The following is a 57,671-nucleotide window of genomic DNA, read 5'->3' on the forward strand; positions in this document are numbered from 1 at the left end:
CGAATTTGTCCCTTTCGGAGAGCGAGATTCCCTTTCGTGCGCGGAAAAGTCCCTTTCGGAGAGGGAGATTCCCTTTCGTGCGAGATTTAGTCCCTTTCGCGCGCGGATTTGTCCCTTTCGCGCGCGAATTTGTCCCTTTCGGAAGAATAGATTCCCTTTGGCACGCGAACCAGTCCCTTTTAAAAAATCTTCGTTATTCAAGAGTAAGCTTCTAAAAGATATAAATTTTCGTTTTAGATTCACTTCTATTAAATAAAAGTAAATAGAATGGGGAATAGAATCATGTAGGAAATCACGCTTTTTTGACTAAAATTCACTTTTTTATTGGAGTTTCTTCTATTATATAGATGAATTTTCAGAAATCTTATTACAATCTAATCCGTCATATGAAAGCTTAAAATGTGTCAAAAAGAGAAATGAAAATATTGACATTTGTATGGCGTTTTATTTCTGTTATAATAGTCAAGATAAACAAAAGTAGGGAGAGAACTAAAAATGGGAAAAGTATATGTATTCGACCATCCATTAATTCAACACAAATTATCATACATCCGTGATATCAATACAGGAACGAAGGAGTTTCGTGAACTAGTTGACGAAGTAGCTACACTAATGGCATTCGAGATTACACGTGATTTACAAACAGAAGAAATCGAAATCCAAACACCTGTTACAAAAACAAAAACAAAAGTATTATCAGGTAAAAAGATGGCAATCGTGCCTATCCTACGTGCTGGTTTAGGCATGGTAGATGGTATGTTAAAACTAATTCCAGCTGCAAAAGTAGCACACATTGGTTTATACCGCGATCCAGAAACTTTACAACCGGTAGAATACTACGCAAAATTCCCAGCTGATATTGAAGAACGTGAATTCATCATTGTTGATCCAATGTTAGCTACAGGTGGTTCTGCAATTGAAGCAATGAACTCACTGAAAAAACGCGGCGCGAAAAATATTCGCTTCATGTGTTTAATTGCAGCTCCAGAAGGTGTAAAAGCAATTCAAGAAGCACACCCAGAAATCGATATTTACATTGCGGCATTAGATGAAAAACTAAATGACCACGGTTATATCGTACCTGGACTTGGTGATGCAGGTGACCGTTTATTTGGTACAAAATAATACATTGTACAGGGATGGTGCAAAAAACATGAAAAAGTGGAAAGTAATGACTGTGTTTGGTACAAGGCCGGAAGCCATTAAGATGGCGCCTCTTGTAAAAGCGTTGCAGCAAAATACAGAGCAGATTGATACAGTTGTGACGGTAACGGCGCAACACCGCGAAATGCTTGATCAAGTATTAGAAACTTTTAAGATTGTTCCAGACTATGATTTGAATATTATGAAAGAACGCCAAACACTTCTTGATGTTGCGACACGCGGTTTAGAAGGTCTCAATCAAATTATGAAAGAGGCGAAACCAGATGTTGTGCTCGTGCATGGAGATACAGCGACTACATTTGTGGCGAGTTTAGCTGCTTTTTATAATCAAGTAGCGATTGGTCACGTAGAAGCAGGTCTTCGCACGTGGAATAAATATTCACCATATCCAGAAGAGATGAATCGTCAACTAACAGGTGTGTTAGCGGACATTCATTTTGCACCAACTGAACAAGCAAAAGAAAATCTTCTAAGAGAAAATAAAGAGCCGAACTCAATTATTGTGACAGGGAATACGGCGATTGATGCACTTGCGACAACTGTTGCAGATGACTATACACATCCTGTACTTGAATCAATTGGTAACGATCGAATGGTTCTACTAACCGCACATCGACGTGAAAACTTAGGTAAACCGATGGAAAATATGTTCCGCGCGATTCATCGTATTTTAGAAGAACATCCAGATGTACAAGTAGTCTATCCGATGCATTTGAATCCAGCAGTTCGTGACACAGCACGCGCAATTTTAGAATCGCATGAACGCGTTCATTTAATTGAGCCGCTTGAAGTGTTTGACTTCCATAATTTTGCGTCACGTTCTTACATGATTTTAACGGATTCAGGTGGTATTCAAGAGGAAGCGCCGTCACTAGGAAAGCCAGTACTCGTATTACGAGATACGACGGAACGACCAGAAGGAATTGAAGCGGGGACACTCAAGCTTGCTGGAATAGAAGAAGAGACTATTTATGATTTAACGAAAGAATTATTGACGAATAGTGCACTATACAATCAAATGGCAAAAGCATCGAATCCTTATGGTGATGGTCATGCTTCTGAACGTATTGTAGAAGCGTTAATCGCTTTTCTAGAAAAATAAAAAAACAAAAACTACTCGAACAGCTAGAATACGAATATTCTTAGTCGAGTAGTCTTTGTTTTTAAAGTTAAATCGAGAAATAAAGAACATTTCCAAGTTTTTTCTTAAATTTGTCGACTATTTGACAAAAGTGTACAGGTTGTGAAGTTTTTATGCAGAACCAATTGACATGAAATATTCACTATTGTATGCTAACAAAGGGTAAGAATGATAAGGGTTTCTATGTCTGAATATCAAGCCGTACCTCTTTTTTTTATGGAGTTTGGTTATTGACGTATAAGGCAAATCCCTAGCTTTTGACTCTTTTAACGTTTTCGGACGTGTAAAGGTTCTTATATGGAGCGATGGTACTTCATTAAATGTTAGCTAATAATACATAATAAGTTTCCGATTAAGTTAAGCAATGCTTACTTTGGTAACGGTTACCCTTAATATGTTCCACAATTAGCTACGTTCCATCCGGTGGTCAGCTTTATATCCATCATTCGAAAAAAAGATTCAGGAGACTAAAGACCAAATGGTAGAAATGCATCGGATTTTTAAAAAGCAGGTAATAGGTTTTATTATTTTGCTAATCGTTTGTGCAATCGGCTGGGGCTTTACATCGTACCACGCGTTATTCGCAGGTCTCGCATTAGGTGCCCTTTGTGGTCTATTTAATTTTTGGAACCTGGTCCGAAGAATGGAAAGCTTTGATCGTAAGACACGTCAGGGACAAAAGGTTAAGTCCTTAGGTACCCTTATTCGCTACGGATCAGCTTTACTTGCGGCAGCAGTTGCAATAACTTGGTCTGAATATTTTAACGTAGCTAGTACTGTCGTTGGATTAATGATTCCGTACATTCTACTTTTTGTAGATAGGATCATAGTTCAGTTGAAAAACTAAATAAGCAAAGCGCATGTGAAAGAGAGGTGAACGAACAAGTGGAACATAAAAATCCTTATTTTGAAATAGCTGGTTTAGGTTTCAATACAGCAGACGTCATGATGTTATTAATCACAGCAGTGATTGTATTCATTATTGCAGTTGTATCAACGCGTAAACTTCAGTTAAAGCCAACTGGTATGCAAAACTTCATGGAGTGGGTTATGGACTTCGTGAAAGGTATCATCTCAAACAACATGGACTGGAAGACAGGTGGTCAATTCCACATCTTGGGTATTACATTAATCATGTTTATCTTTGTAGCGAATATGCTAGGTCTACCATTCTCAATCTCTGTAGATGGTTACTTATGGTGGAAATCACCAACAGCAGATCCGGTTGTTACACTAACATTAGCTGTTATGATTCTTGTCTTAACAAACTACTATGGTGTAAAAGCACAAGGTATGAAAGGATACTTGAAGACATTCGTGTCTCCAATGAGCTTCTTACTACCAATTAAGATTATTGAAGAACTTGCAAATACATTAACTCTTGGTCTACGACTTTACGGTAACATTTTTGCCGGAGAGGTATTATTAGGATTATTGGCAGGTCTGGCTACAGCATGGTCAGGTGCTGGTTTCTTAGCAGCTTTCATTCCAATGATGGCATGGCAAGCATTCTCAGTATTTATTGGAGCAATCCAATCATTCATCTTCGTTATGTTAACAATGGTTTACATGTCTCACAAAGTGAGCAAAGACCATTAATTAATTATAAACCAGTTAATTCGTATTCATTAGGGATTAGCTAAACAACAAAAAATATCATATTTCCAAGGAGGAAAATTTACAATGGGTTTAGGTTTAATCGCAGCAGCAATCGCAGTTGGTCTAGGTGCACTAGGTGCAGGTATTGGTAACGGTCTTATCGTAGGTCGTACAGTTGAAGGGATCGCTCGTCAACCAGAATTACGTGGAGTATTACAAACAACAATGTTCATCGGTGTCGCTTTAGTAGAGGCATTACCAATCATCGCAGTAGTTATCGCGTTCATCGTAATGAACAAATAATTTGTCTTCAATGTTTCTTGGCGAAGTCTTAATTAGTTGAGTCACTTCGCCTTTCATTTATATCGGTTTCATTACCGATATAAATTCCTTTAGACTACAAATCTTAAACAAGATTCAATTATAAAAAAATTTCAATTGACTCTAAGCTCTTGAAGGGAGTGAAACAATCGTGTTATTAGATTATTTAGTGCTAGGTTCCGCAGCGGGCCAAAACCAATACGGTACAATTTTAGCAACTTTAGTAGTATTCGTAGTATTAATGCTTCTTCTTAAAAAATTCGCATGGGGTCCACTTATGGGAATTATGCAACAACGTGAAGAATTAGTTGCAAACGAAATCGAATCAGCTGAAAAAAGTCGTAAAGAAGCACATGAATTATTAGAAGAACAACGTAGCCTTCTTAAAGAAGCTCGTACAGAAGCGCAAGCGATTGTGGAGAACGCTAAACAACAAGCAATTCTTCAAAAAGAAGAAATTGTTTCATCAGCTAAAGCTGAAGCAGTTCGTTTACAAGAATCAGCGAAACGTGATATTGAGAGCGAAAAAGAAAAAGCTATCGCAGCTGTTCGTGAAGAAGTGGTTTCACTATCTGTACTGGCAGCAACTAAAGTTCTTAACAAAGAAGTTTCTACAGAAGATAATCGTACGCTTATCGAAGAAACGATTGCGAAGGCAGGGGAAGCTCGATGAGTCAATCCATTGCAGCGAATCGCTATGCTAAAGCCTTATATGAATTGGCAAAGGAAAAAAACGTAGTTGCTGAAACAGTAGCTGACTTACGTGAAGTAAGAATCGTTTTTACAGAGTCTAAAGATTTATTCAATCTTTTAGTATCTCCTAACCTAACAACAGAGAAAAAATTTGAACTAATTGATTCAATTTTTTCATCTGTACAACCAATTATTGTCGATGCACTAAAAGTTATCTTAGTTAATAACCGAATCGACGAAACTGTAAGTGTGATTGATTCGTTTATCCGCATTGCGAATGATGAGTCAGGTATAGAAGATGCAATTGTGTATTCTACAGAAGCGCTTACTGAAGATCAACTTGAACGAATCTCAACAACTTTTGCTAAGCAAGTTGGTAAAGATTCATTAAATATTACAAACGAAATTGATTCATCATTAATTGGTGGAATCAAATTAATCATTGGAAACCGAATTTACGATAATACAATCGTAAGCAAAGTGAACGGTTTACGTCGTGCATTACTAGGTTAATCCAAAATTATTGTGAGAGGTAGAGGTGACAAACGTGGGCATCAAAGCTGAAGAAATCAGTGTTCTTATTAAACAGCAGATGGAAAATTTCCAATCTGAGATGCAAGTTAGCGAAGTTGGTACAGTCATCAGTGTCGGTGATGGTATCGCTCGTGCTCATGGTCTTGACAATGCCATGTCTGGGGAATTATTAGAATTCTCTAATGGTGTTCTTGGGTTGGCTCAAAACCTAGAAGAAAATAACGTAGGTATCGTTATTTTAGGTCCAACACAAGGCATTACAGAAGGCGACGAAGTTCGTCGTACAGGTCGTATTATGGAAGTACCAGTTGGTGAAGAACTAATTGGTCGTGTAGTAAATACATTAGGTTTACCAGTTGATGGGTTAGGTCCAATCAACACTACTAAAACTCGTCCAATCGAAAGCCCAGCTTTCGGTGTAATGGCTCGTAAATCAGTAGACCAACCTTTACAAACAGGAATCAAAGCGATTGACGCACTTGTTCCAATCGGTCGTGGTCAACGTGAGTTAATCATCGGTGACCGTCAAGTTGGTAAAACTTCAATCGCAATCGATACAATTTTAAACCAAGCGGACCAAGATATGATTTGTATCTACGTTGCAATTGGTCAAAAAGAATCTACTGTACGTAACGTTGTAGAGACTCTACGCGCACACGGTGCATTAGATTACACTATCGTACTTACTGCGTCAGCATCTTCTCCATCTCCAATGTTATACCTAGCTCCTTATGCTGGTGTTTCAATGGCTGAAGAATTAATGCTACAAGGTAAAGACGTATTAATCGTATATGATGATCTTTCTAAGCAAGCAGCAGCTTACCGTGAGCTTTCATTATTATTACGTCGTCCTCCAGGTCGTGAAGCTTACCCTGGTGATGTATTCTACCTACACAGTCGTTTATTAGAACGTGCAGCTCGTCTTAACGAAAGATACGGCGGTGGTTCAATTACTGCATTACCATTCGTTGAAACTCAAGCTGGTGATATCGGTGCGTACATCCCAACAAACGTAATCTCAATTACGGATGGACAAATCTTCTTACAAGCTAACTTATTCAACTCTGGTGTACGTCCTGCGATTAACCCAGGTTTATCAGTATCTCGTGTTGGTGGTTCTGCACAAATTAAAGCAATGAAAAAAGTTGCCGGTACGCTACGTCTTGACTTAGCGACATTCCGTGAACTTGAGTCATTCGCTCAATTCGGTTCAGACCTAGATGCAGCTACAACTGCTAAACTTGAGCGTGGTAAACGTACAGTAGAAGTTCTAAAACAAGATCTAAACAAACCATTGAAAGTTGAGCGTCAAGTTGCAATCATCTACGCTTTAACAAAAGGTTTCTTAGATGATATCCCTGTACATGACATCGTACGTTTCGAAAACGAATTTAACTTATGGTTAGATGCTAACGATGCAAACCACAAAAACGTTTTAGGTACAATTCGTGAAACTAAAGGCCTTCCAGCTGATGAAGATATGAAATCAACTATTGAAGCATTCAAGAAAACTTTCGCAATCTCAGAAGAAGCTTAATTTAGTGAAAACGAACTTTTAAAAAAACGGTAAGGTGGTGAAATACCAGTGGCAACATTACGTGAGGTAAAACAACGTATTAACTCTACAAAATCTACAAGTAAAATCACATCAGCGATGCACTTAGTATCATCTTCTAAGATGTCACGTGCAGAGCGAAATGCGAAAAAGTACGTACCTTATATGGCTAAAATTCAAGAAGTAGTAGCTGCAATCGCTCAAGGAACATCGAATGCTTCTCACCCGATGCTAGTTGAACGCCCAGTTAAGAAAAGCGCATATTTAATTATCGCTTCTGACCGTGGTTTAGCAGGTGCTTACAACACGAATGTAATCCGTACTGCATTAAACGGTATGGAAAAACGTGGCCAAAAGAAAGAAGATGTAGTCATCTTTGCAATAGGTCGTACAGTAGCTGATTTCTTTAAGAAAACAGGCTACACAGTTGTGGACGCGGAGATTGGTCTTCCAGATCAACCTGCATTTGCAGATATTAAAGCGATTGCTCGTAAAGCTGTTGGTATGTTCACAGATGGCACATATGATGAAATCTACATGTGTTATAGCCATTTTGTAAGTGCTATTTCTAGCGAATTAGTTGAGAAAAAGTTACTTCCAATCACTGATATCGCGCCAGCTACTTCTACTGCATCTTATGAATTCGAACCATCAGGTGACGAAATTCTAGAAGTATTGCTTCCACAATACGCAGAAAGTTTAGTATATGGTGCGTTACTAGATGCTAAAGCTAGTGAACATGCTGCACGTATGACAGCAATGAAAAACGCTACAGATAACGCTAAAGAATTAATTGATGACTTAACAGTCTTGTATAACCGTGCACGTCAAGCGGCTATTACACAGGAAATTACAGAAATCGTAGGTGGAGCAGCAGCCTTAGAATAGGCTAAAGCTTCATCTCAAACTGTAATAGTTTGATAGGAGGGAAAAAGTATATGAACACAGGACACGTTCTTCAAGTAATGGGTGCTGTTGTCGACGTTAAGTTCGAAAACAACGCATTACCTGAAATTTATAACGCTTTAACTGTAGAAATTAAAAAGCCTAATCAAGAGCCTCAAGTTCTTACACTTGAAGTTGCGCTTCATTTAGGCGACAATACTGTTCGTACAATCGCTATGTCATCTACTGATGGCTTACAACGTGGAGCAGTAGTAACTGACAAAGGTATGGCAATCTCAGTACCAGTCGGTGAAAACACTTTAGGTCGTGTATTCAACGTACTTGGTGAACCAATCGACTTAGAAATCGGTAAACCAGAAATTCCAGCTTCTGATCGTCGTGATCCAATTCACCGTGAAGCTCCAACATTCGATGAGCTTTCAACTTCAGTTGAAGTTCTTGAAACAGGAATTAAAGTAGTAGACTTATTAGCACCTTACATCAAAGGTGGTAAAGTTGGTTTATTCGGTGGTGCCGGTGTAGGTAAAACGGTATTAATCCAAGAATTAATCAACAACATCGCAAAAGGCCACGGCGGTATCTCAGTATTCGCTGGTGTTGGTGAGCGTACTCGTGAAGGTAATGACCTTTACTACGAAATGACTGACGCAGGCGTTATCACTAAAACTGCGATGGTATTCGGTCAAATGAACGAGCCACCAGGCGCACGTATGCGTGTAGCACTTTCTGGTCTTACAATGGCAGAATACTTCCGTGATGAAATGGGACAAGACGTTCTATTATTCATTGATAACATCTTCCGTTTCACTCAAGCAGGTTCTGAGGTTTCTGCATTATTAGGTCGTATGCCTTCTGCTGTAGGTTACCAACCAACTCTTGCTACTGAAATGGGTAAATTACAAGAACGTATCACTTCTACTAAAAAAGGTTCTGTTACTTCTATCCAAGCGGTGTATGTACCAGCCGATGACTACACTGACCCGGCTCCAGCTACAACATTCGCTCACTTAGACTCAACAACTAACCTTGAACGTAAATTATCTGAGATGGGTATCTACCCAGCGGTTGATCCACTTGCTTCAACTTCTCGTGCATTAGCACCTGAAATCGTTGGACAAGAGCACTACGATATCGCTCGTCGTGTACAATCAACTTTACAACGTAACAACGAATTACAAGATATCATCGCTATCTTAGGTATGGATGAATTATCTGATGAAGATAAATTAACTGTAAACCGCGCTCGTCGTATTCAGTTCTTCTTATCTCAAAACTTCCACGTTGCGGAACAGTTCACTGGTCAACCAGGATCATTCGTACACGTAAAAGATACTATTAAAGGTTTCTCTGAAATCCTTGAAGGTAAATACGATAAATTCCCTGAAGAAGCATTCCACTTAGTGGGCGGCATCGATGATGTTATTGCTAAAGCAAAAAGTTTAGGCGTAACACTTTAATATTAGGGACGAGGAGGAAAAAATATGAAGACCACTGTAGTCAACATTGTCACTCCCGACGGCCCAGTATACGATTCTGAAGTCTCAATGGTAAGTGTGCGTACAACAGGCGGGGAAATGGGGATCTTACCAGGTCACATTCCAACTGTTGCGCCACTTGAAGTTGGGGTTGTTCGTCTGAAAAAAGATAAAACAACTGATTTTGTAGCAGTAAGCGGCGGTTTCGTTGAAATCCGTGGCGATAAAGTTTCGATTTTATCTCCTTCTGCTGAACCTGCTGATTCAATTGATCTTGCTCGTGCGAAAGAAGCACTTCAACGTGCGGAAAAGCGCTTAGCAGCAAAACAAGACAAAAACACAGATTTCGAGCGTGCTGAAGCAGCGCTAAAACGCGCAATGAATCGTATCAACGTTAAAGAGGGTAACATCTAATTTAATAAAAGACTGTCTTAATGACCAACTTTTGTTGGCTTGTTAAGACAGTTTTTTTGTTTATACATAAAAAATACCCATTTCAAATCATGAAAAACCTTTATTTTCCTTTTAAATAAATCATCTGTATGTTTTAATAGAGAGTGGGTTGCATAAAAAATGTATTCACTCGATTTTCTTTTGGAAATATGATAAAAATTTGACTGGTAAATGGGACGATTTTTAACCTATACTTCACTTTTTTGTAGCAATATGCTTCATTTATTGAGATAATGAACCTATGTGTATTTTTACTGAAAGGGGAAATGGAATTTGGATTCGATTAATGCAACAATTGGAACGAGTGCACTTTTAGGATTGATCTCGCATATCTTTTTTATTGGTATCGCATTTTACTCATTGCAGAGTTTGATGTATGAGCAAATCTTCAAAAAAGGGAGAGTATTTCAAATCCAACTTCTATTGATTTTAGTGAGTATTGCACTAGGAACAGCTGTATCGAATTTCTTTTTACAGTTTTTAAACTGGTCGCGTCAATTACAATATTTGTTTTAATTGTTAAAGGCGTAAATTTAAAGGGTTTGCACATAAAGCATCCAATATTATATTGCTATTGAAATGAGAGAGAGAAATAATTGCCTGGGAAATAGTCAGGTAATACATAGATGTTTTGCGTTTTATGTCCTGATTTCGAGGGTACTGTTCTTACAGTGGTTCATTTACCTATAAAGAGATGAAAGTCTGTGTTCTAGCGTCTTCTCAGTATCTATAGTAATACAAAATACATTTTGAAAATAGTTTAAAGGGTGCTTGAAATACATCTTGAAAAAAGGTAATATTGTACTTGTTTTGTTACTAATAAATGACATCATACATTTAGAATTTTATGAACGAATAATAGATAAAATAAATACTGAGATGACAGAATATGAGTTCGGAGGGACAGATTAATGGATAAAATTATCGTCAAAGGCGGTCGTGTATTAAAAGGAAATGTACGTGTAGAGGGTGCCAAAAATGCCGTTTTACCTGTATTAGCCGCTACGCTTTTAGCATCAGAAGGAAAGAATACAATTAAAAACGTTCCGAACTTAGCAGATGTATATACAATTGATGAAGTATTAAAAAGTTTAAATGTTGACGTATCTTTTTCACCTGAAACAAATACAGTTGAAATTGATGCTTCTAAAACACTTTCATCAGAAGCGCAGTTTGAATACGTTCGTAAAATGCGTGCCTCAATTCTTGTTATGGGGCCATTATTAGCACGTAACGGTTATGCACGAGTTGCAATGCCAGGTGGATGTGCAATCGGTTCACGTCCAATTGACCAACATCTAAAAGGTTTTGAATTAATGGGTGCGACAATCTCGAACGGACATGGTTATGTTGAAGCAAGAACAGAAGGACGTTTAAAAGGTGCAACAATCTATTTAGATTTCCCAAGTGTGGGCGCAACAGAAAATATTTTAACTGCTGCAGCACTTGCGGAAGGTACAACAATTATCGAAAATGCAGCAAAAGAACCTGAAATCGTAGACTTAGCAAACTTTATTAACGAAATGGGTGGCCGTGTTGTCGGTGCAGGTACAGATAAAATTCGTATCGAAGGTGTGGAACGACTAACAGGAACAACACATCATATTATTCCAGATCGTATTGAAGCAGGTACATTTATGGTAGCTGCAGCGATTACTGGTGGCGATGTTGTCATTGAAAACGCCGAAGCAGAGCATATGACAGCGTTAATTTCGAAAATGGTTGAAATGGGCGTAGAAATCACTGAAGAGGCTTCAGGGCTTCGTGTACGCGCTACACATCCATTGAAAGCAGTAGACGTGAAAACGATTCCTCATCCTGGTTTCCCAACAGATATGCAATCGCAAATGATGGCATTAATGTTAGTGACACAAGGTACGAGTGTCATTACAGAGACTGTATTCGAAAATCGCTTCATGCACGTTGAAGAATTCCGTCGTATGAATGCGACAGCAAAAATTGATGGTCGTTCAGTAATTATCGAAGGCCCTTCATCTTTACAAGGTGCAGAAGTAGCAGCAACGGATTTACGTGCAGCAGCAGCACTTATTTTAGCAGGTCTTGTAGCAGACGGTATTACGCGTGTTTCTGAATTAAAACACCTAGACCGCGGTTACGTTGATTTCCATAAAAAACTTGCTTCTCTTGGTGCTGACATCGAGCGTGTATCAAACACAGAAGAAGTTGTCGAAAGAGAATTCCAAGTAAATTAATTTCAAAATGAAGAAGTCCATTTCTCTAGACATGAATTGTCTGTGAAAAATGGACTTTTTATATTTAAATAAAAAGATCGCCTTAATTAATTTATAAGAGCCTTAATGTAATTAGTAGACAGCTATGATAAAATAGTACCTAATAATAGGAAAAAATAAGATACACTGAGAGGGGCACTCATGATGTTTTCAAAAGACGTAGGCATTGATTTAGGTACGGCGAACGTCCTCATATATTTAAAAGGAAAAGGGGTTATTTTAAACGAACCTTCTGTTGTAGCGATTGATCGAAATACGAAAAAGATACTAGCTGTTGGAGAAGAAGCGCGTCAAATGATTGGACGTACTCCAGAAAATATTGTTGCGATTCGACCATTAAAAGATGGTGTCATTCATGATTTCGATATTACGGAAGCCATGTTAAAATACTTCATTCAAAAATTAAAATTACGAGGATTTATGTCGAAGCCACGTGTCCTTGTGTGTTGTCCTTCCAATATTACACCAGTAGAGCAAAAAGCGATTCGCGATGCGGTAATTCGTGCAGGTGGTGGTGAAGTCTATTTAGAAGAAGAACCGAAAGTAGCGGCGATTGGAGCGGGTATGGATATCTTCCAACCTTCAGGTAATATGGTCATCGACATCGGTGGTGGCACGACGGATGTCGCGGTTCTATCCATGGGTGAAGTTGTCACAGCACAGTCACTACGTGTAGCAGGTGATCAATTTGATCAAGACATTGCGGCTTACATAAAAAAGAAGTACAAACTATTAGTAGGAGAACGTACAGCAGAGTCCTTAAAAATGTCGATTGGGTCCATGATATTAGCAGATAAAAATGATACAATGGACATTCGAGGACGCGATATGGTGACAGGTTTACCAAAAGTGATTTCTTTTACTTCTGAGGAGCTGTTAGAAGCGATTTCAGATTCTATTGAGATGATTATTAAAGCTGCAAAGAATGTGCTTGAAAAAACACCACCAGAGCTTTCAGCGGATATTATTGATCGTGGAATTATGCTGACGGGTGGTGGCGCATTAATTAGTGGTTTAGACCGTCTTTTAACAGAAGAATTATTTGTGCCAGTATATGTAGCTGAAAACCCAATGGATTGTGTCGTTCTTGGAACAGGTATGATTTTAGATAACCTGAATAACATTTCAAAAAAGTAACTTTTAGCCGATAAATAAACTAGTGAATTTTTTTAAGAAGGGATGAGTGCTTGTGTTTAGAGGATTTTATACAGCAGCTACAGGTATGATTGCGCAGCAACGTCGTACAGAGATGCTTTCAAATAACATTGCCAATGCGAATACACCAGGATATAAAGCGGACCAATCGACGATTCGATCATTTCCAAATATGCTGATGTCTAGCATTCAAAAAACGGGGGCATCCTCGCTTCAGAACGGCTTTAATCCTAGTAATATGCAGCAAATCGGTGATTTGGGAACAGGCGTTTATATGCAAGAAACATTGCCGAACTTTTTGCAAGGTTCGATTGTGGAAACAGAGAGTAATACGGATGTGGCGCTATTAGATGGAGATCTACCAGTGAATCCACAGACAGGTAAACAAGGAGCAGTATTCTTTAAAGTACAAACAGCCGATAATCGACAAGCTTATACACGTAACGGTAACTTCGCAATTGATGGACAAGGTTTTTTAACAACTGCACGTGGTGAATATGTCCTCGATGAAAACAACAACCGTATTGCGTTACAAAATAATGATTTCACATTGAAGTCAACAGGTGAGATTACTGTAAATGGACAACAAGTAGGGCGTTTAGGTGTTGCATATTCTAATCAACCAGATGCACTTGAAAAGCAGGATAATGGTTTATACTTTACAGCCGATAATCAAGATTTACCGAATGCTTATAATGCAAATGGTGTTACATTTACGATACAGCAAGGATTTACAGAGAGTTCAAATGTGGACTCAGCACAGACGATGACAACGATGATGGAAGCGTACCGTGTCTTTGAAGCGAATCAAAAAGTCTTGCAAGCTTATGACCGTAGTATGGATAAAGCAGTAAATGAAATCGGTAAGGTATAGGAGGATTTTTAAATGTTACGCACAATGCTAACCGCAACAAACACGATGTCGCAACTACAACAAAAACTCGATACTGTATCGAGTAATATTGCGAATAGCAATACGGTAGGTTATAAAGCACGTAACGCGACATTTGGCGAAATGCTGTATCAACAATTTAATAATGACACAGGAGACCGCGCATCACGTCAATCACCGGCTGGTATTCGAATCGGTGTAGGTGCTCAAATTGCGCAAACAAAATTAAATACGAAAGTCGGAAATGTTACCCAGACGAATCGTAAATTAGACTTTGCCCTAACGAAAGAGAATCAATATTTCACGTTTTTATCACCTTCTTCTGATCGACTTGTATTATCGCGTCAAGGGAATTTTTACTTATCACCGAATGCGAATGGCAGTACGAGTTTAGTGAACTCGGATGGTTATGACGTAGCAGATTCAAATGGGCGTTCAATTCGATTCGATAAAGATGTATCGGACATTACTGTAACACCAGATGGTACAATGAACGTAACCTTTGCAGATGGTGGTCGAGAAAATGTAGAGCTTGGGATTGCACAAGTAAGTAAACCCAACTTGCTAAAACAAGATGAAGATAAATACTTACGCTACTCAGATGATATCGCAGCGCAATATCCAAATGAGGGTGATATTGCAAACTTGATTGTTGGTAATGATCGTGCGCAAATTTCAGTTGAAGGTGGCGCATTGGAATCTTCTAATGTAGACTTATCTAAAGAAATGTCTGAGTTAATTAATACACAGCGTTCTTATCAAATGAATGCACGTACTATTACAATGGCTGACCAAATGTTAGGTCTTATTAATGGTATGCGTTAATAAACACTAGAAGGAGAACAATCGATGGAAGATAGACGAGCTGAAAAGAAGGTAACGCCTACGGTATCAAGACAGGCACGTAAAGAGCAACAAGAGATAGTAGAGGAACTTTCGAGTAAAAGTTACGCGAAAAAATCTATTAAATTTATGCTATTACGCTTATTAGTAATCATCGTCCTCCTATTCATCGCAACCTTCGTTGGATTAATGATTGGTTATGGCGTAATTGGCGATGGTGATATGTTAGATGTATTTAAACCATCGACATGGACGCATGTATTCGATATTATGGATGGTACAGAGAAATAGGGGGATTTAATATGTTAACAGCGAATCAAATTCAAGAAATTTTACCACACCGTTATCCATTTTTATTAGTGGATCGCATTACAGAATTAGAAGTAGGAAAGCGCGCGAAAGGCTTCAAAAACGTAACAGTGAATGAAGAATTCTTCCAAGGGCATTTTCCTGGCTATTCTGTTATGCCAGGTGTATTAATCATTGAAGCAATGGCACAAGTAGGTGGCGTAGCGCTATTAAGTTCAGATGATTTTAAAGGTCGTATCGTATTCCTAACAGGTGTCGATAATGCACGCTTTAAACGCCAAGTAATCCCAGGAGACGTACTAACAATGGAAGTTGAATTTGTGAAGTTACGTGGCACAATGGGTAAAGGTCATGGTCGAGTGACTGTTGGCGATGAGTTAGTATGTGAAGCAGACATCCTATTTGCAATTGGACCAAAAGCTGAATAACTGATGTATGCAAGAACCGCTGAGATGCGGTTCTTTTTTTGTGTGTGAGAGTATTCTACTTTCGATTGTCGAGATTCCCTTTCGCATATGAAAAAGTCCCTTTCAAAAGTTGAGATTCCCTTTCGCATATGAAAAAGTCCCTTTCAAAAGTCGAAATTCCCTTTCGCATGTGAAAAAGTCCCTTTCAAAAGTCGAAATTCCCTTTCGCATATGAAAAAGTCCCTTTCAAAAGTCGAAATTCCCTTTCGCGTGTGAAAAAGTCCCTTTCAAAAGTTGAAATTCCCTTTCGCGTGTGAAAAAGTCCCTTTCAAAAGTTGAAATTCCCTTTCGCGTATGAAAAAGTCCCTTTCAAAAGTCGAGATTCCCTTTCGCGTATGAAAAAGTCCCTTTCAAAAGTCGAGATTCCCTTTCGCGTGTGAAAAAGTCCCTTTCAAAAGTCGAAATTCCCTTTCGCATATGAAAAAGTCCCTTTCAAAAGTCGAGATTCCCTTTCGCATGTGAAAAAGTCCCTTTCAAAAGTTGAGAATCCCTTTCGCATATGAAAAAGTCCCTTTGATACTATGTCAAGAAAATGGACAGAGGAAATTGAGATTTCGCTCTGAATCTATCGCGCTATCGCTTGCTCGCCTCACAAATAATTTAAGGGGCGTAACCCTTAAATTATTTGTGAGGTTAAAAGGGGTAGATTATATGACTCTAGCTTTCTGTAAAACTTCGAAATATTGCTTTTCGTATGCAACTGGCGACATATAATTTGTATATGAGTGGATCCGTTTGTAGTTATAGAAACTAACGATGTATTCAATGATACTTTTCTTGGCTTGATCTCTCGTTTTATACTTTTCGTGAAAAACTAGTTCTCGTTTGATCACGCTATGAAACGACTCAATACATGCATTATCGTAACAGTTTCCTTTTCTGCTCATGCTTGTGATGATTCCGTTAGTTCGTAATACTTGTTGGTATTCCTTCGATGCATACTGGCTCCCACGATCAGAGTGATGAATAAGTCCAGAAGTTGGAGATTGAGCTCTAATTGCCCGTTTTAAGGCAAGAATCACTAACTCTTTTGTCATCCTCGCATCCATCGCCCATCCGATAATTCTCCTTGAAAACAGCTCCATAATTGTCGCTAGATACAACCATCCTTCACTTGTCCATATATACGTAATATCCGCTACCCATACTTTCCCAGGTCGGTCTACTTTGAATTGCTGGTCTAATAGATTCGAATAGATTGGTAGATTATGTTTTGAATTCGTCGTCGCTTTGTATTTTTTCACTGTTTTTGAACGTATTCCTTCATTTTTCATAATTCTCGATACTGTTTTTTGTGATACATGGACTCCTTCCGAATTCAATTGTTTTGTGATTTTAGGACTACCATAATTTCTTCTGGAATCTAAATACACTCGTTTTATTTGGCTTGTTAACTTTTCTTTACGCTCTTTTTGCTTACTTTTTGGGCGGTTCAGCCACTCATAGTAACCACTTCTTGAAACACCTAATACTTCGCACATCTTTGCCACACGGTATTCGTGTCGGTGCTGTTGAATAAAGTCATAAATTACTTCTGGTCTTTTGCAAAGATGCTCATAGCCTTTTTTAAGATGGCATTTTCCTCTTCTAGATCACGGATTCTTTTTTGTAACTCTTTATTTGCCTTGTCCTCTGGTTTTAAATTTCCGCTACCAACAAAAGCAGCTTCTCCATCTTTACCAAATTTTCTAACCCAGTTGTGTAACGTTTGTTCCGCAAGGTCTAGCTCACGTGCAACTTCCGCAACTCTCTTGCCACTTTCAACTAACTGTACTGCCTCTAATTTGAATTCTTTGTCGTAACTTTTTCGATTGGTCATTTTAGACACTCCTAGTAAATTATTGAGACTATTATACTTTATAAACTCCCAATTTACTGTGTCCATAATTTAGACTATCATCAAGATTCCCTTTCGCATGTGAAAAAGTCCCTTTCAAGAGTCGAGATTCCCTTTTATGAAATTAGTATTCCATTTTATAAAAAAACGAGGCTGGGACAAAACCCTAGCTAAAAGCAAGAGAGCTTCGGCACATGAAAATGCCGAAGCTCTTTTTGGTCTGTCTGCGGATGTTCGTTTTGGGCGATGCTTTTCGCGGGCACGGCTTCATCTCATGTTGGCGATGCATCGCCAACATGGATATTCCGCTCGTGCTGTTCCCGCAGAAGTCACGCCCTCACGCCCATCTAAAACAAAAAATAGGATACAAAAAAAGAGCCTTTCCTGTTAAAATTTAAGTATCTTACCACAAAAATAATAAAAGGAAGTGCTCTTTATGTATAAAAACTATAACATGAATCAAGTGATTTTACCATTAGATTTTGAAATGAAACTAGCTGAAAAAGATATTGCTTTTTCGATCCATCATTTAGTCGAAAGTATTCCAGAAGAAGCTTTCGCTCCTTTCTACAAAGCGACAGGTTGTCCTTCTTATCACCCTAAAATGATGTTGAAAATTATTTTATGTGGTTATACACAATCTATTTTTTCAGGTCGCCGGATGGAAGATTTAACAAAAGATAGTGTACGTATGATGTGGTTAGCACAAGGTTACGAACCAAGCTATCGTACGATTAATCGTTTTCGCGTTCATCCACAGATGCAAGAACTTCTAAAACAATGCTTTATCCAATTCCGGTGTCGATTAATTGAAGAAAAATGCATTGACCAACAAGCAATCTTCATTGATGGTACAAAAATTGAAGCGAATGCCAATAAGTTCACTTTTGTATGGAAGAAGTCGGTTGAAAACTATCAAGCTAGTATGATTGAAAAGTCTAATGCCTTATACGAGCAACTCGTAGAAGAACGTATTTTGCCTGCCATTCAAAAGGAACAAAAAGAGGCTTTATCTGAAGAAGAGCTAGAACAAGTCGCTTCGACATTAGAAGAAGTGATTGATGATTATACAGAAAAGCTGGAAGCTTCCTCTGATTCAAGTGAACGAAAACAATTACGCGCAGCACGTAAAACACCGAAACAATATTTAAAACAAGTGAAAGATTGGATTGTCCGAAAAAGACAATATCGCCTTCATTTACAACAGATGGGTACACGAAATAGTTATTCAAAAACCGATGTCGACGCGACATTTATGCGCATGAAAGACGATTATATGAAGAATGGACAACTGAAACCCGGTTACAATGTTCAAATCGCAACAGAAAACCAATATGTCCTTGCTTATGAGGTGTATCCGAATCCAACAGATACGAAAACACTCGTGCCCTTTTTACAAGATATTCAAGCTCATTATTTTGAATTACCTGAACATATTGTCGCCGATGCAGGTTATGGTAGTGAACCGAACTATCAATACGTGGTAGAAACACTCCAACGTAAAGCATTAATTACATATGGTATGTATCGCAAAGAACAGCAACGAAAATATCTTAAAGATCCTTTTAAAACAAGCAATTGGGCATATAACGCAACGACAGATTGTTATACGTGCCCGAATGGACAATTAGTAACGTATCAATACGACTCAACACGTACGGACAAAACAGGATTTACACGTCATTTTAAAATATATACATGTGAAGACTGTTCAGGATGCCCTTTCCGTTCATCTTGTACAAAAGCACGTGAAGGAAACAATCGAAGATTAGCCATCAATACGCATTGGGAAGAACAAAAGAAAATGATTCAAGCGACGCTTTCAGAAGCAAAAACAGGCGCCATTTATCGAAAACGAAAAATCGATGTGGAACCAGTTTTTGGATTTTTGAAGGCGAATTTAGGTTTCACTCGATTTTCACTTCGTGGAAAATCGAAGGTCCGAAATGAAATCGGACTTGCCTTAATGGCAACCAACCTAAGAAAGTATGCGATGAGAGGGTAAAACCCTCCCATCACTTATGAAAAAAATCACACAAAAAAGGAGATTGCCTGCGCAATCTCCTTTTTTGTGTGACTGAGAGCTATTTATGTCCCAGCCTCGTTCTTACTATATTTAAGGTTGAAGGTGCGGACGTGTCATCATGTCGGAACGGAATCGTGCTAACAGTTCGTCACCTGTTAAACCTTCTTCGACTAATTTATCGAGTAGTTGCTCGGCATATTGGCGACGATGTGTTTTGAGTGTTCCTTTCATGAGAATGGATACTTTATTTTCAAAGTATTTAATACCTTGAACAAGTACACAAAATCCTGCAGGTTCATTATCAGGATATGAAATAACCGCACGTACCTCAATCACTTCGTCTGTATCTATAAGCGGTAGAAAATCTTCTGCATATTTGTGATCAACGTACATCTCGAGAATCCAAGTACGATGGCTATTTTCTTGGTTGATGATAATACCATCAATGAGTGGATAGGAAATAAATGTGTCTTCTTTAAAGCGTTCAATTGACAGCATTTTGAATGTTTTCAGATGAACCACCTACCTTTTTTTAATGTTATAAGTATAACATATGAAAACATGCCGTATTCATAACTTGCATGTAATAATTGCTCGATTCGTGTCTATTTTTTGAAAATATTATGTTGAACCATATAGGAAATACGAAAACGCCATTTTGCGTAAAATCTCGGCATCCTTTAGTATAGCGGTAATAGAAGGGGGGTGAAACATTGAATAACGTTTCAATTGTTGGGAGATTAACGAAAGCACCAGAAGTAAGGACAGTAGCAGACGGTAAAAGTGTCGGGCGTTTTACACTTGCGGTCAATCGGAATTTTAAAAATCAGCAAGGAGAGAACGACGTCGATTTTATTCTTTGTACAGCATGGGGGAAGTTAGCTGAACACATGGTGAAATATTGTGGCAAAGGATCACAAGTCGGGGTAATCGGACGATTGCAGTCACGTAATTACACGAATGATGAAGGAAAGAGAATTTATATTACAGATGTGCTAGCTTTAGAAGTGCGATTTTTACAATTGAAAAATCCAGAACCAACTGTAAAAGTAGAAGATTTTCAATTACCAGCTGCTTTTACAGCGCAACAACCAATGCAATAAGTGAGGGCTCTATGAGGGAGTATGTAGGCGAAAGAGAGAGCTGGGGGGCTCTTTCTTTCCATTTATACATAAGAAAAGAAGGAACCACATCTTCATGCGATTCCTTCTCTCTATTTAAAATGAAAAACTTAGTAAATCTTTAATTTGCGCATCATCAAGTTCTGTAATCCATTGACTTGATTGGATGAGTTCTTCCGATAAAGCTTGTTTTTCTGTTAATAAGGCATCAATTTTTTCTTCAATCGTACCTGTTGTAATAAATTTATGCACATGGACAAATTGTGTCTGTCCAATACGATATGCGCGGTCTGTTGCTTGATTTTCGACTGCTGGATTCCACCAACGGTCTGCATGTAATACATGATTCGCAGCAGTTAAGTTTAACCCTGTACCGCCAGCTTTTAACGACAGAATGAAAATCGGGAATTCACCTTTTTGGAATGATTCAACGAAATAATCGCGCTGTTGTTTCGGCATACTTCCTGTTAAGAATGGTACATCCACGTCGTATAATTCCGAGAAGCAGTGCTGCAGTAAATGGCCCATCCCAATATACTGTGTGAAAATCAGACATTGTTCACCGTTATCAATAATTTCAGCACCTTTTGACACGATATGTTTCAACTTTTCAGAGCGTTTTATCATCGTAGGTGCTTCATCGAATGCCTCTTTTAAATATAATGCAGGATGGTTACATAACTGCTTTAATTTATTCAGCATTTTCAAAATTAACCCTTTACGTTCAAAACCACTCAATGTCTCAATTTTATGCAATGTCTCTTGAATAAAGCTCTCGTATAATACTGCCTGTTCTTCCGTCAAAGCACAGTATTCACGCTGCTCTAGCTTCTCTGGTAAATTTAGCTGAAGTGCAGGGTCTTGTTTTGTACGACGCAGTAGGAATGGTTGAATCTTTTTGCGAAGCCTTTCTTTGACATCATTTGAGTCATCGCGCTCAATCGGTGCAATAAACGACTCTTGGAATCGAGAGAAGCTGCCCAAGTAACCGCGATAGATGAAATCAAAAATCGCCCATAGTTCAGATAGACGATTCTCAACAGGTGTTCCTGTTAAGGCGATATGATGTGAGCCATTCAAACGACGAATCGCTTTCGATTGCTTCGTATTCATATTTTTAATATTTTGCGCCTCATCCAGCGTGATATTCGTAAAATGAAGCAGTGATAGTTCCTCAATATCCTGTGTTACCGTACCATACGTTGTTAAGATGATTTGGATTCCATTGTCTTGTAAGTAATCTGTAAATTGCTCACCTTTTAAACGTTTCGCACCGTAGTGTAAATACGTCGTCAGTGAAGGCGCAAATCGCTCAATCTCTTTTTGCCAGTTTCCAAGTACGGAAGTCGGACAAATAATAATCGTCGGCTCTGGTGGTTGCTCTTCTTCATAGACGCGCAGTAGATAAGAGATTAACTGAATCGTTTTACCAAGTCCCATGTCATCTGCAAGTACAGCCCCAAAGCCTTGTTCACGCATGAATGATAACCAGTTGTAACCTTCTTGTTGATAAGGGCGCAATGTCGCTTGTAGAGAAGGGGATACCGTTAAATCAGGAAGTCCTTTTTTCTCCATCATTTTCTGCACGTAATCCTTTAAAGATGCTTGGAGCTCAAGTTGCAACATCGGATCATCGCGGTCGTCATCATCATCCAGTTCTAGTGGGATATCGAGTGAACTGGATAACTCTTGGAATAATAAATCTTTCACCGTCCAGTTTTCTGTTTCGGTCTGGCTCATTAATCGCTGAATTTCTTGCATCCATGCTGCATCTACACGCACCCATTCGGTACCTGCACGAATAAATTCACGCTGGTCTTCTACCATACGTTTGAATTCGTCCATCGGAATATCGTGACCATTCAATGAGACCTTCCAATCGAATGTTAGAATCTCTTGCAGCCCAGCAGCAGATTTGAAGTTCGATGAAGTACTTGCATTGGCACGTACTTTGAACTTAGACTCTTTTAATTCTTTCAACCATGCAGGTAAGACAATTTCAAAACCAAGTGCTTGTAAACGAACGAAGTCACCACGTAAAAATTGGCGCACATCCGTATCCGTTAAATTCACACATAGGAATGGCTCATCTGGAATTCCTACCATATAAGGTTGGTCACCTAAAAGATGCATCATTTGCTGTTGTAGTTGATGAATCGAAGCAGCATAATCCGCCCACTTTGCTGGTAAGACATGTTCAATTTTCAAGTGTCTTTTACGTACAGGAGGTGTCCAATAGGTCGTTTTCGTTGTCGGACGAAGAACCGTTTCAAGTTGCCACAGTTGTTCGCCTTCCTCTGGTTCACGTAATCGAAGTCCAATCATGACTTCATCATCAATTTGTTTTTCGCGAATTGGCCAACCGCCATTACGGAAAAATGGTACAAGTGCAGGTAAGTCGTCTTCTGTTAAAGCAGCTTCTGTGAGTGTCATCTGAAGTGCTTGCATGAGTAAATCTTTTGCATCTTGTGAGATAGGAAGGTGGAATGATACTTGCTCATCTATTTCAACATGTTGCCATAAGTCTTTTTTAAACCAGTAATCAGCGGCTTCTTGTACTGTTTTGAGAAATTGCTCGTCCTGTTCATTTAATCCCTTATACTGAACAAATGGATGACGATAATAAGGCGAAAATAATTCAATTAATTCAAGCGTCGTTAAAAAGACTTGTTCATTTTTAGTTGTAATCGCTAAGCCGAAAAAGCTTTTTTCATGTTTATAGTAAAGTTGTGTCACCCATTCTTCTAAGCGAAGCGGGCGACCAACATTTGCATCATATCCTGTAAGATGAAACTGTCCATTCGGTAATATATCAATAGAAAGGCCGATTGTTTTTGTAAAAGCTGTTGTTGTCATAGCATCAGATTTCCTTTCTCAATTTCTTCTTGCAATGCACGCATACGCTTATAATTTTGGCGAACGGTTGTGACATATTGATTCCAAAATTCATGTTTTCCACTTTTCTTCGCGACTGCCTTCATTTTTTTCATAAGGCGAACAGCAGACTTATAGTGTTGACGTGATTTTTGATTAATCTCTTCCATAATTAATGAGTGGTAGAGTGATAAAAGAACCGATGGACGTTCTTCTACAACCGTCTTCAAACCACAAATCTCTAAAAAAGCGAGAGAAGTTGGATAGAGTTGGTGTAGCGCAGACCAATCATCGAAGCGCTTCTTTCGAATTAAAAACTGAGAATAAGGCTGCAAACCATATTTTCCATACGCTGCAAATAGTGTCTCTTCTAATTCTTCCGATAGCTCTACACCTTGTCTTTCTTCATCAAAATGTTTAACGAAAGACATGCGATGAGGTGGCGCAAGATATTCCTGAATAAATGTACCCATAAATGGAATGGTTGTTTCGATAATTTTTTTGCGAACAGCTTCTTGTTGATTCAAACCAGCTGTTCGAGCTAATTCAATCCATGATAGTAAATCTTTTGCTTCAATTTCATCTAAATAGGGTTGAAGTGCTTCTGTTTGGTCGAGCATTACTAAAAAGATGGATTTCATATATGGAATAGATAGGTCATCTTCATATTGACGAGCAGTTGATAACTTTTCAAGTTCAACTTCACGATCTCTTTTATTCGTAAAAATATGATTCCATATTAATAGGTAGATTTCGATGCGATTTTCGACATACCCACCTTGATTTAATAGGAAGTAATGACTCATCTCTTTTAGTGAATTATAGAAAGGATCAAATGCAAACAGACGTGATTTTTTCGACATAGCCAACACGTTCACTTCAAGACGTTCAATTTCATCTTGAATAAAGCGACGATAAAAACTTTGTGCCGCTTCCGTATTAGCAAGTGATAGATGTTTCCACGTATGCGATAGTAATGCAACATGTGTAAATACATCAAAAAGTGGCTGCCATTCACGTTCTAGTGGTCGCTGTTTGCGAATTTGCTCCATCATATCATTAAAAATACCATCTAGCAGATAGGGATTCATCTGTTGTTGATGATATAAGTTTCTTTTATAAACATTTTGTACAAAACGCAACCAATTTTCAGGCGTTCGTTCTTCTTTAAATAAGGTCATTTGTTCCTGTTGTGCACGAGAACGGAATTGCTCCAACCAATTTGATAAAGAGTCAATGTATTGGTAGAGGGCAAAAAGCGCCGCAACACGATGGCGGCATAGGCTTTCTTTCATAGCGCATGAGCAGTTAAGTGAATGGTCTTTCAAATTTAATGTTACCGTAGCGAGACTTGCATCTTGGACTACAAAAAGGGCTTTATGCAATTTGTAATCATAATCAATGATTTTGACGTAGTTATGACGTACAAGAAAAGCTGCACGGCGCACTAATTCTTCCGACTCTTGTTTTGTAGGGGGCAACATTTTTGAAATTTGCCCCATATACTTTCGAATTATATCTTCTTCTGCTTTTGCAATTTCTGCAATATTCATGTTCATTCATCATCCGCTCCCGAAAAAAATCGTTCTTTCTATTATATCGCTTTTAAGGACGAACGTGAATGAATAAAGAAAAAAACTTTATGTATTTAAAAGTGTTGTTGTAACAACTGTCACAGTTGATTCCCATAATAAGGTTGGTTTGTTTCAAAAAGAATGGTGGTAAAGTTCTACGCAAAGACATTAATATTCAGACATCTTAAATTTTATTACAGGAGGGGTGAATATGTTAAAAATCAGAAGAATTGAACCTTTCTACACTAAGAGAGATGGCGACCATTTAAAACTCGTATTTGCGTATCAATACTTTTCGATTTTAAAAGATGATGAGCTATTCCATTTCATACCTGTTGAAGGAAAAGAAATCATCATCAATCTACAAACATTGCAAATCGAAAACTTATCCGATGTCTTTGTATTCCAAAAAAGCAGTCGTTTTATTCGTTTACCGCTATATCAACTACTACTTGTATCAAACATTCATGATCATCTGCAAAAGATTCTAGAAGACTTAGAACTAAGCACTGAAACTAAAAGAGCTCAAAATAATATCAATGAAGAAACAGCTCAACTTGTAAATGAAATGGAAGATATGAATAGATTACGGATGATTGATTATGCTTTAGATCATAAGGATCAACAAATGTTTGAACAGCTAATGGATGATGACAATGGAACCTAATATAATCAAGGTAAAACGACAATTTAGAAGACAAGGGAGTGACTCAATTATATGAGAATACTCCTTTTTTTATGCTTGAAAAGGAGGGAGATGGGCCACTCGTTGTTTGATTCGGGACACTCGCTATCTGATTCGGGACATTCACTCCGCCAAATAGGTCACTCGAACGCCCAAACGGGACACTCGCCCCCAAAACCTAAATTGCTCCCTTTCTGCACTTTCTTCAAGGCATTTGAGTAATCAAAGGGGACTTGAATTGACTAGATTTTTGTGAAATCGAACATTCGAGTGGCGAAACGGGCCATTCGCTGAGGCGTTTGGGCCACTCGTTGTTTGATTCGGGTCATTCGCCCGCAAAAACGGGCCATTCACTCCGCCAAATGGAACATTCGAACTCAAAAACGGGCCACTCGCCCCCAAAACCTAAATTGCTCCCTTTCTGCACTTTCTTCAAGGCATTTGAGTAATCAAAGGGGACTTGAATTGACTAGATTTTTGTGAAATCGAACATTCGAGTGGCGAAACGGGCCATTCGCTGAGGCGTTTGGGCCACTCGTTGTTTGATTCGGGCCATTCACTCTGCCAAATGGAACATTCGAACTCAAAAACGGGTCACTCGCCACCGAAGTTAGGCACTTCACTCAAAACCATTCAAAATTCTATGTAGTGCTTGTTGTACGCCGCGCAAGCACTCAATTGGCGAGCCACCATTTCATAAAAAATAGAAAGATTGCGACACATAGAACGACAAGACTAAAAATTAAGGTCACGCGATCATATACATCCGATTTCCGTTTTTTACGCTCGTTCATACGATGAATTCACTCCCATCTCGTACTATTTAGTATTTATCCCATATAAATCGGCGTTAAACTTTACAAAAACTGTTTATTTTCCGATAATTGCTATAAGAGTGAGAAGGAGGTGTTTCAAATAATCGGCAAATGGTGTGCGCAAGGGCTATCGATTTGGCGTTCGATGAATACGCAATTCAATGCGGCGAACAAGGCGCTTGAGAGAATTGCGACGGGGTATCGAATCAATCGAGCAGCAGATGATCCAGCAGGACTTGCAATTTCAGAGAAGATGCGCGCGCAAATTAGTGGTTTGAATCAAGCAGGGAAAAATATTCAAAATGGTATGTCTATGCTTCAAACAGCGGAAGGTGCTTTAAACGAAACACACGCCATTCTTCAACGGATGCGAGATTTAGCTGTTCAGTCTGCGAGTGATACGCTGACAGATGACGACCGCGCATTAATTCAAACGGAATATGAGGAACTCAAAAAAGAGATTCAACGTATTTCAAAAGATACACAATTTAATCAAAAGAATTTGATTAATGGAGATTACAAAGATCAGCCTTTTAAAATTCAGGCTGGTGCAAATGCAGGACAGACGATTGATTTGTATTTAGGGGATGCAAGCCTATCTGGGATGGGGCTGCCAGATACGTCGTCCATTGGCACAAGGGAAGATGCGGAAAAAGCGATTTCAGAAGTAGATGATGCGATTAATCAAGTGTCGAAACAGCGTTCTAAGTTGGGTGCGTATATGAATCGCCTAGAACATGCTTATAATGTCACGATGAATACGCATGAAAACTTAGTTTCAGCAGAGTCACGTATTCGAGATGCGGATATTGCAAAAGAGATGATGAATTTCACAAAGGCATCGATTTTACAGCAAGCTGCACAGTATGCGATGGCGATGCACATGCAACAAGGACAATCTATTCTACAATTATTAAAACCAGTACTTATAATGAATAAATAATGAAGTCATATGCATAAAATATTCATTATAAATGTATAATTGGCTATTTTAATAAATTTATATGAATAAATATTAATTTAACATCTAGACAGTTGCATAAAAATGAAATATAATTCATATATAAACAAAATAAATCAAACCAAAGGGGTTTTGAATATGAAAAAATGGTTAATCGCAATGGTGGCAATCGTCATGGTTGTACTTGCAGGATGTGGAGCAAAGGATGATTCATCAAAAGATGGTGGTAGTAACGATGATTCAACAATTTCAAAAGTAGAAAAAGATAAAAAGTTAATCATTGGTACGAATGCAGGTTACTACCCATTCGAAATGATTGATAAAGACGGCAAAATGGTTGGTTACGATATTGATGTAGCAACAGCACTAGCAAAATCAATGGGTGCAACAGTTGAAGTGAAGCAATTCGGCTTTGACGCACTGATCCCAGCTTTACAAACAGGTAAAATTGATATGATTTTTGCAGGTATGACCATTACAAAAGAACGTGAAAATGCTGTAAGCTTTGCGGATGCATATTATGAAACAGGTCAAGGCGTTATGGTGAGAAATGATAGCAAAATTAAAGATTTAAAAGAAGTAGATGAAAAAGGTAAAACAGTCGTTGTTCAAATCGGTACAACAGGTTCAATCGTAGCGAAAAAAGAACTGAAGAATGCGGAAATTAAAGAATACGAAGATTTCCCATCAGCAGCGCTTGCAGTACAACAAGGTCAAGCAGATGCACTTGTATATGATGAGCCAGCGATTAAAGTATATGCACTACAAAACGAAGGTAAAGTAAAAGCTTTAGACGGCTTACTTGCAACAGATAAACTAGGAATTGCAATTAAAAAAGGCGATGAGAAAACAGTAAAATACGTGAATGACTTCTTAAAAGAATATTTAGGTTCTAAAGAGGAAGAAGAAACGAAGAAAAAATGGTTTGAAGATAGCAACTGGTTAAACCAAGTAGAAAGCCCAAAACAATAATAGAATCGTTCTGATTTTATTAGACAGAGAGAGGGAAACCTCTTTTTTGTCATTTCAAGCGGTATTTAGGAGGAGTATATATGTTTAATAACTACGAGTTCGATTGGAGCGTCATCCCTGATAATATCGACGTCTTCCTCGAAGGGGCTTTACTAACACTAGAAATTTCAGCAATCTCCCTGTTGCTTAGCTTACCAATTGGTATCATCTTCGGTTTTGGTCGTATTTCACGTAATATCGGTGTTCGTTTGATTGCAAGCACGTATGTTGAGATCATGCGTGGTGTACCATTACTTGTACTATTAATGTTCGTGTACTTCGGTCTAGGTGCGATTTTCGGTCTTAGCTCATATTGGAGTGCGATTGTCAGTTTAGCGGTATTTGAAGGGGCATTCTTAGCAGAAATTTTCCGTTCAGGTATTCAATCTGTACCAAAAGGACAGATGGAAGCAGCACGTTCATCGGGTATGTCGAATTTTCAAGCGATGCGTTATATTATTTTACCGCAAGCCATTCGTCGTACATTACCACCAGCAGCGTCTCAATTTATTATGTTAATTAAAGATTCGTCGTTAGTGTCGGTTATTGCAGGTGTTGACTTAACATTAAAAGCGAAAAACCTTGTATCGAGTTCGTTTCGTGCATTGGAGATATGGGCATTCGTTGCGGTGATTTACTTCATCATGACATTCTCATTATCGCTACTTATTCGCTATTTTGAAAAACGCATGTTAAAGAACGAGCAGTAAGAGGAGGCTAACGCAGATGATTTCAATTAAAAATGTTAATAAAAGTTTCGGTACACATCATGTATTAACGGACATCTCATTAGAAGTACCAAAATCCAATGTCATCGCATTGATTGGTCCTTCTGGTGCGGGTAAGTCGACACTCATTCGTACAATTAATGCACTTGAGCCGATTGATTCAGGTGAGATTATTGTAAATGGTATTTCGATTCACGATAAAAAGACGAATATTAATAAAGCGCGTACGAATATCGGTTTCGTATTCCAAAGCTTTAATCTATATCCGTTCTTAAGTGTTTTAGATAATGTAACGATTTCACCAATTAAGGTGAAAAAACAGTCAAAAGAACAAGCTGAAAAGCGAGCAGTCGAATTATTAACGTCACTTGGGCTAGGAGATAAAGTACATGCCTTCCCTGGGCGTTTATCAGGTGGACAACAGCAGCGTGTTGCCATTGCGCGTGCGCTTGCGATGGATCCAGAAGTCATGCTATTTGACGAACCAACATCAGCACTCGATCCAGAGATGGTAAAAGAGGTACTCGATGCGATTCGTAAACTTGCACATGAGGGTATGACGATGGTCGTTGTAACACATGAAATGGGCTTCGCAAAAGAAATTTGTGATGAGATTGTTTTCATGGCAGAAGGAAAAATCGTCGAAGTCGCACCACCGAGCGAATTCTTCTCGAACCCGAAAACAGAACGCGCACAAAACTTCTTAAAAGCAGTATTAAATCATTAATATTTGTAGGGCACGACGTAGATGCGTCGTGCTTTTTTTGTGGAGAACGAATCTGGAGCGAGTGGCCCATTTTCGCCCTCGAATGTCCCGTTTGACCGAGCGAATGTCCCGAATCGAGGTGCGAGTGACCCAACTTCTTCAGCGAGTGACCCAAAATACGGGTCGAATGCTCGAATTCACACTAACATAAACAATTCAAGTCCCTTTGAATTACTCAAAAGCCTTGAAGAAAGTGCGGAGAGAGAGCAACTTAGGTCTTTGGAGCGAGTGGCCCATTTTCGCGCGCGAGTTTGTCCCTTTCAGAGGCGTGGATTCCCTTTCGCGCGCGGATCAGTCCCTTTCGGAGGCGAGGATTCCCTTTCGCGCGCGGATCAGTCCCTTTCGGAGGCGAGGATTCCCTTTCGCGCGCGGATTAGTCCCTTTCGGAGGCGGGAATTCCCTTTCGCGCGCGGATTAGTCCCTTTCGGAGGCGGATTTGTCCCTTTCGGAGGTGGGAATTCCCTTTCGCGCGCGAGTTAGTCCCTTTCGGAGGCGTGGATTCCCTTTCGCGCGCGGATTTGTCCCTTTCGAAGGCGTGGATTTGTCCCTTTCGGAGGCGAGGATTCCCTTTCGCGCGCGGATTAGTCCCTTTCGGAGGCGAGGATTCCCTTTCGCGCGCGGATTAGTCCCTTTCGGAGGCGGGAATTCCCTTTCGCGCGCGAGTTTGTCCCTTTCGGAGGCGCCGATTCCCTTTCGCGCGCGGATCAGTCCCTTTCGAAGGCGTGGATTCCCTTTCGCGCGCGGATCAGTCCCTTTCGAAGGCGTGGATTCCCTTTCGCGCGCGAGTTTGTCCCTTTCGGAGGCGAGGATTCCCTTTCGCGCGCGGATTAGTCCCTTTCGGAGGCGAGGATTCCCTTTCGCGCGCGGATCAGTCCCTTTCGGAGGCGTGGATTCCCTTTCGCGCGCGGATTAGTCCCTTTCGGAGGCGAGGATTCCCTTTCGCGCGCGGATTAGTCCCTTTCAAATGCCAAGATTCCCTTTCGCGCGTGGAATAGTCCCTTTCAGGAGACGAGATTCCCTTTCGCGCGTGGATCATTCCCTTTCGGAGGCGAGATTCCCTTTCGCGCGCGGATCAGTCCCTTTCAGCGAGCAGGATTCCCTTTCGCGCGCGGATTAGTCCCTTTCGAAGGCGGGAATTCCCTTTCGCGCGCGGATTAGTCCCTTTCGGAGGCGAGGATTCCCTTTCGCGCGCGGATTAGTCCCTTTCGGAGGCGGATCAGTCCCTTTCGCACGCGGATCAGTCCCTTTCAGCGAGCGAGATTCCCTTTCACGCGCGGATCAGTCCCTTTCGGAGGCGAGGATTCCCTTTCGCGCGCGGATTAGTCCCTTTCGGAGGCGAGGATTCCCTTTCGCGCGCGGATTAGTCCCTTTCGGAGGCGAGGATTCCCTTTCGCGCGTGGATTAGTCCCTTTCGAGAGTGGATCAGTCCCTTTCGCACGCGGATCAGTCCCTTTCAACAAAATTCGACACCCATGCATCCACGCACCTAATATTAAATCTATGTAAAAATCACCTAAAAAATAACAAAAAAGCATGATGTTAACGTATGATATTTATAAAGAAAAGGCGTATAATATGGCTACTAATAAATGTATATTTGAAAGAAGGATTTTACCCATGGCGTTAGATATGAATTCACGCATTACCAACTTAGAAATTTCAGGCATTCGTCGTTTTGCCAATCAATTAGCAAATTATCCAGAAGCACTCAATTTGACGATTGGTCAACCCGATTTTCATGCTCCAGAGGCAGTAAAAGAAGCAGCAGCACAGGCGATTTTGCAAGATCGTACGGGCTATTCAAGCAATGCAGGGTTACTAGAGCTTCGTGAAGTAGTAGCAGCATTTTTCAAAGAGAAGTATCAGTGTTTATATAATCCAAAAACGGAAGTAATGGTGACGAATGGAGCAAGTCAAGCGCTCGATGCCGTATTACGTACGATTTTATTACCTGGTGATGAATTGATTGTGCCAGCACCGATGTATGCAGGTTATGTTCCTGTGATTGAGAGTGTAGGAGCAAAAGTAGTCTATTTAGATACAACAGATACGCATTTTCAGCCATCACTTGAGCGTTTAAAAGCATGTGTGACACCAAAAACAAAAGCGATTTTATTTAACTATCCGACAAATCCGACAGGTGCTACATTAAGTCATGATGTGATGGATGAGATTGTTGACTATTTAAAAGATCAACAGCTTTATATTATTTCAGATGAAATTTATAGTGAAAATACATTTGACCATGCACATCGTTCATTTGGTTCATATCCAGAAATAAAAGATCGTCTTTTCTTAATTCATGGGTTATCAAAATCACATGCGATGACAGGATATCGAATTGGTTTCATCATGGGGCATGAACATCTCATTCAACAGACATTAAAAGTGTCAGCCTTCAACATCTTATGTGCAGCTGTTCCAAGTCAGTATGGAGCTATTGCGGCACTAACAATGGCTAAAGATGCACCAGAAGTGATGAATGTATCCTATCGTCAACGTCGCGACTATGTGTATGAACGATTGATCAAAATGGGAATTGAAGTACAAAAGCCAGAAGGTGCATTTTATATCTTCCCATCGATTCAGCAGTTCGGTATGACATCTGAAGAATTTGCGACACGCTTAATGATTGAAGGTGGCGTGGGCGTTGTGCCGGGTTCTGCGTTTTCAAAATTGGGAGAAGGGTATGTAAGGATTACGTATGCTTATGCGATGGAAACGCTTATTGAAGCGATGAATCGCATGGAACAATTCATTCAAACACTCAAGTAGCCTTGTGCTACATACATAATTGGATGTTCCGAGCATATGAAAACAATGAATAAGGGGTTGTTATAGTGATTTATGCAGGAATTTTAGCAGGCGGTAAAGGGACACGAATGGGGAATGTTCCGATGCCTAAACAATTTTTGTCGTTACAAAATAAACCGATTATTATTCATACAGTTGAAAAATTTGTTCTACATCCACGAATTCAAAAGATTTTTATCGCCGTGCCACGTGATTGGGTACAACATACGCGAGATTTACTAAAAAAGTATGGACTTTCAATCCCACGAATTGAAGTAGTAAGTGGTGGACGTGATCGAAATGATACAATTATGAAAGTTATTGATGCCATTGAAAAAAATGCAGGAATTCAAACAGATGATATTTTAATTACTCACGATGCGGTGCGTCCATTTTTGACGCATCGTATTATTGAGCAAAATATTGAAAAAGGGTTAGAAGTAGGAGCAGTTGATACTGTGATTAGTGCGATTGATACGATTGTTGCATCAGAGGATGGTGAATTTATTTCGAATATTCCGAGACGCGATTTTATGTATCAAGGTCAAACGCCACAAACATTTAATATAGCCGAGTTACGTGAGCTATATCAAGCACTAAGCGATGATGAAAAAGAAATTTTAACCGACGCAGCCAAAATTTTCGTTATGAAAGGGAAGAAAGTGGGAATCGTTAAAGGAGAGACGTTTAATATCAAAGTAACGACACCTTACGATTTAAACGTAGCAAACTCAATTTTGAAAGGGAGTTTGGATAAATAATGATTAATCAAATTTATCGACTCGTATCTGCTAGACAATTTGAGTTAAGTTACAAAGACCGTTCCTTACAAGGCGAGGAAATCATTGTGCGTCCGACACATCTATCCATTTGTGCAGCCGACCAGCGTTATTACACAGGTCGACGTGGCGCAAAAGCGATGCGTCAAAAGTTACCAATGGCGCTAATACATGAAGGGATTGGTGAAGTAGCATATGACCCAAAACACGAAATTCCAGTAGGTACGCGTGTTGTGATGGTGCCGAATACACCAACAGAAGATGATCCTTATGTCGCTGAAAACTATTTACGTTCAAGCCGCTTCCGTTCAAGCGGGTATGATGGCTTTATGCAAGATTATGTCTTTTTAAAGCGTGACCGCATTGTTCCATTACCTGAACATGTTTGCCCAAACGTCGCATCTTTTACAGAATTAGTTACGATTACAACACATGCTCTCAGTCGTTTCGAACAGAAGGCGATTAAGCGTCGTGGACGTTTTGGTGTTTGGGGGGATGGTAACTTAGGTTATATTACTTGTTTGCTTTTAAAGTATATGTATCCAGATTGCCATGTAACGATTTTCGGGAAAACGCAATATAAACTAGATCATTTTACATTTGTGGATGAGGCTATTTTTATTAATGAAATTCCAGAGAATTACGAAATCGATCATGCAATTGAATGTGCAGGTGGTAAAGGAAGTCAGTACGCGATTGATCAAATGATTGATATTATTAAGCCAGAAGGTGCAATTTGCTTACTTGGTGTGAGTGAATTTCCTGTAGAAATTAATACACGTATGGTACTTGAAAAGGGCTTAACGTTGATTGGTAGCAGTCGAAGTGGCTCACTCGATTTTCAACGTACTGTAAATCTGTATAAAAAATATCCGGAAATTCCTGAATATTTATCAACACTTGTAGGTAATGTCACAAGAGTGGAGTCTGTGCAAGATATTACACGCGCTTTTGAAGAAGATTTATCACGATCTTGGGGCAAAAGTGTGATGGAATGGAAGATCTAATATGTCGATAAAATATACTATTTTAAAATGGTATAAACAAATAGTGAATAGTTATTATCAACTCATCACGCTCTTTTCGCCTATTCGAAAAGAGAAAGTGGTGTTCTTTCTCTATAGAGGTTCAAAATTAGAAGGTAATCTACAAATGGTTTTTGAAGAATTAAAAAAACAATTTCCATCAAAAGAAATCTATATTCAAACATCTGCTAAAAAAGTAGGTCTCGCTATTTTAAAAGATTTATGGTTAATACGCGATGCAGAAACCGTATTGATTGATGATTATTTTTTAGCCGGATATCTTGTTACACCGAGAAAAGGTACACGCATTATTCAACTTTGGCATGCTACAGGCGCGTTTAAAAAATTTGGACTTAGCACACGTAATACGCAGTTTGGACCTTCGGAAAAGTATCTTGAAATATTACCCATTCACCAACATTATACCGCTGCTTATGTCTCAACAGATATTTCCGCCAAATATTTTTCCGAAGCTTTTGGTATGTCGCCTACACAAATTTTTGCGATGGGTTCGCCGCGTGCAGAACAGTTAATGTGCCATGTTGCGCCACCGCCTGTTAAATTTTCGCATCAAAAGAAAAATATGACGAAAATTTTAATTGCACCTACGTATCGAGCAGGTAAAGTTCACCAAGAATCATTACTTAGATGGACAGATGAAGTCCAAGAAATAGTGAAGCAATTACCGAAAAATACACTATTTATTATCGTATTACACCCATATGAAAATTCACAGGATTGGACACCTTTAATGAATCACCCACAAATATATGTGGATCTACAATCGAGTGCAAATGCTTGGATGCCACATGTAGATGCTTTTATTACAGATTATTCTTCTGCTATTTTTGAATTTGCTTTATTTGAAAAACCGTTAGCGCACTATATTCCAGACCTAGAGGAATATACAAAAAATAGAGGTTTCTATCGTCCAATCAAAGAAATTACAGATGGTGACTTGTTGCATAGTCGCAAGCAATTAATCGAATGGATTAATCAACGCCACCAGCATGAGTACTTAAATACAGAGCGTATGGTACGCGAAAATATTGGTGATGTATCGGGAGTTACGGAAAAAATTGTTCAACACATCTTTGAACCGAAGTGAGGGAAGTTACATGGCGAAAAAATTGACGTTCAAGCAAAAAGTTGATCGGCGATTTAAAAAAGAAGTCTTTCAGATGCTTTATAAAATGTTTTCATTACTACCAATTAACAAAAATCGCATTTCGATTTTATCAGACAGCCGCAAAACAATGAGTGATAACTTCCAATTCGTTTACGATGAGTTGCAAAGAAAGAAAAATTATAGTTATTACTTTTTATTAAAGCCATCCGTTAAAACACGCAAACGCTATATTGAAATCATTCAATTAGCGTATAATTTGGCACGCTCAAAAGTTATTTTACTCGATGATTTTTATCCAATGATTTATCCATTGAAAATTCGAAAAGGTGCCGATCTAATTCAAATTTGGCATGCGGTAGGTGCTTTTAAAACATTTGGCTTTAGTCGAATTGGTAAACCAGGTGGCCCAAAATCAGATTCGAATGCACATCGCAATTATACAAAGGCGATTGTTAGCTCGAAATACGTAGCTCCTTTCTATGCAGAGGGCTTTGGCATCGATGAATCCTGTGTTGTTGCAACAGGAGTACCAAGAACCGACGTCTTTTTTGACGAATCTTATAAACAGCAAAAAACAAAAGAAGTTTATGAAAAATACCCACAGTTTATTGGGAAGCGCGTAGCTTTATATGCACCGACCTTTAGAGGAAATGGTCAATCAAGTGCTAAGTTTCCAAAAGAACAACTTGATTTAGACCAGATTTATGAAGGACTGGGTGAAGAAGATGTCTTTATTATTAAAATGCATCCATTTGTTAAAAAGAAAATCTCAATTCCAGAAGCATATCGGGATAAAATTTTTGATTTAACAAAATATCCAAATGTTAATAATTTATTATTTATTACAGATGTACTCATTACAGATTATTCATCTGTTTGTTTTGAATATGCTTTATTAAATAAACCGATGATTTTTTATTGTTTTGATTTAGAAGAATATATTTCAGCACGTGATTTTTATATCCCATATGAAGAGTTTACACCTGGAGAGGTCGTTCGAGATACCGAGCAAATGGTGCGTGTACTACAAAATCAATTTAATCATCCACATGTTGACTACAAAGATTTCACAGATAAATTTTTTGATGATTTAGATGGAAAATCAACAGAACGTGTCGCAGATTTAGTTATATCTTGTATGGAACGAAAATAGGAGGGAACAAAATTAATGAAAAGAAAAATTTTTATGGCTGTGAATGATGTCAACATCAATAAAGGCGGTATTAATAGCGTGATGTTTTCACGTACGCATTTATTCGATAATGATAAATATAGTACAGCACTTGTCACATTGGATGATAAAACAAACTATCCTGAAATTGAAAAACAGCTGAAATATGAAGGACGCATTGCAGAAACATCGGAAGTTATTAATATTTTTGAATACTATCGTAATAAATTTACCCGTGGTGAAGTGAATGAAGAAATACGTGCACAGTATGAGCGTAATTTACAACGAGAAGAAGAAGGTTACCATTACCAACTAGATGGTAAAGTAGCACGCTATTTCGATAATGGTCGCTATGTAAAATATAAGCGATGGGATGACGAAGGACGTTTACGCGTTGTCGATTATTTCTCAGAAATACGAGTACGCATTGAACGCGAAATTTATCATATTGACGGTTATTTACTACAAAAAGAAACATATCACCCATCTAACAATAAAGTAACGCAAATTCATTATTATACAAAAGAAGGTTTTTGCTACTTATCACGCTGGTTTAATCATAATACAGGTAAGCCGCAGCGAATTGTATTATTTAGCCCAGATCGCCAAGAAGCAAAAGTATTCCCTTCTAACTTAGAATTTCATGCGAGTTTTTTAGAGGAATTATGTGATTTAGAAGAAGTAAAACCAATCATTATTTGTGATGGACCAGGCACAAGTCCGAAAGTACAACACATTCCAGCTGAGAAAGCGATTCGCATTTATACAATCCATACGAATCATTTATTAGAACCATATACAATCGGTAGTGAAGTAAAACCAGATGTCAAACATGTATTGAATAATAAAGATGAAGATGCACCAATCGTTGTTTTAACAAATCGTCAAAAAATCGATATTGAGACACAATTCTCAGATCGAAAATGGAATATCCATGTTATTTCGAATGTAGCAGAAAGTGAACTACAAGTGACGAAAAAACATCTAAATCGCGTTGTGACAATCAGTCGTTATAACTCAGAAAAGCGTCTTGATTTATTAATCCAAGCATTCAAAAAAACAGTAGAAGTAGTACCAGATGCTGAGTTACATATTTACGGTGATGGTCCACAAAAAGATGCTTTGAAAAAATTAATTGCTGACTTAAAATTACGTAAATCAGTAAAACTACTACCCTATACAAACGATGTTTTCACAAAATTAAGCGAAGGCTTATTCACAGTCATTACATCAATTTACGAAGGACAAAGTTTAGTTATTTTAGAAGCGATGACACAAAAAGTACCAGCAATCAGCTTCAAAGTGAACTACCTTGTACGTGAATTAACAGATGGTACAACAGGAAAAGTTGTACCAAACGGTGACATCGATGCATTGGCAGAAGCGATGACAGACTGGTTATACACACCAGAAAAAGCCCTAGAAGTAGGCGAACATGCATACCAAGTCGTCAATGAAAAATACACACGCGAACGCCAATACCAAGAATGGGACGAACTATTCGAACAAGAAATCGCTAAACAAAACTAATATGTGAAAAAGCGCTCATGAATGTGAGTGCTTTTTGTTTGGGATGAATTTTTGATTATGAAAGGGACAAATCCGCGCGCGAAAGGGAATCGCCGCCGTTGAAAGGGACAAATCCGCGCGCGAAAGGGAAACGGTGCCGTTGAAAGGGACAAATCCACGCGCGAAAGGGAATCTCGGCATTTGAAAGGGACAAATCCGCGCGCGAAAGGGAATCTTGGCATTTGAAAGGGACAAATCCGCGCGCGAAAGGGAAACTGGCTCTCCGAAAGGGACTGATCCACGCGCGAAAGGGAATCGATGCCGCTGAAAGGGACAAATCCGCGCGCGAAAGGGAATCGCCGCCATTGAAAGGGACAAAACCGCGCGCGAAAGGGAATCGCCGCCATTGAAAGGGACAAACTCGCGCGCGAAAGGGAATCGCCGCCTCCGAAAGGGACAAATCCGCGCGCGAAAGGGAATCGCCGCCATTGAAAGGGACAAAACCGCGCGCGAAAGGGAATCTGGCTCTCCGAAAGGGACTATTCCGCGCGCGAAAGGGAAACTGGCTCTCCGAAAGGGACAAATCCGCGCGCGAAAGGGAATCTTGGCATTTGAAAGGGACAAAACCGCGCGCGAAAGGGAATCGCCGCCATTGAAAGGGACTGATCCACGCGCGAAAGGGAATCGATGCCTCCGAAAGGGACAAATCCGCGCGCGAAAGGGAATTCTGCTCCTCGAAAGGGACAAATCCACGCGCGAAAGGGAATCGCCGCCATTGAAAGGGACAAATCCGCGCGCGAAAGGGAATCGATGCCTCCGAAAGGGACAAATCCGCGCGCGAAAGGGAATTCTGCTCCTCGAAAGGGACCAATCCGCGCGCGAAAGGGAATCGGCGCCGTTGAAAGGGACAAATGGTAGCGCGAAAGGGAATCGTCGCCTCCGAAAGGGACAAATCCGCGCGCGAAAGGGAATCTCGCTCTCCGAAAGGGACAAATCCGCGCGCGAAAGGGAATCGGCGCCGTTGAAAGGGACAAATCCGCGCGCGAAAGGGAATCGCCGCCATTGAAAGGGACAAATTCGCGCGCGAAAGGGAATCGCCGCCTCCGAAAGGGACAAATCCGCGCGCGAAAGGGAATCGCCGCCACTCAAAAACAAAAAACCGAAAACTCTCTGCAATCTCAGAGAGTTTTCGGTTTCAATCATTTCAGCGTTGGATTTGTTTTAAGTCTTCTTTAATTTTTGTTGTTGAGATGCCTTCTGTACGTGGTAGGTAGCATACTTCGCAGTAGTCAGATAGGAAGTCGAATTTACCTTCCCAGTCGTGTCCCATTACGAATAAGTCTACATTGTATTTTTGTACATCTTCAATTTTTTGTTCCCAGTTATTTTCAGGAATGACTTTGTCTACATATTTAATCGCTTCCAAAATCATTTTGCGATCTTCGAAACTATAGTAAGCTTTTTTGCCTTTTAGTGCATTGAATTCATCCGACGAAATGGCAACGATTAGGTAGTCGCCCATTTCTTTAGCACGGCGCAGAATGTTGATGTGGCCAGCGTGTAGTAAATCAAACGTGCCATACGTAATAACGGTTTTCATAATTTGCCTCCAAAATCATACTTTTGGTTATTATAGTACACCCATTTAAAAAAAGAAAGATGTGTTATAAGTGAGTTAGTAAGTATTCTGCTAAGTTCTTAGAAGATTGACCTGTAGAATACGTATTCCAATGGCTTGAGTAGTCTTGTATAATAGTTGCATCAAAATCGAGATGAAGAATCGCGTGTACTAATTCTTCGTCGTTATCCACGACAGGGCCGGGAACCATTGTTGGATAGTCACTCCAAAATCCACGACTCATACGATATTGATCTAAATCATATGGATAGAAGATTTGTGGCTTGTTAAAGAATGCATACTCAAAAGGAATCGACGAATAATCACTAATCAAACAGTCAGTCACTGTTAGTACTTCATGAATCGGTACTTGATTGTCTAGTACGATAATTTGAGGGTGCATTAAATTTTCTACTGTATGTTGAACAGCTGGATGTAATTTAATAATTAATACATATTCATCGCCAATATCTTGCATCAATTTTGTAAAGTGAATCGGAATTTGCTGTGTGGTTAATTCTAAATCACGAAAAGTCGGTGCATACAATAGAACTTTCTTTTCACGCAAGATTGGATATTTTTCAAATAGGCGGGTGCGTACCTCTGCAATATGCTTCTCATCAAAATAAAAATCTGTGCGCGGAATCCCTGTGCGTAAAAATGCATCCGGCTCCTTATGAAATGCTAGACGGAAAATCTTCGCCATTTGTTCCGAACCGACAACCACTTTATCCATACGTTTATAAACTTTTCGAAAGCGACGAACTGCTGCTGGTGTGCGATATGCGATACTCGGGTCAGAAAGGGCGAATTTTTTAATTGCACCTGCCGCATGCCAAAGTTGAATACATTCGATATGTTTCGGCAGCACATTTAAAAGCGGTACATAATTGTCGATTAATAGCGTTTTACAAGTAGAGATATGGTACAAACCACCTATATATTGACGTAAGTCTTTCATCTCAAATAACATAATCTTTTTTACGTTAAGATTTGAAAAATTTTCGTTGCAACGAGACGTTTTTAGTACGATAATATCTGAGTAGCCTTGTTCGTTTAGTGCTTGTATTGTATAAGCGGCGTTATCGCCAAAATCGCATAAGAAAACCATCTTTTTACGTGTCGGAAAGATGGAAAAAAGTGCGAAGAAAAATTTATTTATAAGTAAAAATAGTTGAATTAACAATTCTTTTGTCATAGATTCACCCAAGTTAGTTTAATTTTTTACTACTTTTTTTATTATAGCATATTCTCTTGAAGGCGAAATATTGAAAGTTTAAAAAAATAGAAAGATTCATCATAGGAATATGGTATGATGTATGTTGAAAAATTATTAAAATTGAAAGAGTGAACAACTTTGTCTATAAAAAATATATTAACAAAAGTCTTGAAGAAGGCTTATCGTTATATGGCAAAAAAGCCACGCATCGAGAATTTAGTTGTCTTCGAAAGTTTTCATGGTAAACGTTATAGTGATAATCCACGTGCGATTTATGAATATATGAAAGAAAATTGTCCAGAATTTGATTTGATTTGGTCTGTAAATAAAGAGAGTATCCCGATGTTTAAAGAAATGAATGTTCCTTATATGAAGCGTTTTTCTTTAAAATGGTTGCTAACATTCCCGAGAGCACAGTATTGGGTGAATAATGTACGTCTTGCGAAATGGATGAAAAAACCTAAAGGTACAACTTATTTGCAAACATGGCACGGTACACCATTGAAGCGATTAGGTACAGATATTGAGGAAGTACATATGCCAGGCACAGTCACTTCGAAATATCGTAAAAATATTATTTCAGAATCGAAAAACTGGAGCTATTTAGTAGGGCCAAACGCATACTCAACAGAGATTTTATCACGTGCATTCCATTTTAAAGGACCTGTAATTGAGTCAGGTTATCCGCGAAATGATGTCCTACATAACCCATCTGAAGCCCGTATGCAACAAATTCGTCAGTCATTGAATATCGATCCGAAGAAAAAAGTGGTATTATACGCACCGACATGGCGTGATGATCAATTTTTCGAAAAAGGTAAATATCGTTTTGAGTTCCAGTTTGATATTAATCGTATGAAAGAAAAATATGGCGATGATTTTGTCTTATTAGCGCGCATGCACTACCTTGTGTCAGAGAGCTTCGATTTTACGCCATATAAAGACTTCATTATTGATGTATCAGATTATTATGATATTGCCGATTTATATTTAATTAGTGACTTATTGATTACGGATTATTCATCTGTGTTTTTCGATTACGCTACATTAGATCGCCCGATTATTTTCTATATGTATGACTTAGAAGATTATCGTGATCGCCTACGTGGTTTCTATATTGATATTGAAGCGGATGCGCCAGGTAAGATTGTCAAAACAGAAGATGAGCTCATCGCTGAAATTGATCGTGCGTTAACAGAAGGTCATGCAGATCCTGCTCGTTACGAACGTTTCAAAAATCGCTTCTGCGAATGGGAAGATGGACGTTCTTCGGAGCGTGTTGTGAAGCGCGTATTCTATAAAGAAACCCTCGCACCAGCCTACATTCCACCAGTAGAAGATGAAACAACTGTTGAAACAGAACCATGTGAAACCGTATTAAATTAATAAAAGTAATCCGAAAAGAGGAGTCGTCCGCAAGGCGATTTCTCTTTTTCAATCGCATGGACATTGTGTCTTAAATTGGGTGCGAATATGCTATAATAAGCAATGAATATTCGGAGCGTTTTGGAACTAATTTTCGCAGCATTTCGTTCTAATTATTTGAAATACAGGGAATAGAGGAAAATACAATATGAAAGCAATGATTAACATCATTAAAGAACAGGTGAATTCATTTTATCTGGTTCAGCGCTTAGCGAAATTCCAACTGCGCATTGATAATCAGGGGAACTATCTTGGATTCATATGGGAAATTTTAAATCCTGCCATCCAAATGGCGATGTATTGGTTCATCTTCGGCTATGTGATGCGTCGAAACGCAGAAGTCGACGGTATTCCGTATGTATACTGGATGTTAGCGGGGATTTCTTTCTGGTTCTTTATTAATAAAGCTATTTTACAAGGTTCAAAATCAATCTATCAAAAATACTCCATGGTCGCAAAGATGAATTTTCCACTTTCGAGCATACCGAGTTATATTATTATGGGAAAATATTATGGTCACTTGGCGCTACTCGCTGTCATTATGGTCATCTTCTGGATTGGCGGATACTATCCGACATGGCACTATTTCGAACTCATCATTTTCGTATTATGGTCATATGTATTAGCCTTTTCAATTACACTACTTACATCAACGCTGACAGTCGTTGTACGTGATTTACAAATGGTCATTCAATCGGTTCTACAAGGGATGTTCTTCATCTCACCAATTCTGTGGGATCGCTCAAAAGATATGCCCGAATTATTACAAAATATTTTAATGTTGAATCCATTCTATTTCTTAGCACAAGGTTACCGTGCTGGGTTACTAACACATGAATGGTATATCATCAATCATTGGGAACTCGCATTATACAACTTAGCACTTATACTGATCTTATTGTACTTCGGTGCAAAAGCGCATTATAAATTCCGTGCGCGCTTCTCAGACTTTGTCTAAACTTTATGGAGGATGCTCAAATGGCAGAATCAGTTATTTTAAAAAATATTACAAAAAAATATCGTATGTATGAAACGAAGGGCCAGCAAATTGCTGACCTGATCTTTCCAGGTAAAAAAGGTTCATCTTTTAATGCGATTGAAAATATCACTTTTTCAGTAGAAGAAGGCGATGTAGTCGGACTTGTCGGTATTAATGGTTCGGGGAAGTCGACTTTATCCAATATCATTGGCGGACTCGTTCCACCAACATCTGGAGAATTAATCGTTAATGGAGAAGTGAATGTCATTGCGATTCAGTCAGGTCTGAACAATGCCTTAACAGGTGCTGAAAATATCGAATTCAAATGTCTACTTATGGGCTATTCAAAAGAAAAGATTAAAGAAGTCATGCCTGAAATTATCGAGTTTTCAGAGCTTGGAGACTTCATTTATCAACCTGTTAAACAATATTCAAGTGGTATGAAGTCGAAACTCGGCTTTGCGATTAGTGTAACAGCGAACCCTGATATCCTCGTAATCGACGAAGCATTATCTGTTGGAGACCAGACGTTTACAGATAAGTCACTCGCAAAAATGCTCGAATATAAAAAACAAGGAAAGACGATTTTCTTCGTCAGCCATAATCTTTCTCAAGTACGTAATTTCTGTACAAAAATTGCATGGATTGAGGGTGGGCGTTTACGTGAATTCGGCCCAACAAATGTGGTCATGCGTAACTACATGGCGTTCCTAAAAGACTATAATAAGCTGACACCAGCCAAGCAAAAAGAATTCCGCGACCAATTGGCGAAGCAGCGTAAGCATAAATAAGAATAGGAGTGACAAGCGGTGAGAAAAACATTATTTCTGGTAAGCAATGACCTCAATACGGAACAAAGAGGCTTGCATAAAGCAGTATTAAAACAAGCACGTCTGCTCAATCAGCCAGATTACCAACCTGTTCTTGTAACATTAGACTACAAACCAAACTATGCGGAAATCGAACGTGAACTTCATGTCACAGGTCATCTTCCACATGATGTGCATATTGTGAATTTATACGACTACTATCGTGATCGCTTTGCAGTGGTGGAAGTATCGGCTGTTTCAAAAGCACATTACGAAAAGAATCGTCATAAATTCGAAGATGAATTCTTTGTAGAAGATGCTGGTAATCACGCACGTTATTTTGAAAATGGTCGCTATGCAAAATATAAGCGCTGGGACGAAGATGGTCGTTTGCAATTTGTCGACTACTTCAATGACAATCGCGTACGTATTTCGCGTGAGGAGTTCCATCCAGCAGGCTATAAAGCACGCGAAATTTTATATCATCCAGCAAACAACAAGAAGAATCAAGAGAGTTACTTTACACCTGATGGCTTCTGTTACTTAACAATCTGGTTCAACTATTTAACAGGCGGACAACAACGTGTCTTCCTATTTGACCCGAAAATTCAAAAAGCCTTTGATTTTAAAAATCGTTTAGAGTTTCAAACTTTCTGGGTGAATGAATTATGTCGTTTAGAATCGGTTCGTCCAATTATTGTTGCTGAAACTGAACGTGTAGCAGACCGTGTACTCGGTGTGGAAGATCAGCATGCGGATAAAATTTTCGTTGTCGAACATCACCATTTAGAAGAACCTTATACAGTCGGTAGTTCGATGCCAAAGTTTATGAAATCAGTTGTTAACGCGATTCCAAAAGGATATGCAACCGTTGTTTCAACAGAAGAACAGCAGCGTGATTTACACAGTGATGTCGGCAATCGTGGCAATATTCACGTCATTCCACCGACAGTTGAAGCGATGCCAAGTGAAGCATTACGCGATCCAAATCGCTTCGTCATGGTGACACGCCTTATTGAAGATAAGCAAGTACAGCACGCAATTCAAGCGATGAAACAAGTGATTGCAGAAGAACCTGATGCACGCTTAGACATTTATGGTGTCGGAAACGAAGAAGCGAATCTACAAGAATTAATTGCAGAAGAAAAGCTTGAAAAAGTTGTCACATTAAAAGGCTACCATCCGAATGTAGCAGACATCTATCAACAAGCACTCGCTTCCATCATTACAGCGAAAACAGAAGGACTTAATTATGCGTATGCGGAAGCAGCGATTCAAGGCACACCAACCATCTCTTATGCGATTACATACGGTCCAACGACATACATTACGCATAATGAAAATGGCATACTCGTTGAACCTAACAATATCGAACAACTCGCAACCAGCATGATTGAAGCAATCCAAAACCCAGATCACATGCTAAAACTCGGTGCAGCTGCAAAACAACACGCAACAGAACACTTTGCCGAAGCCACATACAAAGAACGCTGGCAACACGTCTTACACCAAGCCATTCATCACAGCCCAAAAATCAATATGATTTAACTTCTAACTCTCGCTTAGGCGAGAGTTTTTTTGTTGTGAGTAGGTGGTGGTGGTGGTGGTGGCTGGACTTAAGTTGACTAGTTTAAATAGAATTTTATTTGTTGAAAGGGACAAACTTGGGATCGAAAGGGAATCTCGCGCCGTTGAAAGGGACAAATGGTCGCGCGAAAGGGAATCTTGGCATTTGAAAGGGACAAAACCGCGCGCGAAAGGGAATCCCGTTCTCCGAAAGGGACAAATCCGCGCGCGAAAGGGAATCTCCGCCGTTGAAAGGGACAAACTCGCGCGCGAAAGGGAATCCTCGCCTCCGAAAGGGACTATTCCGCGCGCGAAAGGGAATCTCGGCTTCTGAAAGGGACAAATCCGCGCGCGAAAGGGAATCGCGTCTTCCGAAAGGGACAAAACCGCGCGCGAAAGGGAATCCCCGCCGTTGAAAGGGACTAATCCACGCGCGAAAGGGAATCGCGTCTTCCGAAAGGGACAAAACCGCGCGCGAAAGGGAATATCGCTCTCCGAAAGGGACAAATCCGCGCGCGAAAGGGAATCTCGCTCTCCGAAAGGGACAAATCCGCGCGCGAAAGGGAATCTCCTCCTCCGAAAGGGACAAATCCGCGCGCGAAAGGGAATCGATGCAGTTGAAAGGGACAAATGGTCGCGCGAAAGGGAAACTTGGCATTTGAAAGGGACAAATCCGCGCGCGAAAGGGAATCCTCGCCTCCGAAAGGGACTGATCCACGCGCGAAAGGGAATCCCGCTCTCCGAAAGGGACAAATGGTCGCGCGAAAGGGAATCCTCGCCTCCGAAAGGGACTGATCCACGCGCGAAAGGGAATCCTCGCCTCCGAAAGGGACAAATCCGCGCGCGAAAGGGAATCCTCGCCTCCGAAAGGGACTGATCCACGCGCGAAAGGGAATCCTCGCCTCCGAAAGGGACTGATCCACGCGCGAAAGGGAATCCACGCCTCCGAAAGGGACAAATCCGCGCGCGAAAGGGAATCCCCGCCATTGAAAGGGACAAATCCGCGCGCCAAAGGGAATATCGCTCTCCGAAAGGGACAAATCCGCGCGCGAAAGGGAATCATGGCATTTGAAAGGGACTCCCCGCCTCCGAAAGGGAATCTCACTCTCCGAAAGGGACAAATCCGCGCGCCAAAGGGAATATCGCTCTCCGAAAGGGACAAATCCACGCGCGAAAGGGAATCTTGGCATTTGAAAGGGACAAATCCGCGCGCGAAAGGGAATCTCCTCCTCCGAAAGGGACTAATCCACGCGCGAAAGGGAATCCCAACTTTTGAAAAGGAAAACTCGTATCTTTTTATAATGAACAAATTTTCAAACCTATAATCTAATAATTGAATAAAAAAACACGCCTTTTTTAAAATAAGAAGTATAAACAAAAATCCCTAAAATATGCATAGTGTATAGTGAATAAAAAAGGAGAATTTTGAAATGATCCAAAAAGAATTTCGTTCTAGTCCTAAAATGCACATTTTAAAAAGGCTTTATGCACGTTTACATTTGGATGAAATAAAAGTACGTATTCAACAAGATATAGCGAAGATTGAAGCTGGAGACTTTGGAGAAGAAATTGTTGCAAAACGCTTAAATACTTATAAAAACACAATAGATATTCATGTTTTTCACGATATCATGCTCTATCAAAATGGGCTATTTCAAATGGATTTTCTTATTGCGACATCGAGTTGCATCATCATTTTAGAAGTGAAAAATATTTCGGGACATATTTATTTTACACAGAATCCACAACAACTGATTCGAAAAATAAAAGGACAACCTGATCAGAAATTTAGAAGTCCCGAAACTCAAATTCAAAAATATATTAAACAATTAGAAATATGGAATTATAGTCATCAATATAATATTCCAATATATGGAGCAGTAGTTTTTCCTACGCTCTCAAGTATTGTAAATAGTGATAATACCATGACACATATTTTAGATTTAGATGAAATTGAGCAGTTTATTTATAAGCAACATCAGGAGAATATTGAAAATACGGATGTACAAAAATTTATTAACAGAATAAAAGAAAAAGCGATTGATTATCGGATAAATACTTTAGGAGAATATTATAATTTTAAATTGTATCACTTGAATAGTGACTTTCTCTGTCCAAAATGTCATTCGAAAATGCTGAAAAAAAGTCGGAGGAAATGGAACTGTTCCAATTGCACTTATACAGGTCAGCGAATAATTAAAGAAGAATTAGATGAATATTTGAGTTATTTTCATCAAGATATGCTAAAACAAGACTTGCAAAAATTTATGAAAGATGTTTCTAAAAGTACGTTTTATCGAGAATGGAAGAAAATACAAAAATAGAAACATTACACACATCACAATTCTATAAAAACTTTGTCATATATGTTTATTTCTATTTCAAAAGGAAGGAAATAGTATATAAATATTTCAATTATATTAAGAAATCCAATTATTTGTATAAATATAAGGTAATTGGACGAAGGTATAACTAGGATAAAAGAAAGGTGTGTTTAAATTTGAAGTGGAAATGGATGATTGCGGGGGTACTGAGTTTACTATGTGTGTTTTCGTTTACGAGTATACAAAGTCAGGCGGCGAGTGAATATAAGATAGCTGAAATCAAAACGACGAAAGCGAAATTTTACAAAACACCCTCTAAAAAAGCAAAAGCGACAGCAGTGAAAAGTACAGATTTAAAACGTACATACTATGTTCGCGAATCGAAAAAAGCAGATGGAACAACGTATTATCGCCTTGAAAAAGGTGCAACATCGATGGGGTGGATTGATGGAAAAGTATTAAAAATCAACAATCGCACACTCCTTTCAAAAAAGAAACAAACGATGTATTTATTAGGGCGAAATAATGCCTATACAATGCCTGCGACAACATCGAGTAATCGATCATACAATTTAGAAATTCGTCGCGGTTTATCATTTGCGGCAGAGCGTTATGAAAAAGTGGGCACGACTTATTGGTATAAAGGGAAGATTGAAGGAACGACTAAATTGCGCTGGATTCGTTCCGATTTATTAACAACGAACGGCTTTGTAGGTGTCGATTTACGCAAACCTTCGAATGTTACAGCGAAAGATTTACAGGCACTTATTTTATCAAAAGGGCGTACACCTGATAATATTCTATACAAATTAGCGCCAGAGTTTATTAAAGCTCAAAGTAGTACAGGTGTGAGTGCGCAATTTATGTTTGCACATGCGGCACTCGAAACAGGTTGGGGCGGATCGACGATTTCACAGTATAAAAACAACCTATTCGGCTACCAAGCCTATGACTCTTGTCCGATTACATGTTCAAAATATTTCCCTAAAGGTGAAGATGGTTTAAAATTGTATGCTTCACGCATTGTGAATAATTATTTAACAGTTAGTGGTCCTTATTATTATGGTAAAAATGTATTAGCGATGAATGTAAAATACGCTACGGATCCATCATGGGGCGAAAAAATAGCAAATATCATGCAACAGATTAAACCGTATAATAGCTCATATTATAAAGGTGTAAAAGCATCGACGAAAAAAGTATCGATTGCACAAGATTTCGGCAGTGAGATTCCATCGACGAAACCACAACCAAGTGCATTTGTAGCTTTACCTTCAAGTATTTCGACAACAATTAATTCTTCAGGTGCATCAGTTTATTCAATTCCATATGTATATGCACCACGCGTGGGAAGTTATGCAAAAGGCAAAAAAATTACGTTAAAAGCATATCATACAGATGTAAAAGACTTTAAAAATACAAAAAATGCTCAGTCGCGCTGGTACAGAATTAGTTACCAAAATAAACAAGCATGGGTGCGCAGCGATCAGATTACAACAATGAACTTAGCATTTACAACAGTCGATGCGACACTTCATTCAAATGCAGGTGCAAACTATTCTAAAGTAACAACAGCAAAGAAAAATACAGCGTTAAAACTTGTAACATCTTCAAGCAAACCCGTTACAAAAAAAGACTCTAAAAAAGCAATTTGGTACCAAGTTTACCAACCAAGCTCAACGAAAAAAGTATGGATTCGTTCAGACTTAATGAAAATCTATCGTTAAATTAAAGTAGGAATTACGTTATGATAACGTGATTCCTCTTTTTTATCACAAATATTAGGAGATTCCCTTTCGCGCGCGGAATAGTCCCTTTCGGAGGCGAATCAGTCCCTTTCGCGCACGGATCAGTCCCTTTCGGAGGCGTGGATTCCCTTTCGCGCGCGGATCAGTCCCTTTCGGAGAGCGATATTCCCTTTCGCGCGGATTTGTCCCTTTCGGAGGAGGAGAGTCCCTTTGGCGCGCGGAATAGTCCCTTTCAGAGAGCGAGATTCCCTTTCGCGCGCGGATCAGTCCCTTTCAGAGGCGGATCAGTCCCTTTCGGAGGCGGGGATTCCCTTTCGCGCGCGGATTTGTCCCTTTCGGAGGCCAAGATTCCCTTTCGCGCGCGGAATAGTCCCTTTCAGAGGCATCGAGTCCCTTTCGCGCGCGGAATAGTCCCTTTCAGCCTCTAATCAGTCCCTTTCGGAGGAGGGGAGTCCCTTTCGCGCGTGGAATGGTCCCTTTCGCGTGCGGAATAGTCCCTTTCAACGGCGCCGAGTCCCTTTCGCGCGCGGAATAGTCCCTTTCAACGGCGCCGATTCCCTTTGGCGCGTGGAATAGTCCCTTTCGGAGGCGTGGATTCCCTTTTGCGCGCAGATTTGTCCCTTTCGCGCGCGGAATAGTCCCTTTCGCGCGTGGATTTGTCCCTTTCGGAGAGCCAGATTCCCTTTCGCGCGTGGATTAGTCCCTTTCGGAGAGCCAGATTCCCTTTCGCGCGCGGAATAGTCCCTTTCAACGGCGCCGAGTCCCTTTCGCGCGCGGATCAGTCCCTTTCAGAGGCGAATCAGTCCCTTTCGCGCGCGGATCAGTCCCTTTCGGAGAGCGATATTCCCTTTCGCGCGCGGAATAGTCCCTTTCAAATGCCAAGATTCCCATTGGCGCGCGGGTTAGTCCCTTTCAAAGTGAGAAATTCCCTTTCGCGCGTGGAATAGTCCCTTTCAAAGTGAGAAATTCCCTTTCGCGCGTGGATTAGTCCCTTTCGCGCGCGGAATAGTCCCTTTCAACGGCGCCGAGTCCCTTTCGCAGGCGAATCAGTCCCTTTCGCGCGTGGAATAGTCCCTTTCAACGGCACCGATTCCCTTTCGCGCGCGGAATAGTCCCTTTCAACGGCGCCGAGTCCCTTTCGGAGGCGAATCAGTCCCTTTCGCAGGCGAATCAGTCCCTTTCGCGCGCGGAATAGTCCCTTTCGGAGGCGAGGATTCCCTTTCGCGCGCGGATTAGTCCCTTTCGGAGGCGGATCAGTCCCTTTCGCGCGACCATCAGTCCCTTTCGGAGGCGTGGATTCCCTTTCGCGCGCGGATTTGTCCCTTTCGAAGGAGGAGATTCCCTTTCGCGCGCGGATTTGTCCCTTTCAAATGCCAAGAGTCCCTTTCGCGCGCGGATTTGTCCCTTTCGGAGGAGGAGATTCCCTTTCGCGCGCGGAATAGTCCCTTTCGCGCGCGGAATAGTCCCTTTCGGAGGCGAGGATTCCCTTTCGCGCGTGGATTTGTCCCTTTCGAGGAACAGGATTCCCTTTCAGCCTCTGATCAGTCCCTTTCAGCCTCTGATCAGTCCCTTTCGACAAATATTATGTCCATAAGAATAGAGTTGTCATAGAAAATTTAAGTCTCTACCGAAAGTCCAGCCTTATCGAAACACTATCCCACAAAAAAACGAGTCACTCCAATGAGTCACTCGTCATAATTCCTTGCGCATATGAAAGTTTTGTAGGGCAATCTGGTTGCGTATCGTGGTTTCTTCGTTCACGATGTCGTAGCCTTCGTTTTGGAAGAAGGGGACTGCTGTGGTGCTCGCCATTGTGTCGAGGTGAATCAAGCCAAGTTGGTAAGCTTCTTTTTCGAGTTCAAATAGTAATTTTTTTGCAATGCCTCGATTTTGGTAGTCTTTGTGAACATAGATACGGTTAATCTGTCCATCAAGTGTTAAATCAGCAAAACCGACAATTTTATGTTCGCAACGTGCCACGTAGGAGATGTGTTCACGCAATGTTTTTTGCCAAGCTTCGATAATCTCTTGGCGTCGTTCATAAGGAGCCCATGCATTAAGCTGTGCGGGGCTGTAGTCTTTACGATTAATCTCGTGTACGGTATCTAAAAATAAGTCGACAATCTCCTCTAAATCCGATTCACGATATTTTGAAATCTCCATGCCAACATCCTTTCTAACAACTATCCTCTTTTCAACCTACATGAAAAGGAAAAAAAGTACAATACTAACGTAAACAGTAATTTGAAAAAAAGGGCGTACCCCATGCTAAAAATATGATATGATAACTTACAAAAGGAGGAGAACAAATGAAAAAACAGTCAATTGTTATAGGACTTTTAGCTTCTACTTTTGTACTATCTTCGGCAACACAACTTCTGGAGCCGCCGACAGTACAAGCTGCGACAAAAGCTACCTATAAACAGAGTAACACAAGCCAATTGGGACAACTCAAATCACAAAAATCACGCATTTATACAGCACCTGGCTCGAAAAAGAGTGTAGTGGCATCAACTAAATACACGAACGAAATCTTCTATATTTCAAAAGTCGCAACGAAGACAGGTGACGAAACTTATTACCAAGTAAGTCGCCATGCTGACCCGAAAAAAGCAGCACTCGGTTGGGTGAAGTCGAAGTCAATCACGCGTAAAAGTTATAAGGTGATGACGAATACGAAAAAGACACGTTACATTAAAGGAACAGGAACGGGTTACACGCGTCCGGGCGGTTTAGCACGTAATGTTATTTTTCCGTCAATGGCTCCCTATAAACATAAAACCTTCCTTAATGCCGAAACGGTGAAGGTAGGAACGGCAACATGGTATCGTGGTACAGTGAATAATCAGACGACATGGCTTCCAGCAACGTCACTGAGCGATCAAAAGCTAACGACTGCGACAGAAAAGCCTGTTGTGACGAAAGTATCACTTATTGCGCAACTAAACGATAAAAATACAATACTACAAACGGACTTAACGAATGACAAAACGAAGCAAACGGCTGGCGCGAAAGCACCTCATACATATGTGGTAAAAGAGCAAGCAAGCTACAAGAAAAAAGTTTACTACAATCTAGGGATAATCGGTTGGGTGGAAAAAGACGCCGTTAAAACGCATCCTTATGGCGTAGAAAGCACATTGAATCAAGAAGCATATCTAACAGGCGGTGGGTACGGTTATACGATGCCATGGGGCGCAGCGGACGATATTGTGACGAAGACGCTTACGAAGGGCAAACCGTTCACCATTTCAAAACAAGTGAAGATTGGCACAGCTCTGTGGTATTACGGAAAAACAGAAGATAATAAGCTCATGTGGGTATTATCATCTCGCACGACAACGACCAATCCGACACCTGAACCAACACCGCCACCAGTGGAAGCACCTGTCTATCAAAAGATTTCAAAACAAGGGACAATCAAGTCGACAGCTGTACTCTATACTAACCTTGTGAAGCAGACGACACGCACATGGACGACTGCAGAGAAAACAGAGAAATTTACAATGAATCGTTCAGCGAAATTAGGCAACACGACCTACTATGAGCTGTCACGCCTCTCAACAACAGGGAAGGACACTGTAGTAGGCTGGGTGAAGTCAACAGAGCTCAAGTCAGCAAATGTCCAAGAGCCGACAGCCTCATCAGAAGTCCTATACCTAACTGGACTGGGGAATGCGACGACCGTAGCAGGTGCGACGAATGCGAGTAATATTCGCTTTAAAGATTTAAAATCATATCCAGCAACGAAGTTCACTGCCACAAAACAACAAGTCATCAACGACACAACGTATTATCTTGGCAAAATCGGTTCGAAATTTGCATGGGTGCGTGCCGACTACTTCGGTAACCCGTACCAATACATGAACCTTCGAAAAGTATCGAATATCACGCAAGCAGAGATGGAACAATTCCTTGTGAATGTGAAAGGTACGACAATCAAAAATAATAATCTATACAAAGCCATTCCTGTATTTTTAGATATGCAAAAACGCTATGGCATTAACGCACAGTTCATGTTGGCGCATGCGATCGTCGAAACAGGGTGGGGTAGCTCGAAAATCTCACAATACAAAAATAACTTCTTCGGCTATCAAGCCTATGACAAATGTGCGATGAGTTGCGCGCTTTACTTCCCAACAGGAAATGACGGCGTACAGTATTATGCAGATGCCATCTATCGTAAATATTTACGAGCAGGAGCCATCTACAATAACGGACCATCAGCAGCAGGTATGAATGTGAAGTATGCTTCGGATAAATCATGGGCGACGAGTATCGGACGCATCATGGGGAATATGAAACCATATGACGCAGCTTATTATGACAAGGCGAAAGTCTCAACACTCGATCCAACACAACCTGTATTCAATTACACGAATGTTATTCCAGCAGGTAAGCCACTACCACCAACCTATCAATTCTTTGATGCAGGTATCACAGCGACAGTGACGAAATTCACAACAGTTCGCCTACTGCCATCGGAATACGGTAAAGTTCTAATGAATTACAACATCGGCACAAAAGTGACAATTGACGGAACGAATGACGATGTCGCAAGTACGTGGATGCGCGTGAAGATTCAAGAGCAGGAAGCATGGGTGCTAAAATCAGATTTACAATTTACAAACTTAGCACGCACGATAACAGAAGCGAATGTCCGAAACGATGCGAGTACGACAGGTACAAAAGTTATCAAAGTATTAGACGAGGGCAAGTTCGTCAAACTCGTACAAGATACATCAGGCAAAATCGTAACGAAGAAAGATGCAAAAGGTACCGTATGGCATCAAGTTTACGTACCAACAACTAAAACAACAGGCTGGATCAGCTCAACTATCTTAAAAGTTCAATAAATGACAGAGAAGATCGTTCTAAAAAAAGGACGGTCTTTTCTTTTTGTAACAAATCCATTACAATCGTAAATTCAAAAATATGTAAAAAAAAGATAGGATACAATCGCTATATAATAGGTAGAAACATCATGTGAAAAGTGTAAAAAGTGATATGACAATTGTTACATCGTTAAAAAACATTGGAAAATATATCCTAAAAATCAAAAATGAATCAAAAGGTATTAATGAAAGAATAAAGTGGTAATAAACTATTCTTTATAATAATAATATTTCTTTTAATCAAAATATAACTAATAAATAAATGATAAAAATGGCATTATAATGATATAGTCCTTTATAAGTGCAATATTTTGGAATAAAAAAAGGTGGAAAATCTTATCCTATTAGATGATAATTAGGCTAAGCATGGTTAGCTGACGATTTCAAACAGCAAATGCTAATCATATCCAATAAGGGAGGATTTTCATTCATGAGTAATTTCAAATTAGTCAAAACTGCAGCAGCCCTAGCTCTAGGTGCTTCAGTTGTAACATCAGCAGTAGCAACTACGGATGCATCTGCAGCAAGCAAATACAAAATCAAGTCTGGTAAATTAGTTTACGCTAAATCAGGTAAAGTAGTTAAAGGTTATGTAACTTACAAATCAACTGTTTACAAAAACGGTTCTAAACTTACAGGCTTAAAAGGCAAAACTTACTACAAAGCTGGTAAAAAAGCGACTGGTACTTACAAAGGCGCTTACTACGTAAAAGGCGCTAAAAAAGTAACAACTGGTACTTATAACAAAGCTTACTACGTAAAAGGTGTTAAAAAAGTATCTACAGGTCTTTACGCTTCTAAATACTACAAAGATGGTAAATTAGCTACTGGTACTTACAAAGGCGCTTACTACGTAAAAGGACTTAAAAAAGTAACTACTGGTACTTATAACGGTGCTTATTACGTAAAAGGTAAAAAAGTTGTATCTACAGGTCTTTACGCTGATAAATTATATGTAGATGGTAAATTAAACAAAGGCTACAAATTATACAAAGAAGATCTTTACAAAGATGCAGTATTAAACACTGAATTAGCACTATTCGAAGGTAAATTATACGATGGCGCTAAATTAAACGAAGGTCACAAAATCTTCAAAGACGAACTTTACAAAGGTTCTGAACTTAACAAAGAATTAGCTCTATTCGAAGGTAAATTATACGATGGTGCTAAATTAAACGAAGGCATCCAAAAATTCGAAGATAAATGGTACAACAACGCTGAACTAGCTGACGGTACATTCACAGTTAAAGGTGTTGAAAAAGCATTCGAAAACGGTGTTGAAGTAGGCGCTAAAGTTAAATCTGTTGAGGCGATTAACGCTAAACAAGTTAAAGTTACTTTCAACAAAACTGTTGATGCATCTACATTAGTTACAAATGCTACAACTGGTGCTCTAGTATCAGGTGCTGTGTCAATTTCTCGTACAATTCCAGCATTAGCACCAAATACTGATCAAAATATCACAGCTGCAATTACTGGTAAAGTAAGTGAAGATGGTAAATCTATCGTTCTTACTCTTGGCGCTTCAGAATACTTAGAAGGTACTTATGCAGTAACAGTATCTGATAAAGTAGAAGCTAAAGACGGTTCAGCTTTAAAAGCATTCGCTGGAACAATTTCAGTAGAAGATAAAGCAGCTCCAACAGTAGAAAAAGCTGAATTTAATCCATCAACTGGAAATATTGAGTTTACAGTTTCTGAACCAATTGCAACTCCAGATGTTTTACGTATCAATGGTACACCAGTATCTGGTCTTACTCCTGTAACTGGTTCAAACAATACTAAATTCACAGTTGCTAAACCAGCTTCAGTATTACCAGGAACAACAGCTTCAATCTATTTAGCAGGCGCTAAAGATGCAGCTGGAAATATTTTAACTGCATATAACGGTAACGTTACAATCGCTGATGACCAATCAGCTGTTTCAGTTGCTTCAGTTAAGCAAGTATCTTCAAACAAAGTTGCAATTACATTCAACAAACCTTTAAAAAGTAATAATGCAACAATTCAAAGTGCTATGACTGCTTTAATTGATGGTAAAACATTAACACGTGGTACAGACGTAACTTACGCTTTAGACACAACAGATGTTACAAATAAAACAGTAATTGCTACATTTGTAGCTGGCACATCAAATATTGGTGCAGCACCAAACTACTTCTACGGTACAGGTTCTGCTAAAGATATTACATTTGTAGTAGCTGATAAACAAATTGAAGATGTTTACGGACAAAAAGTTGCAACTGCAACTGCATCAGTAACAATGACTAAAGATGTAACTGGTCCGAAAGCAGTTTCTACTAAATTATCTAAAGATGGTAAAGCAATTTATATTCAATTAGATGAAGCATTAGCTGGTTCAGCTTCTGATAGTGTAACTCTTGAAGCAGTACGTATTAATGGCGTTGCTGGTACAGGTTATACAGCTACAAAAGAGTTAGATGAAGACGGTAATTTAACTCAAATCAAAGTTGTCAAAGGTACTGATGTTCTTCCAACAGGAACAATTACAGTACGTATTGCAG

47 protein-coding genes (1 of these 47 running past the window's edge) are annotated in these 57,671 nt (G+C 39.6%); 40 read left to right on the forward strand and 7 right to left on the reverse strand.

The window, feature by feature from the left end; genetic code table 11:
- Positions 1–495 precede the first annotated feature (495 nt).
- The 18 genes from upp (at position 496) to fabZ (ending at position 15,720) form a co-directional block, all read left to right on the forward strand.
- Positions 496–1,125 carry a uracil phosphoribosyltransferase gene (upp, locus tag MHB75_RS00005; protein ID WP_068455876.1) on the forward strand — a complete coding sequence of 210 codons (630 nt, stop codon included), beginning with the start codon at positions 496–498 and terminating at the stop codon, positions 1,123–1,125.
- 28 nt (positions 1,126–1,153) lie between these two features.
- Positions 1,154–2,266, forward strand: coding sequence for a non-hydrolyzing UDP-N-acetylglucosamine 2-epimerase (gene wecB, locus MHB75_RS00010; RefSeq protein ID WP_141274837.1), 1,113 nt, complete (start codon positions 1,154–1,156; stop codon positions 2,264–2,266).
- Between the two features lie 526 nt (positions 2,267–2,792).
- A complete protein-coding gene (locus MHB75_RS00015; RefSeq protein ID WP_340998496.1) occupies positions 2,793–3,152 on the forward strand; it encodes an ATP synthase subunit I in 360 nt (119 codons plus the stop codon).
- A 38-nt stretch (positions 3,153–3,190) separates the two neighbouring features.
- Complete coding sequence (gene atpB / locus MHB75_RS00020) at positions 3,191–3,904, forward strand: F0F1 ATP synthase subunit A (protein WP_068455867.1); 714 nt, start codon at positions 3,191–3,193, stop codon at positions 3,902–3,904.
- 84 nt (positions 3,905–3,988) lie between these two features.
- Positions 3,989–4,207: a F0F1 ATP synthase subunit C gene (gene atpE, locus MHB75_RS00025; RefSeq protein ID WP_068455864.1), complete on the forward strand. Its 219-nt coding sequence runs from the start codon at positions 3,989–3,991 to the stop codon at positions 4,205–4,207.
- Between the two features lie 169 nt (positions 4,208–4,376).
- A complete protein-coding gene (gene atpF, locus MHB75_RS00030) occupies positions 4,377–4,898 on the forward strand; it encodes a F0F1 ATP synthase subunit B (RefSeq protein WP_141274838.1) in 522 nt (173 codons plus the stop codon).
- Positions 4,895–5,431, forward strand: a complete 537-nt coding sequence (locus tag MHB75_RS00035) for a F0F1 ATP synthase subunit delta (protein WP_340995009.1) — start codon at positions 4,895–4,897, stop codon at positions 5,429–5,431. Before atpF ends, MHB75_RS00035 begins: the two co-directional genes overlap by 4 nt.
- Before the next feature lie 34 nt (positions 5,432–5,465).
- The gene (gene atpA / locus MHB75_RS00040) at positions 5,466–6,989 is read left to right on the forward strand and encodes a F0F1 ATP synthase subunit alpha (RefSeq protein WP_087682508.1); all 1,524 of its coding nucleotides are present in this window, start codon (positions 5,466–5,468) and stop codon (positions 6,987–6,989) included.
- A gap of 48 nt (positions 6,990–7,037) precedes the next feature.
- Positions 7,038–7,895 (forward strand): ATP synthase F1 subunit gamma, encoded by an 858-nt coding sequence (gene atpG, locus MHB75_RS00045; RefSeq protein ID WP_068455851.1) that lies wholly within the window; start codon positions 7,038–7,040, stop codon positions 7,893–7,895.
- Positions 7,896–7,945: 50 nt separating this feature from the next.
- The gene (gene atpD, locus MHB75_RS00050) at positions 7,946–9,370 is read left to right on the forward strand and encodes a F0F1 ATP synthase subunit beta (protein WP_068455847.1); all 1,425 of its coding nucleotides are present in this window, start codon (positions 7,946–7,948) and stop codon (positions 9,368–9,370) included.
- Between the two features lie 24 nt (positions 9,371–9,394).
- On the forward strand, positions 9,395–9,802 hold the full coding sequence (locus tag MHB75_RS00055; RefSeq protein ID WP_340995014.1) for a F0F1 ATP synthase subunit epsilon: 408 nt from the start codon (positions 9,395–9,397) through the stop codon (positions 9,800–9,802).
- Positions 9,803–10,114: 312 nt separating this feature from the next.
- A complete protein-coding gene (locus MHB75_RS00060) occupies positions 10,115–10,357 on the forward strand; it encodes a DUF1146 family protein (protein WP_082701482.1) in 243 nt (80 codons plus the stop codon).
- Positions 10,358–10,752: 395 nt separating this feature from the next.
- Positions 10,753–12,054 (forward strand): UDP-N-acetylglucosamine 1-carboxyvinyltransferase, encoded by a 1,302-nt coding sequence (gene murA / locus MHB75_RS00065; RefSeq protein ID WP_141274842.1) that lies wholly within the window; start codon positions 10,753–10,755, stop codon positions 12,052–12,054.
- Positions 12,055–12,237: 183 nt separating this feature from the next.
- Positions 12,238–13,230 (forward strand): rod shape-determining protein, encoded by a 993-nt coding sequence (locus tag MHB75_RS00070; protein WP_340998498.1) that lies wholly within the window; start codon positions 12,238–12,240, stop codon positions 13,228–13,230.
- Between the two features lie 52 nt (positions 13,231–13,282).
- Positions 13,283–14,122, forward strand: coding sequence for a flagellar hook-basal body protein (locus MHB75_RS00075; protein WP_340995021.1), 840 nt, complete (start codon positions 13,283–13,285; stop codon positions 14,120–14,122).
- A gap of 12 nt (positions 14,123–14,134) precedes the next feature.
- On the forward strand, positions 14,135–14,965 hold the full coding sequence (locus MHB75_RS00080) for a flagellar hook-basal body protein (protein WP_340995023.1): 831 nt from the start codon (positions 14,135–14,137) through the stop codon (positions 14,963–14,965).
- Positions 14,966–14,989: 24 nt separating this feature from the next.
- A complete protein-coding gene (locus tag MHB75_RS00085) occupies positions 14,990–15,274 on the forward strand; it encodes a DNA-directed RNA polymerase subunit beta (protein WP_068455834.1) in 285 nt (94 codons plus the stop codon).
- Positions 15,275–15,285: 11 nt separating this feature from the next.
- Positions 15,286–15,720 carry a 3-hydroxyacyl-ACP dehydratase FabZ gene (fabZ, locus tag MHB75_RS00090; RefSeq protein WP_068455831.1) on the forward strand — a complete coding sequence of 145 codons (435 nt, stop codon included), beginning with the start codon at positions 15,286–15,288 and terminating at the stop codon, positions 15,718–15,720.
- 686 nt (positions 15,721–16,406) lie between these two features.
- Here the strand turns inward: fabZ and MHB75_RS00095 are convergent.
- Positions 16,407–17,578, reverse strand: a protein-coding gene (locus tag MHB75_RS00095) for an IS3 family transposase (protein WP_340995027.1) whose coding sequence is annotated in 2 segments (ribosomal slippage) — positions 16,407–17,317 and positions 17,317–17,578 — 1,173 coding nt in all. Because the reading frame shifts where the segments join, the coding sequence is not laid out codon by codon here.
- A 212-nt stretch (positions 17,579–17,790) separates the two neighbouring features.
- On the opposite strand from MHB75_RS00095, the gene MHB75_RS00100 reads away from it, so the two are divergent.
- Complete coding sequence (locus MHB75_RS00100; RefSeq protein WP_340995029.1) at positions 17,791–17,994, forward strand: hypothetical protein; 204 nt, start codon at positions 17,791–17,793, stop codon at positions 17,992–17,994.
- 38 nt (positions 17,995–18,032) lie between these two features.
- Entirely contained in the window at positions 18,033–19,601 is a 1,569-nt protein-coding gene (locus MHB75_RS00105; protein WP_340995034.1) for an IS1182 family transposase, read from the forward strand.
- Positions 19,602–19,712: 111 nt separating this feature from the next.
- Here MHB75_RS00105 and MHB75_RS00110 read toward each other — a convergent pair whose 3' ends face one another.
- On the reverse strand, positions 19,713–20,120 hold the full coding sequence (locus MHB75_RS00110; protein WP_340995036.1) for a YwpF family protein: 408 nt from the start codon (positions 20,118–20,120) through the stop codon (positions 19,713–19,715).
- Between the two features lie 215 nt (positions 20,121–20,335).
- Between MHB75_RS00110 and MHB75_RS00115 the strand changes: the two genes are divergently transcribed.
- On the forward strand, positions 20,336–20,725 hold the full coding sequence (locus MHB75_RS00115) for a single-stranded DNA-binding protein (protein WP_082701481.1): 390 nt from the start codon (positions 20,336–20,338) through the stop codon (positions 20,723–20,725).
- A 114-nt stretch (positions 20,726–20,839) separates the two neighbouring features.
- Here MHB75_RS00115 and MHB75_RS00120 read toward each other — a convergent pair whose 3' ends face one another.
- Both MHB75_RS00120 and MHB75_RS00125 read right to left on the reverse strand, forming a co-directional pair.
- Positions 20,840–23,599, reverse strand: a complete 2,760-nt coding sequence (locus MHB75_RS00120) for a DEAD/DEAH box helicase (RefSeq protein WP_340995040.1) — start codon at positions 23,597–23,599, stop codon at positions 20,840–20,842.
- Positions 23,596–25,176, reverse strand: a complete 1,581-nt coding sequence (locus MHB75_RS00125; RefSeq protein WP_340995042.1) for a hypothetical protein — start codon at positions 25,174–25,176, stop codon at positions 23,596–23,598. The genes MHB75_RS00120 and MHB75_RS00125 overlap by 4 nt, the downstream gene beginning before the upstream one ends.
- A gap of 226 nt (positions 25,177–25,402) precedes the next feature.
- On the opposite strand from MHB75_RS00125, the gene MHB75_RS00130 reads away from it, so the two are divergent.
- From MHB75_RS00130 to MHB75_RS00180, 11 genes are all read left to right on the forward strand, one after another.
- Entirely contained in the window at positions 25,403–25,858 is a 456-nt protein-coding gene (locus MHB75_RS00130; protein WP_340995044.1) for a transcriptional regulator, read from the forward strand.
- A 933-nt stretch (positions 25,859–26,791) separates the two neighbouring features.
- Positions 26,792–27,634, forward strand: coding sequence for a flagellin N-terminal helical domain-containing protein (locus MHB75_RS00135; protein WP_340998499.1), 843 nt, complete (start codon positions 26,792–26,794; stop codon positions 27,632–27,634).
- A gap of 156 nt (positions 27,635–27,790) precedes the next feature.
- Positions 27,791–28,624, forward strand: a complete 834-nt coding sequence (locus tag MHB75_RS00140; RefSeq protein ID WP_285215825.1) for a transporter substrate-binding domain-containing protein — start codon at positions 27,791–27,793, stop codon at positions 28,622–28,624.
- An 80-nt stretch (positions 28,625–28,704) separates the two neighbouring features.
- Positions 28,705–29,373: an amino acid ABC transporter permease gene (locus tag MHB75_RS00145; protein WP_068455811.1), complete on the forward strand. Its 669-nt coding sequence runs from the start codon at positions 28,705–28,707 to the stop codon at positions 29,371–29,373.
- Between the two features lie 16 nt (positions 29,374–29,389).
- Positions 29,390–30,118 (forward strand): amino acid ABC transporter ATP-binding protein, encoded by a 729-nt coding sequence (locus MHB75_RS00150; RefSeq protein ID WP_068455808.1) that lies wholly within the window; start codon positions 29,390–29,392, stop codon positions 30,116–30,118.
- 1,656 nt (positions 30,119–31,774) lie between these two features.
- Positions 31,775–32,932: an aminotransferase class I/II-fold pyridoxal phosphate-dependent enzyme gene (locus tag MHB75_RS00155; protein WP_340995052.1), complete on the forward strand. Its 1,158-nt coding sequence runs from the start codon at positions 31,775–31,777 to the stop codon at positions 32,930–32,932.
- A 65-nt stretch (positions 32,933–32,997) separates the two neighbouring features.
- Positions 32,998–33,711 carry an IspD/TarI family cytidylyltransferase gene (locus tag MHB75_RS00160; protein WP_340995054.1) on the forward strand — a complete coding sequence of 238 codons (714 nt, stop codon included), beginning with the start codon at positions 32,998–33,000 and terminating at the stop codon, positions 33,709–33,711.
- Positions 33,711–34,736, forward strand: coding sequence for a ribitol-5-phosphate dehydrogenase (locus MHB75_RS00165; RefSeq protein ID WP_340995057.1), 1,026 nt, complete (start codon positions 33,711–33,713; stop codon positions 34,734–34,736). Before MHB75_RS00160 ends, MHB75_RS00165 begins: the two co-directional genes overlap by 1 nt.
- A gap of 1 nt (position 34,737) precedes the next feature.
- Positions 34,738–35,862 carry a CDP-glycerol glycerophosphotransferase family protein gene (locus MHB75_RS00170; RefSeq protein ID WP_340995059.1) on the forward strand — a complete coding sequence of 375 codons (1,125 nt, stop codon included), beginning with the start codon at positions 34,738–34,740 and terminating at the stop codon, positions 35,860–35,862.
- A gap of 10 nt (positions 35,863–35,872) precedes the next feature.
- Entirely contained in the window at positions 35,873–37,036 is a 1,164-nt protein-coding gene (locus MHB75_RS00175) for a CDP-glycerol glycerophosphotransferase family protein (RefSeq protein WP_340995061.1), read from the forward strand.
- 15 nt (positions 37,037–37,051) lie between these two features.
- Positions 37,052–38,584, forward strand: a complete 1,533-nt coding sequence (locus tag MHB75_RS00180) for a glycosyltransferase (protein WP_340995063.1) — start codon at positions 37,052–37,054, stop codon at positions 38,582–38,584.
- Positions 38,585–39,767: 1,183 nt separating this feature from the next.
- On the opposite strand, the gene tagD is transcribed toward MHB75_RS00180, so the two are convergent.
- Together tagD and MHB75_RS00190 are read right to left on the reverse strand one after the other, a co-directional pair.
- Positions 39,768–40,163: a glycerol-3-phosphate cytidylyltransferase gene (tagD, locus tag MHB75_RS00185; protein WP_141275061.1), complete on the reverse strand. Its 396-nt coding sequence runs from the start codon at positions 40,161–40,163 to the stop codon at positions 39,768–39,770.
- A 64-nt stretch (positions 40,164–40,227) separates the two neighbouring features.
- A complete protein-coding gene (locus MHB75_RS00190; RefSeq protein ID WP_340995067.1) occupies positions 40,228–41,379 on the reverse strand; it encodes a CDP-glycerol glycerophosphotransferase family protein in 1,152 nt (383 codons plus the stop codon).
- Positions 41,380–41,589: 210 nt separating this feature from the next.
- Between MHB75_RS00190 and MHB75_RS00195 the strand changes: the two genes are divergently transcribed.
- From MHB75_RS00195 to MHB75_RS00220, 6 genes are all read left to right on the forward strand, one after another.
- On the forward strand, positions 41,590–42,786 hold the full coding sequence (locus tag MHB75_RS00195) for a CDP-glycerol glycerophosphotransferase family protein (protein ID WP_338838572.1): 1,197 nt from the start codon (positions 41,590–41,592) through the stop codon (positions 42,784–42,786).
- A 187-nt stretch (positions 42,787–42,973) separates the two neighbouring features.
- Positions 42,974–43,783, forward strand: coding sequence for an ABC transporter permease (locus MHB75_RS00200; protein ID WP_340995070.1), 810 nt, complete (start codon positions 42,974–42,976; stop codon positions 43,781–43,783).
- Positions 43,784–43,803: 20 nt separating this feature from the next.
- Positions 43,804–44,595, forward strand: a complete 792-nt coding sequence (tagH, locus tag MHB75_RS00205) for a teichoic acids export ABC transporter ATP-binding subunit TagH (protein WP_068455778.1) — start codon at positions 43,804–43,806, stop codon at positions 44,593–44,595.
- 18 nt (positions 44,596–44,613) lie between these two features.
- The gene (locus MHB75_RS00210; RefSeq protein ID WP_340995075.1) at positions 44,614–46,161 is read left to right on the forward strand and encodes a glycosyltransferase; all 1,548 of its coding nucleotides are present in this window, start codon (positions 44,614–44,616) and stop codon (positions 46,159–46,161) included.
- Positions 46,162–47,609: 1,448 nt separating this feature from the next.
- Positions 47,610–48,503 carry an NERD domain-containing protein gene (locus MHB75_RS00215; protein WP_340995077.1) on the forward strand — a complete coding sequence of 298 codons (894 nt, stop codon included), beginning with the start codon at positions 47,610–47,612 and terminating at the stop codon, positions 48,501–48,503.
- A 176-nt stretch (positions 48,504–48,679) separates the two neighbouring features.
- Entirely contained in the window at positions 48,680–50,230 is a 1,551-nt protein-coding gene (locus MHB75_RS00220) for a glucosaminidase domain-containing protein (protein ID WP_340995079.1), read from the forward strand.
- Positions 50,231–51,943: 1,713 nt separating this feature from the next.
- Here the strand turns inward: MHB75_RS00220 and MHB75_RS00225 are convergent.
- Positions 51,944–52,414, reverse strand: a complete 471-nt coding sequence (locus MHB75_RS00225) for a GNAT family N-acetyltransferase (RefSeq protein WP_340995081.1) — start codon at positions 52,412–52,414, stop codon at positions 51,944–51,946.
- 146 nt (positions 52,415–52,560) lie between these two features.
- Between MHB75_RS00225 and MHB75_RS00230 the strand changes: the two genes are divergently transcribed.
- Together MHB75_RS00230 and MHB75_RS00235 are read left to right on the forward strand one after the other, a co-directional pair.
- On the forward strand, positions 52,561–55,107 hold the full coding sequence (locus MHB75_RS00230) for a glucosaminidase domain-containing protein (RefSeq protein ID WP_340995083.1): 2,547 nt from the start codon (positions 52,561–52,563) through the stop codon (positions 55,105–55,107).
- Between the two features lie 469 nt (positions 55,108–55,576).
- Positions 55,577–57,671, forward strand: the 5' portion of a protein-coding gene (locus MHB75_RS00235) for a hypothetical protein (RefSeq protein WP_340995085.1). The gene runs 767 nt beyond the window's last position; 2,095 of the gene's 2,862 nt are visible here — the first part of the coding sequence; it begins with the start codon at positions 55,577–55,579; the stop codon falls past the right edge of the window.

Origin of the sequence: Kurthia sp. FSL E2-0154 (assembly GCF_038003625.1) — a bacterium.
In the GTDB taxonomy this organism is placed as follows: domain Bacteria; phylum Bacillota; class Bacilli; order Bacillales_A; family Planococcaceae; genus Kurthia; species Kurthia gibsonii.

Bases quoted from the DNA above. Each gene is read 5' to 3' on its own strand.
- upp (WP_068455876.1), top strand. From the start codon at position 496: ATGGGAAAAGTATATGTATTCGACCATCCATTAATTCAACACAAATTA.
- wecB (WP_141274837.1), top strand. From the start codon at position 1,154: ATGAAAAAGTGGAAAGTAATGACTGTGTTTGGTACAAGGCCGGAAGCC.
- MHB75_RS00015 (WP_340998496.1), top strand. From the start codon at position 2,793: ATGCATCGGATTTTTAAAAAGCAGGTAATAGGTTTTATTATTTTGCTA.
- atpE (WP_068455864.1), top strand. From the start codon at position 3,989: ATGGGTTTAGGTTTAATCGCAGCAGCAATCGCAGTTGGTCTAGGTGCA.
- MHB75_RS00035 (WP_340995009.1), top strand. From the start codon at position 4,895: ATGAGTCAATCCATTGCAGCGAATCGCTATGCTAAAGCCTTATATGAA.
- atpD (WP_068455847.1), top strand. From the start codon at position 7,946: ATGAACACAGGACACGTTCTTCAAGTAATGGGTGCTGTTGTCGACGTT.
- MHB75_RS00055 (WP_340995014.1), top strand. From the start codon at position 9,395: ATGAAGACCACTGTAGTCAACATTGTCACTCCCGACGGCCCAGTATAC.
- murA (WP_141274842.1), top strand. From the start codon at position 10,753: ATGGATAAAATTATCGTCAAAGGCGGTCGTGTATTAAAAGGAAATGTA.
- MHB75_RS00070 (WP_340998498.1), top strand. From the start codon at position 12,238: ATGTTTTCAAAAGACGTAGGCATTGATTTAGGTACGGCGAACGTCCTC.
- MHB75_RS00080 (WP_340995023.1), top strand. From the start codon at position 14,135: ATGTTACGCACAATGCTAACCGCAACAAACACGATGTCGCAACTACAA.
- MHB75_RS00085 (WP_068455834.1), top strand. From the start codon at position 14,990: ATGGAAGATAGACGAGCTGAAAAGAAGGTAACGCCTACGGTATCAAGA.
- fabZ (WP_068455831.1), top strand. From the start codon at position 15,286: ATGTTAACAGCGAATCAAATTCAAGAAATTTTACCACACCGTTATCCA.
- MHB75_RS00100 (WP_340995029.1), top strand. From the start codon at position 17,791: ATGAAAATGCCGAAGCTCTTTTTGGTCTGTCTGCGGATGTTCGTTTTG.
- MHB75_RS00105 (WP_340995034.1), top strand. From the start codon at position 18,033: ATGTATAAAAACTATAACATGAATCAAGTGATTTTACCATTAGATTTT.
- MHB75_RS00110 (WP_340995036.1), bottom strand. From the start codon at position 20,120: ATGCTGTCAATTGAACGCTTTAAAGAAGACACATTTATTTCCTATCCA.
- MHB75_RS00120 (WP_340995040.1), bottom strand. From the start codon at position 23,599: ATGACAACAACAGCTTTTACAAAAACAATCGGCCTTTCTATTGATATA.
- MHB75_RS00125 (WP_340995042.1), bottom strand. From the start codon at position 25,176: ATGAACATGAATATTGCAGAAATTGCAAAAGCAGAAGAAGATATAATT.
- MHB75_RS00130 (WP_340995044.1), top strand. From the start codon at position 25,403: ATGTTAAAAATCAGAAGAATTGAACCTTTCTACACTAAGAGAGATGGC.
- MHB75_RS00140 (WP_285215825.1), top strand. From the start codon at position 27,791: ATGAAAAAATGGTTAATCGCAATGGTGGCAATCGTCATGGTTGTACTT.
- MHB75_RS00145 (WP_068455811.1), top strand. From the start codon at position 28,705: ATGTTTAATAACTACGAGTTCGATTGGAGCGTCATCCCTGATAATATC.
- MHB75_RS00150 (WP_068455808.1), top strand. From the start codon at position 29,390: ATGATTTCAATTAAAAATGTTAATAAAAGTTTCGGTACACATCATGTA.
- MHB75_RS00155 (WP_340995052.1), top strand. From the start codon at position 31,775: ATGGCGTTAGATATGAATTCACGCATTACCAACTTAGAAATTTCAGGC.
- MHB75_RS00165 (WP_340995057.1), top strand. From the start codon at position 33,711: ATGATTAATCAAATTTATCGACTCGTATCTGCTAGACAATTTGAGTTA.
- MHB75_RS00170 (WP_340995059.1), top strand. From the start codon at position 34,738: ATGTCGATAAAATATACTATTTTAAAATGGTATAAACAAATAGTGAAT.
- MHB75_RS00175 (WP_340995061.1), top strand. From the start codon at position 35,873: ATGGCGAAAAAATTGACGTTCAAGCAAAAAGTTGATCGGCGATTTAAA.
- MHB75_RS00180 (WP_340995063.1), top strand. From the start codon at position 37,052: ATGAAAAGAAAAATTTTTATGGCTGTGAATGATGTCAACATCAATAAA.
- tagD (WP_141275061.1), bottom strand. From the start codon at position 40,163: ATGAAAACCGTTATTACGTATGGCACGTTTGATTTACTACACGCTGGC.
- MHB75_RS00190 (WP_340995067.1), bottom strand. From the start codon at position 41,379: ATGACAAAAGAATTGTTAATTCAACTATTTTTACTTATAAATAAATTT.
- MHB75_RS00195 (WP_338838572.1), top strand. From the start codon at position 41,590: ATGGCAAAAAAGCCACGCATCGAGAATTTAGTTGTCTTCGAAAGTTTT.
- MHB75_RS00200 (WP_340995070.1), top strand. From the start codon at position 42,974: ATGAAAGCAATGATTAACATCATTAAAGAACAGGTGAATTCATTTTAT.
- tagH (WP_068455778.1), top strand. From the start codon at position 43,804: ATGGCAGAATCAGTTATTTTAAAAAATATTACAAAAAAATATCGTATG.
- MHB75_RS00215 (WP_340995077.1), top strand. From the start codon at position 47,610: ATGATCCAAAAAGAATTTCGTTCTAGTCCTAAAATGCACATTTTAAAA.
- MHB75_RS00225 (WP_340995081.1), bottom strand. From the start codon at position 52,414: ATGGAGATTTCAAAATATCGTGAATCGGATTTAGAGGAGATTGTCGAC.
- MHB75_RS00230 (WP_340995083.1), top strand. From the start codon at position 52,561: ATGAAAAAACAGTCAATTGTTATAGGACTTTTAGCTTCTACTTTTGTA.